Here is a 54428-nt window from a genome sequence, read left to right on the forward strand (position 1 = left end):
GATTATTCGAACGGCAATTACACCAATGCGCTCAACGAGCAGATGGCAACGCTTTGCAACAACGCAAAGGCTGCCAACATCCTGGTGATGACGGTGGCACTCGACCTGTCGACAACCAAGGCCAGCGACAAGCTGGCGATCGATGCGTTGAAATCCTGCTCGTCGGACTCGCGCTTCCGCAAGGATCCGACGGATCCGAGCAAGCCGGCGAAGCTGTTCTGGAATGCGACCGGCGCCAGCCTGTCGAACGATTTCAAGGAAATCGGCAACGAACTGTCGAACCTGCGGGTGGTCGGCTAAAGCGCGTCGCATCGAAACGGATTCATGCGACGCGCTTTAGGTCCTTGTTTCTATGCATGTCGTTCTCCCAAAACCGAGGTCACTTTTGGGCGACATGCATGAACCGCTCCTCTGGCGCAACGCCTGGCGCCGCCAAGCCCTTGCGGGCGCCTGCCGTGACAGGCACATATTGGTCGCTCGCGAGATCGCGCATCCATCGCGGCACGCTTGGGGACGAACAATGCCCGATATCGCCAACCATCTCGCCTTCGCGCTGGTCTGCCTCGGCATGGTGCTGACGCCAGGGCCGAACATGATCTACCTGATCTCGCGCTCGCTGTCGCAAGGGCCGAAGGCTGGACTGATCTCGCTTGGCGGGGTCGCGGTCGGCTTCCTGTTCTATGTGGTGTCGGCGGCGTTCGGCATCACCGCACTGCTGCTTGCCGTGCCCTTCGCCTATGATGCGCTGCGCTTTGCCGGCGTGCTCTATCTCTTGTGGTTGGCCTGGCAGGCCGTGAAGCCTGGCGGGCGTTCGCCGTTCCAGGTGCGTGACCTGCCGAAAGACAGGCCGCGCAAGCTGTTCGCCATGGGGCTGATGACCAATCTGCTCAATCCGAAGGTGGCGGTGCTCTATCTGTCGCTGCTGCCGCAATTCATCAGCATCGGCAAAGGCCATGTCCTGTCGCAGCTGCTGGTTCTGGGCGCGACGCAGATCACGATCAGCCTGACCGTCAATGCCATCATCGCGGTTACGGCCGGGTCGATCGCCACCTTCCTTGCCGGACGGCCATTGTGGCTGGTCATCCAGCGCTGGATGATGGGAGGCGTGCTGACGGCGCTGGCGCTGAAGATGGCGACCGACGCGCAGCGCTGAGCCCCTCCGGCAGAGCATGATCCCAAAACCGGTTCCCACTTTTGGGGATTGATGCTCTGGTCTACATCGGCCGGCGGATCGGCCGGATCTGCGCCGGCTCGATCACCTTGCGGTAGAGATGCCAGGTGGCATGGCCCAGGATCGGCATGACCACCGCCAGCCCGGCAAACAGCGGGATGGAGCCGATCACCAGAAGCACGGCGACCAGCAGCCCCCACAGCGCCATCTGCAGCGGGTTTGCCATCACCGCGCGGGCCGAGGTCTCGATTGCCGAGACGGCACCGACATCACGGTCGAGCATCAGCGGAAAGGCGATCACCGTTGTGGCCAGCACCACCACGGCAAAGACGAAACCGGCCGCATTGCCAAGCAGAATCAAGGTCCAGCCCTTGCCGGTCGTCAGCACGTCGCGGACAAAGGCGCCGATCGAGGCCGGCGGCTGCTCGCCGAACAGGCTGGTGTAGATCGATTGCGCGGTGAACAGCCACAACAGGAACAGCACAAACAGCATGATGCCGATGACCGCGATCGACGGCAGCGCCGGGGAACGGCGCACATCCAGTGCATGGCGCCAATCTGTGTTTATGCCGAGCTCGCGCCGGCGGCTGATTTCGTAAAGCCCGATCGCGGCAAAAGGCCCGACCAGGGCAAAGCCCGACATCAAGGGATAGACAAGCTGGATGGCATTGGAGCCCGACGTCCACTGCGTCAGGATCAGGCCGACGATCGGATAGATCAAACACAGAAACACATAGTGGGACGGTTTTGCCCAGAAATCCTCGGCGCCGAGCCTGAGCGCGTCCCAGAGATCCGTCGTGGTGATGCGGCGCACCGTGGGCTGCACATGCATCCCATACGCGTCCGCCATGACATGAAAGCCGGCCATAACCATCCTCCCGTGTGTCGGGGGCGGTCACCGCCGTGAGGCCGCCCGTAGCTGCCACTTCAAGAACGATGGCATGATAGCCCATTTGCCGGCGATTGTCTTAACGTTCGTCCGCTACCTCATCCGTCCCTATCGGCGCACCGATTGTGATAGCTGCGGCGCAGCAGCCTGATGCCGGCACGATCCAGGCGGGACGAAATCCACAGAGCACACCGCAGGCCTCTTCGGCCGACCATGCCGCGCCAATAGCTTCTGGCCGCAGTGCGCAGGAGACTGTGGCTAACCATAAGAAGGGCTCGCGAAAGCCGCAGGCAGAGCCGCTCGTATAGCGCGGAATTCACAGCGGAAAGACCAATCATTGTTGCCCCCCGCTCCAAAGAATCGCGCCGACCTGTACTGAAGTTAGAGCAGCGTTCCACGCAGGAAGATCAGCGCCACGGTGAAATAGATCACTAGGCCGGTCACGTCGACGAGGGTGGCGACGAATGGCGCCGAGGCGCTGGCCGGGTCGAAGCCGAGTCGCTTGAGGATGAAGGGCAGCATTGATCCCGACAGCGAGCCGAAAGTGACGATGCCGACCAGGGCAGCGCCGATGGTCAGCGCCAACAACAGCCAGTGCTCGCCATAGTCGTAGATCCCGAACTTCTGCCATACCGTGATGCGGATGACGGCAATGACGCCCAGAATGGCGCCGAGCGCCATGCCTGTCGGCAGTTCGCGCAAGGCAATTCGCCACCAGTCGCGCAAGCGTATTTCACCAAGCGCGAGCGCCCGGATGATGAGCGAGGTGGCCTGAGAACCGGAATTGCCGCCCGAACTCATGATCAAGGGGATGAAAAGCGTTAGCACGATCGCCTTCTCCAGTTCCCCTTCAAAATATTGCATGGCATTGGCGGTCAGCATTTCGCCAAGAAACAGCACTGCCAGCCAGCCGCCGCGTTTTCTCAACATCTCGAAGATGCCGATCTCCATGTATGGCTGGTCGAGCGCTTCCATGCCGCCGAATTTCTGAGCATCTTCGGTGCCTTCCTGAACGATCGCGTCGATGATGTCGTCGACGGTGACGATGCCGAGAACATGATGTTTGGCGTCGACGACCGGAAGCGCCAGCAGGTCGTATTTGGAGATCAGACGCGCCACTTCCTCGCGATCCATCAGCGGCGTGACGTAGAGCGGTTTGCGCGGCGGCGTGATCGAGACAATCGAGGCGGACGGTTCTCCGGTGATCAACTTCCGCAATGGCACGGCCTTCAGAAGCGTCTTGGATTTGGGATCGAGGACGTAGATGGAATAGACCGTCTCCCGAGTGCGCTCAACGAGGCGGATATGCTCCAAAGTCTGGGCCACCGTCCAAGTCGCGGGCACGCTCACAAATTCCGTCGTCATGAGACTACCGGCCGAATGCTTGGGATAGGCCAGGAGTTGGCTGATCGAGGTGCGCGTGTCGGCCTTCAGCGCTGACAGCAGGTCGTCACACTCGGAGGAGTCGAGACGCCGGAAGATGTCGGCCCTTTGATCGGCCGACATGCCTTCGAGGATCGCGGTGGCCAGCGGCCTCGGCATCATGTGGATCAGCTCGGCGGGCTCATCGAGGCCCGGCTGGTCGAAGATGTCTATCGCGCGATCGAGCGGCAGCAAGGCCAACACCTCGACCGCCTCTTCGGGCGAACATTGATTGAGGATTTCGACGCTGTCGGCGACATATTCGTTGGGGAGACGCGCGGCGAGGGCTGCGGCGTCGAAGGGCTCGGTCAGTTCGAGGTTCGTGTCCATTAGTCACCCAAAAATCGGCCACTGCCGGCAGAACATGATGTAGAACCTCAGCCACCAATCGACCACTGTCGTTTGGTGCTGGAGCCGGAATTCCTTTGCGTAGCAGTCATTCGATGAGCGTTTTGGCGTTGCCGGTCAATCCAATCATGGTGAAAAATGGTGGCCACGTTCAAATATTCCTGAGTATGTTGCGCTGGGGATTTTCGTAGTGACGGCCCATCCGAGAACGCGCTGGCCTTGTCGGATCGCGATGCAAAACCTGTTTGGCTACCAGAGACGCCGCTCCTTCATCTTCCGGGCGGCTCAAGACCTGCTTTCCCACGCCATGAGTTGGTCAGCACGCACTGTTCCAAACGCTTCGCGGTCGCGAAGAAACGCCCGGTCATATGGTGAGTGATCAGCGTTCGGCGATAAAGCCACCGCATGACACCGAGCGTGGCAACCGCGAGAAGTTAAAGGCAGCGCGCAACATAGGAGATCAAACCGAGCCTTACGAGATGTAGGTATCGATCGAACCTTCATCCTTCCTAGCTGAAAATGAACATAGCGACTGTTGCGCCAGCCATGATCGCGGTGACCGCCCATCCGAGAACGCGCTGGCCAGGCGTCGCCACGAATTGGCCCATCTCATGGCGGCGAGAAGCTACCACCATCATCGCAGTCATGATGGGCACCGATATTACCCCATTGATTACTGCAGTCCAGAACAGCGCCTTGATTGGATCGATCGGTGAATAGTCGACAGCGATGCCGAGCAACGTTGCCAGGCCGATCACAGTGTAAAAACCCACTGCCTGCCACGGCTTGTTTTCGAGACCAGTCTTCCAGCGCCGAGACTCGCCGATCGCGTAAGCGGCCGAGCCCGCCAAAACCGGGATTGCGAGAAGACCTGTGCCAACGATGCCAAGACTGAAGAGCAGAAAGGCGAAGTCGCCGGCTACGGGCCGCAGCGCGTTGGCAGCGTCAGCGGCGGTCTGGATGTCCGTCTTGCCACTGGTGTACAGCGTAACGGCCGTCGTGAGGATGATGAAGAAGGCGATCAGGTTGGAGAAACCCATGCCGAGATAGGTGTCCCACTGGATTCGGCCCAACTCGCGTGGTGCTTGGGAAGGTTTTTCTAGCAGGGACTTGCTCGCGGCGTCAGCCTCCTCGTCCTCCACCTCTTCCGATGCCTGCCAGAAGAAGAGATAGGGGCTGATGGTGGTTCCGAGGATCGCCACCACCATCGTGATCATGTCGCCGGTGAAACTGAGCCGGGGCGCAACAGTCCGCAGGGCAACGTCGCCCCAATCGATATGGACGGTGAAAACAACCCCGACATAGGCGAACAACACCAACGTCAGCCATTTCAGATAGCGAACATAGAGGTGATAGGGGATGAACAATTGCAGGACGAGCGAGACGACGGCAAATCCAAGGGTAAATGAGTGCTGGCCCCAACCAAGCACGAGCTTTGCTGCCGCACCCATCGCCGCCAGATCGGCGCCGATGTTGATCGTGTTGGCGATGAACAGCAGCGCCACCAGGATCATGACGACCCAAGCCGGAAATACGCGGCCCATATTGGCAGCAAGCCCATGTCCTGTAACGCGGCCGATCCGTGCGCTAATCATCTGTATCGCGCACATGAGCGGATAGGTGAAGACCATGCTCCAAAGCATGTTGAGGCCGAACTGGGCGCCGGCCTGCGAATAGGTCGCGATGCCGCTGGGGTCGTCGTCGGCCGCCCCTGTGATGAGCCCTGGTCCTAGCCGCTCTATCAGGGCTGCTCGGCGTAGCCGATGCACAACGGGTCGGCGCAATTTGGGGCTGGAGGACCGCTTCGCTTCAATTGTCACAGCCCCAATCCCTCTACCCCAATCAGAAAAGCGAAGTCGACGGGAATTCTTTCGTGATCATGCCAGCTTCCATAAGACGAGAAGAGACAGGAAAAGAGTGGCGATCGCTTCATCCAATAGGTGACTGTCGGCGCGTGAAATGGCGTCTGCCGAGCTATAGCAATACCAACGTCCAACAAAGCGGCGAGAACCAGCAAGTTGGCCAGCGTCCGGCCAAATCCCCATCGCCACAGCGCCGACGCGAGACATACAAAAAAGGCGAGCTTAAGCAGGAAGCGTGTCAAGACATACCGACTTGCGGGATCCAGTAAAGTTCGCATCTCTTCCAACAGAGGGTTGCCGAAAATTTCGCTGGTGCAAGGCAAATAACCTTCCAACCAACGCAACGGTTCCGATCGCTGTGCAATTTGCGATTTTCACCGCGCCCTGCCCGGCAAAAGCCATGATCGCGACTATTCAGGCAGGCATGAGCGTTGCAGAAACCGAGAATCAACAAGCAAATTTGAACAGACGCATGCTGCTGAGGGGTGCCGGCCTTGCAGCGCTTGGCGGCATCGCCGCCTGCAGCACAGTCTCCCTGCCTACCGGCGAAGGCGCCGGGGTCTCTTCCTCCGCCACCAGCACGCTGGCGAGTATCCGCGCCACCGCAGGGTTGGGGCCGCTCGTTCCCGATGCGCAACTGGAGCAAGCAGCACTGCAGCAGGCCGGCTACATGGCATCGCGAGAGCGCATGAGCCACACGACAGGCTGGGGCAAGGATTTCGCCTCGCGCATGAAGGACAATGGCGTGCGGGGAGCCGCGGCCGAGAACATCGCCGAAGGCCGCTTCGACCAGCAGAAACTGTTCGACATCTGGATGCATTCGCAGGGCCACCGGCGCAACATACTCGATCCGGATTTCAGCCGCTTCGGGCTCGCCTATGTCCGCGACGGACGTGACCCCAACCTGCGTTATTGGTCGCTGGTTCTCGGCAAATAGAGCTTTCCGGCCCGCCTGCTCGTCGCCTTGATTCTCCGTCTTGCCACGGAGACTCAAGCGACAGCGCCTCCTTAGTCCATATGCGCTGCAGGTGCGGCGCCGCCGGCCGGCGCAGCCTTCGGCTTGCGCAGGAGGAAGACGAACGGGATGGCGAGCAGCGTCATCACCATCAGGATTTTGAAGTCATTGACATAGGAGATCATCATCGCCTGGAGATTGACCATGCGATCGACCTCCGACAGCGCCATCGGATCACCGCTCGCGGCCGCTGGCGAGACCGCCCAGAGGTTTGGATTGAACGGGTTGATGAAGGCTGAAAGCTCGGCATGGTTAATCTGCGTGTTGCGCACCAAGAGCACCGTCACGACCGAGACGCCGATCGATGAGCCAAGGTTGCGCACCAGGCTGAACAATGCGGTTGCATCGGTGCGGTAGCGTGCGTCGAGCGTGGCGAAGGCAACCGTCGACAGCGGCACGAACACCATTCCCATGCCCAGGCCCTGGATGACACCGGAGCTGATGATCAGCCAATTGTCCATCTGCGGGGTGAAGCTCGCCATTGTGTAGAGCGACTGCGCGGTCAGGAGAAAGCCGATGACGACGAGAATTCTGGCGTCGATCTTTCCCATGATGCGCCCAACGACGAGCATCGAGATCATCGTGCCAAGACCGCGCGGACCTATGACGATACCGATGGTGATGGTCGGATAGCCGAAGATGGTCGACAGCATTGGCGGCAGCAGCGACATGGAGGCCAGGATCAGCACGCCCATGACGAAGATGAACGCCAGGCCGGTCACGAAATTTTGGTCGAGGAAAATCTTCGGATCGATGAAGGGATGTTCAGATGTCACTGTGTGAATGATGAACACCCAGAAGCCAGTGATGGCCAGGCCGAGTTCGATCCATATCTCGACCGAGGAAAACCAGTCGACCTCGCCGCCGCGATCCAGCATCAGCTGCAGCGCGCCGACGCCGAGTGATATCATGGCAAAGCCGAAGAAATCGAAGCTGCGCACCCGCCGGGCAACGGCCGGCAGATAGGCCGCCATGCCAAGGAAGGCGACGATGCCGACCGGCAGGTTGATGAAGAACACCCAGCGCCAGTTGAAATTCTCGGTCAGCCAGCCACCCAGCGTCGGGCCCAGGATCGGTCCCAGCATGATGCCGGCGCCCCAGATAGCCATGGCCTGGCCATGACGCTCCTTGGGGTTGATGTCGAGCAGGAATGTCTGCGACAGCGGCACGATGGCGGCGCCGAACACGCCTTGCATCAGCCGGAACAGCACGATGGTTTCGAGGCTCCATGCCAGGCCGCACAGCATGGAGAAGATGGTGAAGCCGACAACGGCCGTCAGGAACAATTCCTTGCGGCCGAAGCGGTCGGCGAGCCAGCCGGTGACGGGCGTCATGATGGCGGCGGCGACGATGTAGGAGGTCAGCACCCAGTTGATGTTGTCCGGAGAGGCGCCGAGATCGCCGGTCATGGTCGGCAGCGCGACGTTGGCGATCGTGGTGTCGAGCGCCTGCATGATCGTCGCCAGCATCAGCGCAACCGTGATCAGGCCGCGATGCGGCACTTCTCGAAATGGTTCTGGCGTGCTCATGATGCGGAACTTCCAGCAGGTAACAAAAACGTGTACACAGGGTTTCCGGGCGGCAAAGCCTTCCGTTGAGAGACCCTCATCGCGGTGGGACGCGATTATCGATGTGGGGGTTACATCGACCGAAAGTCTCTGATGAGCGGATGCCTGCCGCCCGGAAACATGAGGACCGACGGGTCCGTGTCGAAGATTTCAGCTTTCGCCAGGCCGCGACGCGGCTCGAACCAAGCGCTGATCCTTCCCACTCCTACCATCAGACCAATCCTGCTATCCGCTTCCACCCGCTGGTCTGCGCGGGCTTCCACCGACTTTACTGCGCGGCCTCGCCGGCCGTGGCGTGGCCGAATATGGCGGGAAAGCCACGGGCAACGCCGGTATCGACGGTGACAGAGGCGCTCATGCCGGTCCGCAGCGCCATCTTGGCGTCGGGATCGGTCAGTTCCAGGCGCACCGGGATGCGCTGCGTGACCTTGACCCAGTTGCCGGTGGCGTTCTGGGCGGGCAGCAGCGAAAACTCCGCGCCCGTTCCCGCACCGATCGCCTTGACCGTCGCCTCGAAAGTCTTGCCCGGATAGGTATCGACGACGATCTCGGCTTTTTGGCCCGGCTTCATGTTGGTGAGCTGGGTTTCCTTGAAATTGGCATCGATCCAGGTGTCGTCGGTCTCGACCAGCGAAAACAGCGGCGTGCCGGAGCCGACGAACTGACCGACCTTGAAGGAGGAGGCCTGGGAGATGACGCCGTCAGCGGGCGCCTTCACCGTGGTCTGCGCCAGGTTGTAGGCAGCCTTGTCGCGCGCGGCGAGTGCGGCCATCACGGTCGGATGCTTGTCGGTTTCGATGTCAGGGTTGCCGCCGAGCGCGGCCTTGGCACTGATGATGCCCTGCTGGGCAACGGCGACCTGCTGCTTTGCCTTGTCGAGCTCGTTGCGGGCCTCATCCAGCGACGATTTGGCGTTGATGCCTTTCTGGGCGAGATCGGCGGCGCGATCGTATTGCGACTGGGCGTAGTCGACCTCGCTGCTGGCGGACTTTTCCTGCGCCGTCGACTGGCTGTAGGCAGCGCGCAGCTGCTCGACATTGAGGCGCGCGCCGGCAACCGCGGCGTCGGCCTGGGCAAGCGCGATCCGGTAAGGCTCGGGGTCGATGGTGAACAGAAGGTCGCCCTGCTTGACCATCTGATGGTCCGATATGGCAACCTGGACGATGCGGCCGGCCGTATCCGAGGCGATCGACACCTTGGCCTGCTGCAGATTGGCGTTCTCTGTCTCCTGATAGCGACCACCGGTCACCCAGACATAGCCGCCACCGATGATCAGCACTGCCGGCAAGGCAAACATCAAAAAGAAGCGGCCTATGCGGCGCTTCTTCTTCGGCGCCAGGACCGGCTCTATGGGAGGAGCGACCGCAACAGGAACAGCAACCGGCTGGGCCGGCGCTTCCATCTCCACCTTGGCGGCGTTTTCGTCGACTTTGGCTACCGCGTTCATGCTGCTGCGCCTTTCGTAGGCTCGACTTTTTCCGCGCTATCGCCGTCGGCGAGATTCTGTGCCATCGCATCGAGCGCCCTAATCAGAACGCGACGGTCCTCCGGCGAAACGCCGATAAGCGATTCCTCATAAACTTCGCCGGCGAGGCTCTTGACCTCGGCATAGGCCGCGCTCGCCTTGGCGGTCGGGAAAATCATGCGCACGCGGCGGTCGGCGGCGTCGGCGCGGCGCTCGATCCAGCCGCCCTCCTCCATCCGGTCGACAAGGCGCGAGACGCTGATCGGCTCGATTTCGAGCAGTTCAGCGAGCCGGGCCTGGGTAACGCCCTCCTCTTTGGCGACACGCACCATAAGGCGCCATTGCGCGGACGACAGGCCAAGCCCGCTGGCGCGCGTCTCGAAACGCTTGCGCAGCAGACGCTGCACGTCGTGGATCAAAAATCCCAGTCTATCTATGCCATCTGAAACCATGAGCGGTATATATAATAAGCGTGCTTACTATTCAAGTCGCCGCGTTGTTCGAGAGTCGGCAAATGTGCATGACAGCCGCGCAGCGCGATCGTGATTGGCGATCGGCGCGCGCCATGAACCCTTGGAAAGCCGACGGACCGGCAGAACCAGCCGTTTTCACAGGCGGTTTCGCACGACCAGCGTGACCACGAAGAATGCACCGAGCGAGCTGGTGATGATGCCGATCGGCAGTTCCTGCGGCGGCAGCAAGGTCCGCGCCAAGAGATCGCTTGCCAGCAAGAGCACCGCTCCGAACAGCGCACAGCTTGCGATCAGGCGCAGATGCAAGGGACCCGCCAGCGGCCGCGACAAATGCGGGATCATCAACCCGACAAAGCCGATGACGCCGGCGACCGAGACGAGAATTGCCGTCGAGAAGGCGGCGACGAGAAACGTCGTCCTGCGCATCCGCGCCACCGGCACACCAAGGCTTTCGGCAGCACTTTCGCCGGCCAGGAAGGCGTCCAGCCTGCGATGGTTCCACAGCCCGTAGGCCGCAATCGTGCCGGCGCCCAGTGCGCCCAGCCAGACATTGTCCCAACGCGCCAGCCCCAGCCCGCCCATCGTCCAGAACAGCACGGAGTGGGCGGCGCGCTGATCGCCGGCAAACACCAGATAGTTGGTCAAGGCCGTGAACAGGAAGGAAACGGCAAGGCCAGCGAGGATCAGCCGTTCCGGGCCTTGCCCCCTCACCCGCGCGACCAGCAGCAGGACGATGCAGGCGGCCAGTATGCCGCCGGTGAAGGCCGCGATCGGCAAGGTCCAGATGCCAAAACTGTCACCAAAGACGGTGATGACGGAAACCGCACCTGCGGCAGCCCCCGACGACAGGCCGAACAGGAAGGGATCGGCGAGATCGTTGCGGGTCACCGTCTGCAGCAAGGCGCCTGTTATGCCGAGGCCGCCACCGACCCAGATCGCCAGGATCGTGCGCGGCAGCCTGAGATCGACGACGATCTTGCCGACCGGGCCCGACACCTGGTGCTCATTCAACCCGACGGCATGGCCGAGTGCGGCAATGACGTCGGTCAGAGGTATCAGCGTCGAACCATAGGCGATCGACAGCAGCACGAGGGCGACGACCGCCACCGTGCCCGCTGCCATCGCCAGCGCGAATGCCTTGTGCCCTGAAAGCGCGCCGGATTCATGCCCAGGGGCAAATAGCATCAGAACGCTTCCGGATGCATCGCCTTGGCGATCTTGGCGATCGCCTCGATGTTGGCCGGCCCGGGCGTCAGTTCGGCATAGCGAAGGGCAACGAAGCGCTCATTTTTGACCGCGTCGGTCTCCTTCATGGCCGGATGCGCTTTCAAAAAATCGAGCAATTTCTTGTAGCCGCCGCCGTCCTGGTAATCGAGCAGGATGAGGAACTGCGGATTGCGCGACGCCACCGTTTCCCAGTCGGTGTTGCCCCAGCTGGTGTCCATGTCGGCCATGATGTTGTCACCGCCGGCCGCCGTGATCATGGCGCTCGGGATGGCGAATTTTCCGGCGGTGAACGGCTTGTCCTCGCCTGAGTCATAGAGGAACACGCGCGTTCCCTTGCGATCGCCGACCTTGGCGGTGATATCCGCGAGTTGCGCCTTCCAGCCGGCAACAAGCTTCTCGGCTTCGGCGTCCTTGCCAAAGATCTTGCCCAGCTTTTCGACGTCGCCATACAGCAGGTCCATCGAGGCGGCGGGCCGGCCCTTGTCGAGATGGACGCAGCTTTCGGTCAGCACCAGCGTCTTGATGCCGTGCGGGGCGAGCGTGTCAGGCGTCACGTCACCGCCCGGCTTCATGCCATAGTACCAGCCGGCGAAGAAGAAATCGGGCTCGACCGCGACGAGGTTTTCGAGCGTCGGGTATTTTGGCGCCAGTTCCGGAATGGACCCCTGCTCGGCCTTGAATTCGGGGCCGACCTTGTACCATCCGGTGATGCCGGTCAGGCCGACGATCGACGGCTGCAGCTTCAGCGCGAAGGCCATCTCAGCCATGTTGAGATCGTGGATGACGGCGCGCTTGGGCGGTGCATCGAAGGTCAGCGGTTTGCCGCAGCTATCGACCGTGACCGGGAAGGCGAAGGCCGTCGAGGCCAGCAGCGAGAAGACGAGCGACAGTGCGAGACGTTTCACGGATTTTGCTCCTTGGTTGAACAGTGTCGGATGAAGGCAGGTTTCGATCAGGATGGCGGCGCGGCGCGGTTCGGAACATCGAACACCGTCAGTTCGCGGTCCTCGGTGGGGTGGCGCAGGCGAAACACGTCGACGCCGAAAATCTCGCGGATCAGTTTTTGCGTCAGCGCCTCACGGGGCGCCGCCAGCGCATGCAGCCGCGCTTCGTGCATCACCGCGACTCTGGTGGCGAAGGGCGCCACCAGAGCCAGATCGTGCAGCACCGCGATCACCGTCATGCCGAAGCCGGCCACGAGTTCGAGCAGTTCCGCACGGGCGCGCGGGTCGAGATGGTTGGTCGGCTCGTCGAGGAACAGCACTTTCGGTTGCTGTGCGATGGCGCGCGCAAGCTGGGCGCGTTGACGTTCCCCGCCCGACAGCGAGCCGATGCTGCGGCCAAGCAGCGGCAACAGCCCGGTCCGGCGCAGCGCGTCGACGACAATGTCGCGTTCCTCGCTCCTGCGCCTCAGGCCGGCATGCGGGACGCGGCCAAGCTCGACATAGTCGATCACCGCCAGCCGCGGATCCGGCTGGTCGGTCTGGCCGACAACGGCGATGTGCAATGCCCGTTCGGCGGCAGAAATCCTGTCCAGGCGGCGCCCGCCAAGCTTCACCTCGCCCGAACTTGGCCTGAGCATGCCAGACAGCATGCGCAGCAGCGTCGTCTTGCCGGCGCCGTTGGGGCCGATAATGGCGAGGCGATCACCAGCGGCAACCGACAGGCTGACCGCATGGACCAAGTCCCGGCCATTCGCCATGGCGCCCAGATCGCTGGCCTCAAGAAGCGGCATTGTCATCGACTATCACCCGCAAGCTTGGCAGGTGCCGGGATGCGGGCCAGCGTCTTGCCGGCCAGTCGCGGCGGACGTTGTCCGGAATTGCACCAGCCGTCTGCCAGCGACGCATAGAGCCTGGCAAATCGCACGAGATCGCCGGCGTCGGCCTCGGCGTCGATGGAGCCGAAGAGGTAGGAAGCCTTGCCCGGCGCCTGGAAGGCCACCGTCAGCGGCCGCGCGCAGCCCGCCATGCATTCAACGCCTTCGATCGTGAAGCCATGCGCCACGGCGGGTTCATGGTGGGCCGAGAGCCGGGAACGCAAATCGCTGCACAAGGCTTCGCCCGACCTGGTCCCTGTCGGAACGTCACGGCAAAGCGTGCACACGATGATGCGATGATCGATGGAGCCGTCCAACTTTCCGTCACTTTCCAAAACTGGCGACGGAAGGATGTTGGCGAGCCGGCCGACAAGACCGACGTCCACGTTTCCTCCCGGCACACCCCGTCCGGTCAACTCAGTGATGGCAGGTCTCCTGGCTCGCGGGTCTTTGCGCAATCCGGCCTTCCCAGCCTTGCCGGCCAGTGGCATGTCGGATCTTGCTCACCGCTTACAGTTGCGGGGGCAGCCACGGCCTCGACCCTTTGAGGGCTTCACCGTGTTCCCTTTTCACCCCTTGCCTTTCGACGCGGGGACCATCACCGGGCCATCGTAGTTTTCCGCCGATCGCGCCGCAACGGTTTTTTGGTCCGAGCTCGAACGCATCCACAAAATCAATTTGTTATAACATTACATATCTCACCAGGCGACGCTGTCAATCCCGGATCGGTAACGGTCATCGAAACATCGGAAAATTTTCAGAAGCCGATCGGGATTTCAGGGCCCGAAACGCCGATTGAGAACGTGCTGGTGAACGACGATCTCGCGCTCGATCGCGAACAGGCCCGAACCCTGCGACTGGTAGCGGTCGCCCCAGAGTTGGCCGGCGGTGGCGATGTCGATAAGGCTGATGGCCATGACGACAAGCTCGCCCTGACGGCGCAGCGACCCTTCCACCAGATAGTCGGCGCCGATACGGGCACGGACCTGCGGCCACTCGGCGCGGCCGAACGACGTGAAGGAAAAGCTGGAGTTCCGCGCAAGCACCGTGATGGTGCCGAAGCGCGCGACACCGTTGATCAGATCCTCGGCGAAACCGTCGACCATGGCCTCGTCGGCCGGATCGCCGCTCTCGTTGCGGAAGCGCACCACCGCCACGATCGGTTGCGAGCCGATCTCGGGCGCTGCCTCGGCCCCGGCGGCGAGCATGTAGCCCCGCTTTGGGACGGTGCGCACCATGTCCTCGCCGATCGCCTTGCGGATCTCGCGGATCGATTGCGTGAGCGAATCCTCAGTGACGTAGACACCGGGCCAGACGGCATCCATCAGCTCCGATTTCGGCACGACGCGGCCCATGTTGTGGGCAAGGTGTGAAAGCAGCGCGTAGGCCTTGGGGCGCAGGAACAGCGGCTCGTTGACGCCGCGCAGCGTTCCCATCGACAGGTCCAGCGTGAACCCGCCGAAACGGAAAATCTGGTCGGCAACCGCCGTCCTCATCGGGACACCCCTCCCCGGACATTGGGTCGTGCAGCATCGATTCCCACATCGGACGCGGCACGGACACATGCATTATTGCCCAATGCGCAATTTCGATCAAACTGGCCGTCGACACGGTCAGTAATGTCAGCGCGCCAAATGCGAGGAGCCATGAACCCGATCGAGAAAGCGCTGTGGTTTGTCGAGAGCCATCTGCCTGAGGCAATCTCGCTCGACGACGTCGCCCAAAGCAGCGGTGTGTCGCGCTTCCACGTGACGCGCGCCTTCGGTGCCGCCACCGGCCGCTCCGTCATGGGCTATATGCGGGCGCGGCGCTTGAGCGAAGCGGCGCGCAGGCTGGCCGGCGGGGCACCCGACATCCTCTTGGTGGCGCTCGACGCCGGCTACAACTCGCATGAGGCTTTCACCCGTGCCTTCCGCGACCAGTTCGGCACCACGCCGGAGCTGGTGCGCGCGCAAGGCTCGACCAAGACCCTCGACCTCGTGGAGCCGATCCTGATGGACCAATCCCTTCTCGCCAACCTCGAACCACCGCGCTTCGAGACCAGCCGGCCGTTCCTGATCGCCGGGCTCGGCGAACGCTACAGCTGCGAAACCAGCGCCGCGATTCCGATGCAGTGGCAACGCTTCGGCCCTTACATCGGCAACATCCCGGGCGAGACCGGCGACGTTGCCTATGGCGTCTGCGTCAACGGCGACGATGCCGGCAATTTCGACTACATCGCCGGTGTCGAAGTGTCAGACTTTTCCGACCTCCCCAAGGAATTCAGCCGCGTGCGCATACCGGCGCAGAAATATGCGGTGTTTTCGCATCGCGAGCACATCTCGACCATCCGCCGCACCGTCAACACGATCTGGAACAAATGGCTGCCGGCCTCCGGGCACGAGATATCGGACGCGCCCGAATTCGAACGCTATGGCCCGGAGTTCGATCCGCGCAGCGGCAATGGCGGGCTGGAGATCTGGATACCGGTGAAATCTTAGGTATCGCGCGACCGTACCTTGGTGTGTGGCCAAGGTACGGTCCGCCGCTCCGCCTACTCCACGGTGAGAGCGACCTCGTAGAGGCCGGGATGGGCCTGACCCAAGGCCTGGTTGCGATCGAGAAAGCCGCTGCTGCGCAGATGCTCGAAGACCCGCCGCATGGCCGCTTGGTCGTGCGCCTGGGCGTAGTTGACGACACGTGTGCCGTCGAGACTTCGGTGCAGGCTGGCGGACATCCAGCCGGGAACGCCACGGCAACTCGTTGCCGCCTCCCGCAGCAGATCGATCAGTGCCTGCTGTCCGCCTTCGGGCACGGTGAAGACATTGATCTGGGTGATGATGCCGGTGTCGGCGCGAATGATGGGCATTTTGCTTCTCCTTCGTTGGCGGCTGGCAAACGAAGGAACGCCGATCAGCGAAAACCCCGAACGCCAAGCCAGGCGTAAAACCACGCCGTGGGCTTGCCGTGGGTTCCCATATGGGATGGGAACGGAGCTTCCAGTTGGTGGAAGGGAGCGGGTTTACCGTTTGCCGCTCCAGGGTCCTTTTCGACCCGTGTTCCATAGCATCGGCGCAAGCCGCCAACAACCGCGCATCATGGCAACGGATGCCGAAGCGAGTTCGCTATAGGTCGAGATCCCAATTCTGGCCAACCAGATCCTTGCCGAAGGAATGGTGGGGCTCTTCCTCGATCAATTTCAAGCCGGCCGCCTGGTAGATGTGCCGGGCGGCGGTCAGGATGTCGTTGGTCCACAAGGTCAGCGTCTTGTAGCCCTTGGCGCGGGCAAAGCCGATGCACTCCTCGACCAGCCGCTTGCCGATACCGAGGCCGCGCGCCGAAGGTTCGACATAGAGCAGGCGCAGCTTCGCCACCTGATCCGACTTGCGCACGACGAAGACCGAGCCGACGATCTCGCCATCGCGCTCGGCGATCCAGCTGCGCTCCCATTTCGGGTCGAAGGATTTGACGAACGCTGCGAGGATTTCGGCGACCAGCGCCTCATAGGTTTCGTCCCAGCCATAGTCCTGCGCGTAGAGCATTCCTTGCCGGCGCGTGACCCAGCCGATGTCGCCGACCTGCAGCGGCCGCAACAGATAGGGGATTTTCGGCTCGGCGCTTTCGCCCAGCAGCGCCTGAACCGTGCGCATGGATTTCACCAGCCGGTCCTGCTCCGACGCCGGCAGCCGGTCGAGCAAGGCCGCGACCTGGTCGTGCGAATCCTTGTTCAGCGGTGCGAAAGCATTCCTGCCCGTCGGGGTCAGTACAATCGACGATTGCCTGGCGTCCGATACCAGCGTCGACCGGGAGATGAGGTGAAGGGCCTCGAACTTCTTCAACAGACGGCTGACATAGCCGGCATCGAGACCGAGGTCGCGCCCGAGGTCGGTCGCGGTCAGGCCGTCGCGGTGCGCCAGCTCGTAGAGCACGCGCGCCTCGGTCAGCGAGAAGGCGCTTTTCAGCAGCCCTTCGTCGAGCAGCCCGATCTGGCGGGTGTAGAAGCGGTTGAAGGCCCGCACCGCATCGATCAGCTCTTTGTTGGACGCATCGTTGTCGGCCTGATGATGAATCGTCATGGGTATCTCCTGTATTCACAGGATCAACCATTTACTTGACTGGGTCAATTATCCGAGTTGATCACATCATCGGCAACACTGGCCAGCGATCGACGATCTTGCCCTGGGAAAGCACCGCGATCGGCCCGAATTGCTGCAGCACGGCCTCGCTCTGCGTCGGTCGCAGGAAGGCGTAATCGCCCGGCCTGGTGATGGCATTGGCGGGCAGGCCCATGAATTGCTGATTGGACGAGAGGCCGAGCAGGCCGTTCGTCTTCATGCCTTCGGGAAAGATCGGTTCGGCCATCCATTTGCCGCCATAGAGATAGCAACCCTTGCGGGGAAATCGGCCAAGCGCCTGCAGCAGGCGCGAAACGGCCGGCGGACCCGGCAGCATCGGCTCGACCACTTTCAGGATCGGCGTCGCGATGAAGGCCGCCGGCAAGAAACCGTCGAGGCCAGGCGTGTCGAAATCGCTGGGCAGCACGAAGGCCGAACCCATCGACACTTCATTGGCAATGCCGCCATGATGAAGCAGCGCGGTCTTGCTGCCGCCTATGTTGAGGATGCGGCGCTGGTCCATGCCGAGGCGCGCCACGAAAGCGGCGGCCCGCTCCGAGGCCTGCGCCAATGCTTTCGCCGGGCCGCCGAACAGGCCGGGAATGTGCGGTGCGTGCGCCTCATAGGCCATGACGCCTTGGCAATGCAGCCGTTTGTGGGCCGGCAGCGCGCTTAACGCTTTCGACAAAGTCTCCGGGCTGGCGAAGCCGCCACGATGCAGCCCGACATCGATCTCGAAGGCGACGCGCAGTTCGATATCGAGTTCAATCGAGAGAGCGCCATATTCCGCCAGCCTCTCCTGGGTATCGATCAGCCAGCGAACCCGCGACCAGGCCACATCGCCTCTGGAAAGCACCGCCCTTGCCGCCCCGACCGGCATCGGCTTGCCGTACAGCAGATCCGCATCTGGAAACGCCTTCAGCACTGCCTCGCTGATCGGCGGATGGAAGGTCATCAAGCGATCGGTTCCAAGCGTCTTGCCGATATGCGAAAGCAGCGGCAGGCAAGCGAGCGACTTGTCGACCAGCCGCACGGCAAGGCCGGGATCAAGCCTCGCTTTGACCAGCGCAATGTTGCTGTCCAGCCGATCGCGGTCGAGCAGCAGGCAGGGTTGGAAGATGTCGGCTTGCTTCAGCGCTTGCGAAAGCGTGGCAAAATAGGCGCTCATCGTTCGATGCCAAAAGGACTGGGCTCGATGCCGAACAGGCCGGCCATATAGGGCGAGACGAAGCGGTTTTGCGGATCGATGTCGCGGCGCACCGCCATGGCATCATCCCAGCGCGGGTATAGCTTCTTGAGGTCTGCCGCTTTCAGGCTGTGCATCTTGCCCCAATGCGGCCTGCCGCCATATCTGCGGAAGATCGGCTCGGCCGCGCGCATGAACGGCAACGGATCGCTCGCCGCATCATGGTGGATGGCGATCGAACAGGTCGGCCTGTTGTAGAAGGGCGAGAGCCAGAACTGATCGGCCGCGACGCTGCGCACCTCCATCGGGAAATAGACTTCGGGAAAGCGCTTTTCGGTCAGCTCGATGATTTCGGCCAGCGCCTTTGGTCCTTCCTCGAACGGAAGGTGATATTCCATCTCGTTGAATTTGGTCTGCCGGTCGCTGGCATAGACGTTGAGCCAGTCCTGCACATAGTCCTCAGCCGGCACTTTCGCGACCGCGCCGAGGATCAGCCGCCGACGCAGCGACGGCAGCCAGGCAAGCCCGGTGCGCAACCGGCGCAGTATGCGCAAAGAGCCCTCATCATCTTCGGTCGGGCGCGCGGTCGTCGCCTCGGTGCTGAAGTCGCTGGCGATGAACTGCGCATAGCCTGAGAACGGAATGTAGTAGAATTCGGCCGAGCGGTGCGCGGTCATCATTTTCTCGAAGTCGCGCAGCATGTCGGCGATCGGCAGCACCCATTTGCGGCGGCGCAGCCGGTAGGTCGCAATGTTATTCAGCGTCACTTCGCTCAAGATACCGAAGGCACCGAGCGCAACGCCGACGGCGTGGATCGTGTCCTGATCCCCTGCCCGCTTGAAGTCGCGGACCTTGCCAAGACCATCGACGATCTGCACCGTCTCCAATTGCGTGTGATAGGCGCCGAGCGTTGGTCCCGAGCCATGGGTGGCGGTTCCCAGCGCGCCGCCAATCGCCTGGCGGTCGATGTCGCCCATATTGGGCAGGCCCTGGCCGATGCCTTGCAGGATATGCATCAGCGAACCGAGCCGCGTCCCGGCCCGCACGCGCGCCTGATGCCTTTCAGCGTCATGCGAGACCAGCCCTTCCAGTCTCTCCAGAGACAGGATCGTGCCTTGCGACTTCACCAGCGGCGTGAAGGAATGACCGGCACCGACGACGCGGATTGGGCCTGGTGCCGTTCGCACGAGATCGCCGAGCTCGCCGGCATCGGCGGGGCTGGCGATCAGCCGAGGTTCAGCTGTTACAAAGCCCGACCAGTTGCTCCAGATGTTCGACATGGCGCTCACGCAACAACCCGGCGACGCCGCGCCACGAAGACAAACAGGCCGAGGAGTGCGACGCTGGCCAGGGCACTGCCGGCGGCGAATTCCGGCACCGGGCGAAAATCCTTGCCGTCGATGAGCAGGGACGCGGCAACCGGCCCGATCGCCAGGCCAAAGAGCTGCGCGGCCGGCACCAGCAGCACGGCTGTGCGCGTTTCATCGGCGGTGATCGCCAACCGGATCTGGTAGGGCACGATGAACAGGAGAATAAAACCCATGACCAGGGCAGCGACCCAGAATGTCGTAAGGCCAGGTCCGCTGGCGAGAACCAGCGAACACAAAAGCGCCACCACACCGATCACCATAATGGCAAGGCGATAATCGATGCGCGCCTCGAACACCGTCGCCGTCATCGCGCCCAGGACCTGCACCGCGAGGCTGGCCGAGACGATCAACCCGACGGTGCGGCCATCGATGCCAAACTGGGCGCCGAGCGGCTCCAGAAAGGCCCAGACCGAGCCGAAGAACATGAAGTAGCAGAAGACGCACAACAGTGCGGCGATCGAAGGAATCGTCAGCACATTGGCCAGGTTCTCGTCCTTCGGCAGATTGGCGTAATCAGCGGGGACAATGAAGGCGACCACGAGCGACAGGACGCAGACGACCGCGAGAATGAGGAAGCCGCCAGCCGATCCGGCGGCAGGGATGACATAGAGCGCCAGCAGCAGCGCCAGAGCACATTGCGCCAGCGTCTGCATGGTGACGAAATAGCCGCCGATGCGTTCGGCCCGCCGCGAACGGGCAATCAATTCGGTGGCGACCGCGACAAGGCCGCCTTCGGCAAGACCAGCCAGGGCGCGTGCCGCCATCAACGTGTTGGCGCCGGCGGCATAGGCCGTCCAGACGTTCGCCAGCGCCAGCAGGAGCAGGAGGACCGCACTTTTCCAGCGCATGTTATGGGCGGAGAGCAGCATCGCAACGATCGCCGAGCCGATCGCGATGGCGATCATCTCAGCGGTGGCGACGAGCGCCAGCTCATCGCCGCTGACATGACCTTCGGTGTAGAGGGCGCCGAGCAAGACGGGCTGCAGGCCGAGAATGAGCAGGCCGACCGAGCCGATCCACAGGGCGGAAGCAAGCTGCCCGCCGGTCGGATTGCCGACCAGCCAGTCGCCTCCTGCGATATGCGCGTCACCAGATGCCAAAGCCGCCTCCCAACGTCCCTTGCCGGATCGCAAAAAAGCTGACAATCTGTCAGCATTTCAGAAACTGATACTTGATCATATTTTTTGTCAACCAGAATTTGCCAATGCGTGCGAAAGACCGGTGCATGATGGAAGCAACGCGAACAGCGACCGAACCGAGGCGCAAACCCAAGCAGGAGCGCAGCCGCGAGCGCATCGACGCCATCCTGTCGACGACCATGCGGCTGATCGGCGAGAAGGGCATCGATGCCGTCACCATGAAGGAGGTCGGCATGCTGGCCGGCGGACCGATCGCCACCGTCTATCACTACTTCCCCAACAAGTCGGCGATCCTGGCGATGCTCTATGAGCGGTTCTCGGAGGTCAGCCGCGCGCGACTGACAGCGATCATCGCCGATGTCCGCGAAGCCAAGGACGTCATCGCCGCTGCCGACCGGTTGCTTGACGACTATCACAGCCGCGTCGCCGGCGATCCGGCCATCCAGGATCTGCAGAACGCCATCCAGGCCGACAAGGCGCTGAAGAATCTCGACATCGCCGAAACCCGATATCAGGCCAAGATGTTCTGCGACCATGTCATCGCCTTGCTCGAGCCGCAGAAGCACGAGCAGTTTGAACGCATGGTTCTGCTGATCTTCCAGCTCGCCGGTGGTGTGGTGCGGCTGGCGCTTGCTGAGGGCGAAGCGGAAAGCCGCCGGACCATCGAGGATTACCGATCGATCATCCACACCCAGTTGCGGCTGTTTCTTTAGAGCGGCGATGACGAACACAGCCAGTCCGTCGTGGCCTATCTCGCCTGGCGGATGAGGCCTTCGAAGCCATCGGCCAGCTCGGCAGCGCCAGCCGCGAACATTTTCACGAGGTTCTGGGGACGGCCGGGAGTCTTGTTGGCATCGAGCAGGATGGCCCTGCCCTCATGCATGACGAAATCGAATTTCCCGTAGTCAAAGCCGAGTTCACGCCGCCGCTCGCGCATTTCGTCGGGAACCGGGACGAGCTCACGCCGGATCGTTTCCGATGCCTTGACCAGTCTGTTTGGCGAGACGTAGCGGGTGCAGCGCTCGCGCTCTCCGCAAAACACCCAGAAACGCGCTGCAAAACCGTCGGGTTCTCGTTCCGGAATGAACTTTTCGACGACAAGATCATCGCGTTCCAAGATGCCGCCCGGAACCTCGCCGAGAGATCCATAGACCTCATAGGGCTGCAGGGTCGGCAGATGTGGAAAAGGCGGTGGTTTGCCCGCGCGCTTCGATCGCCGGTTGAGGAGTGTCTCCGGAATGCCCTGATTGTTGAGATTGCTCTTGACGATGACCGGACCTTGCCAGGCCTCGCCTTCTGATATCAGAGCCCCGCTGATCCGCCGCTTGGATATATCGGACGCCCCGACATTGAGGCAGAACGGAAACCGCATGGCATAATCGACATGGTCCGCCGGCGTTATTGTCGCATCGACGTGCAGGACCGCGATATCGGCATCGCATGTCTTTGACGGACCTTGCTGGATCCGGACCGAATGGCCACGCCTTTTCAGCTCCTCCAGCACATCGAAAAGCAGATAGGGGCTGCCCCTGCGCAACATGAGGTTGCGCTTGCCAAGGAACCGGTCATGCTCATGCGTTATGATGACGACGCGCGACACGGCTTTCCCCTTGGCTTCAATGCCCGCTTCTATTAAGCGGCTCTAATCAATGGATGCCAGGCCTTATTGGGCTCCAACAGGTTTGAATGACAAATCATTGGGATAATTATCACCGGCACTGGAAGCTCCTCGACGCCCCGCTGCGGCCAACCGCGGAGACAGTTGGTATTGTCGAGCGTGAGCTCGATCTGGACGAGGCCGATGTCCTCCTGCTGGGTGTTACTCCCGAACTGGCCGGCCTCGGCCGGACGATGCTGGCGGTCGATGGATCCGCCGCGATGGTTTCCGGCGTATGGCCGGGCGACAGCGCCTGTCGCAGGGCGATGACCGGAAATTGGCTGGACCTTCCGATTGGCAGCCTCAGCGTCGACGCTGTCATCGGTGACGGTTGCCTGACGGTCGTCGATTCCGCAGACGCCCGCCATGCCGTGCTGGGCGAGGCCGCCAGAGTGCTGAAGCCTGGGGGACGGGCGGCAATCCGTGTTTTCGCCGGTCCCGAGACGTTCGAGGATTTGCGGGCCATCAAGGGCGAGGCCTTCGCCGGCGAGATCGGGAATTTCCACGCACTCAAATGGCGCATAGCAATGGCGTGCACGACAAGCGACCGCGACCGCGCTATAAAAGTGCAGGCAATCCGCGACGCGTTCGACAGAAACTTTCCGGACCGCGCCGCCCTTGCCGCGAAGACGGGATGGAGCATGGCCTCCATCAACACCATCGACATCTATGTGGGTTCCGAAACAGCTTATTGCTTCGCGAGCCTTGCCATGCTGGTCGATGAAGCAAGCTCCTGGTTCGGCCAGGTACGCGTCGTGCCGAGCGGCTCTTACCCGCTGGCGGAACGATGCCCCCTACTGGTGCTTGGATCACCGCGACACCGGTAAGATTTTTGAGACTGCTGTTGTCGGATGATAATCGATGGGTAAATGCCTGGCACATCGAAGTCTCGTGCTGCGTGCATATCCAGCCCTGTTTCCCCGCGATCAGCCCGGTTGACCAGGATTAACGACTTTACTTTGGCAAGCCGGAAACTAGACTTTCTTCCGGCAGTTCAGCCCTGCAGGGGGATACTTTGGGGATTCTCTTTCGATGCTTTGCACGCCTGATGGCAATTGCCTCGGCGCTTGGGGCCACATTGGCACCAGCCCAATCCGGAGACGAACGCTCTTCGACCGTACCCCTGATCAAATTGGAGTACCCGGGAAGGCCGAAGAATATTCGCATGCTTTACGTGCAGGTCCTTTCACTTGGCAATCACACGGTGAACCAGCCGATCCTGTTTGATACCGGATCGAGCGGAATGACGATCGAGTGCCAATCGGTGCTCCCAGCCGAGATTTGTTCGGACACGGGAATCAAGATCACGCACGATCTGGAGATAGACGGGATAAGGGTCAGCACCCAACAGGCTGTTATGAACTACGGAACCTACGATGAGTATGGCAACATCGCCTACGCTCGCGTGACTTTCGGCTCGCCGAAATCCCCAGTCTCCACCGACACCACAATCCCATTCCTCATCCGCTACAAACAAGTCAGGCGCAGTACCGGAGAAATCGTTGGTGGCCCGCTTTGGCCCAAGGGCATTTTCGGCATCTCGCCAGTTGGCGGAGGCGGGCCAGACCGGATGATCAAATCGCCGCTCGCACTTGTAAGCGTCGGCCCGGGCCTGGACAGGGGGTATTACCTCTCGCCGATCGGAGCCAAGTGGAAAGTCTGCACGAATGAGGCCGGCAATTGTCCGCAAGTGGAGGCGCTCCACATCGGCGTGCCGCAAGACGTGAAAAAAGACTTCAGGGTGCAAAGGTGGAAAGAGGCCAGCTCGCGATACAATTTTCCCACTATCGATGCCTGTATCTCGTGGGGATTTGAACCGACATGTCGGCCAACGCTTTATGACACGGGCAACTCAACGATTATGGTCCCTACCGACGCCTCGGCGCCGTACTCGTCGCTGAGCCCCGGCACAAAGGTCCTGGTAAAAGCCGACGGCCAGGAGGATTGGAATTTCAAGACAACGTACAATCCCGAAGTGGAGGTCATTCCCGGGCTGGAGCACAACATCGTCGGCATCCGATATTTCGAGAAGAACAGCCTGCTACTCGACTTTGAAACCCGGGAGATCGGCCTGCGTTTCGGACACTGACTGCCGATTGACAGGACAGCATTCGAGCGACGTTCGGGCGGCAAGCCTTATTTTGCGCAATCGCGCGGCAGAAAAATTTCCCACCATTGCCCCTTCCGGCGCGCCTTGACTCTCTGAGGTCGGCGGCCTATTTCAGCGCCACGTTAGCACTCGCCCTTGGTGAGTGCTAACCACATGTCCGGCTTCGCCGGATGGAGGAACTGTTTCTCACCGTTCTCATCGAGGAAGAAAAAATGGCAAAGTCGAAGTTCCGCCCGCTTCATGACCGCGTGGTCGTTCGCCGGGTCGAATCCGAATCCAAGACCGCCGGCGGGATCATCATCCCGGATACGGCAAAGGAAAAGCCGCAGGAAGGCGAGATCATCGCTGTCGGCTCCGGCGCTCGTGACGAAGCTGGCAAGCTGGTCCCGCTGGACGTCAAGGCTGGAGACCGCATCCTGTTCGGCAAGTGGTCGGGCACCGAAGTCAAGCTCAATGGCGAAGACCTTCTGATCATGAAGGAATCCGACATCATGGGCATCATCGGCTGATTATCGGCCTCACCGTCAACTGAATTCGGGCTTACCCCAAGCCCCTGCCAGGAGCTAAAAAATGGCTGCTAAAGACGTAAAATTCTCCCGTGATGCCCGCGAGCGCATGCTGCGCGGCGTCAACATCCTCGCCGACGCGGTGAAGGTCACGCTCGGCCCCAAGGGCCGCAACGTCGTCATCGACAAGTCGTTCGGCGCCCCGCGCATCACCAAGGACGGCGTCACCGTCGCCAAGGAAATCGAGCTTGAGGACAAGTTCGAGAACATGGGCGCGCAGATGGTCCGCGAAGTTGCTTCGAAGACCAACGACATCGCCGGCGACGGCACCACGACCGCGACCGTTCTGGCGCAGTCGATCGTCCAGGAAGGCCACAAGGCGGTTGCCGCCGGCATGAACCCGATGGACCTGAAGCGCGGTATCGATCTGGCCGTCACCGAAGTCGTCGCGGCTCTCGGCAAGGCTGCCAAGAAGATCAAGACCTCCGAGGAAGTTGCCCAGGTCGGCACCATCTCGGCCAATGGCGACGAGTCGGTCGGCAAGATGATCGCGGAAGCGATGCAAAAGGTCGGCAACGAAGGCGTCATCACGGTTGAGGAAGCCAAGACCGCCGAGACCGAACTCGAAGTCGTCGAAGGCATGCAGTTCGACCGCGGCTACCTCTCGCCCTACTTCGTCACCAACGCCGACAAGATGGTTGCCGAGCTCGAGGACGTCTACATCCTGCTCCACGAGAAGAAGCTATCCAACCTCCAGGCCATGCTGCCGGTTCTCGAAGCCGTCGTGCAGACCTCCAAGCCGCTGCTCATCATCTCGGAAGACGTCGAAGGCGAGGCTCTGGCCACGCTGGTCGTCAACAAGCTGCGCGGTGGCCTGAAGATCGCCGCCGTCAAGGCTCCGGGCTTCGGTGACCGCCGCAAGGCCATGCTGGAAGACATCGCCATCCTGACCGGTGGCCAGGTCATCTCGGAAGACCTCGGCATCAAGCTCGAGAACGTCGGCCTCAACATGCTCGGCCGCGCCAAGAAGGTGTCGATCTCCAAGGAGAACACCACCATCGTCGACGGCGCCGGCAAGAAGGCCGAGATCCAGGGCCGCGTTGCCCAGATCAAGCAGCAGATCGAAGAGACCACCTCGGACTACGACAAGGAGAAGCTGCAGGAACGTCTCGCCAAGCTGGCGGGCGGCGTTGCGGTGATCCGCGTCGGCGGTGCGACGGAAGTCGAAGTCAAGGAAAAGAAGGACCGCGTCGATGACGCCCTCAACGCGACCCGCGCGGCCGTGGAAGAAGGCATCGTTGCAGGCGGTGGCGTCGCTCTCCTGCGCGCTTCGGCCAACATCAAGGCCGCCGGCGCCAATGCCGACCAGGCTGCTGGCATCAACATCGTTCGTCGCGCACTGCAGGCTCCGGCCCGCCAGATCGCCTCGAACGCCGGTGCGGAAGCATCGATCGTTGCCGGCAAGATCCTAGAGAACAAGGGCGCGACCTTCGGCTACAACGCCCAGACCGGCGAATATGGCGACATGATCGCCATGGGCATCGTCGATCCGGTCAAGGTTGTCCGTACGGCTCTCCAGGACGCGGCTTCGGTCGCCGGCCTGCTCGTCACCACCGAAGCCATGATCGCGGAGGCTCCGAAGAAGGAGTCGGCTGGCGGCGGCATGCCTGGCGGCATGGGCGGCGGCGGCATGGGCGGCATGGGTGGTATGGACTTCTAATCCAGCCCCTATCAGCTTTCAGATACGGAAGGGCGGCAGCGATGCCGCCCTTTTTCATTGCTTCCTGCAACAATAGCGACCATCGGCAGCTGCACCAATAGACCGTGCGGCAATGGCGGCAGCATTCAGGTCGTCATCAACAACGGCAACATCACCATCCAGGCGGTGGTGAAACCGCAATGAGCGGTCGCCGATCCTTCCTGCGTGACAGATCCGGCGCCCAAGCCGTCGAGTTCGCGCCGCTGTCGGTGCCGCTGCTCATGGTGCTGATGGGCACGTTCGAGTTCGGCCGCATGTACTGAGCCCAGCATGTGCTCAATGAAATCGCCGCGGCCGGGGCGCGTTGCGTCGGCGTGCTGCAGAGCGGATGCACCCAGAACGGCGTCTACGATGCAGCCAGCGCGATCAGCTATATCAGCAGCAGGGCGGCAACCGACGGCATCGTGCTCAGCAACGCCAACATCACCATCAGCAACAACACCACCTGCTCGGGCCTGTCCGGCTATTCGAGCGTCCAGGTTTCTACACGTTCGCAACCGTGCTGCCGGCCTTCCTCACGTCGCTGGCGAATGGCCCGAACCTCAGCGCCAGGGCGTGCTTCCCGAACCAGGGCGCCTAGCGCAGATCACCGATCGGCGAGTGCGAGCTTGGCGCCGAGCATGACGAAGGCGCCGGCAAAAGTCCGGCGCATCCAGGTCAGCACCATTGGCCGTGAGGCGACGTGGCTGCGGATTGAAGCGGCGAAGATGCCGTAGCCAACAAAAACCACGAAGGTCAAAAGCATGAAGACGGAGCTGAGTTCCAGCATCTTCGACAGCGCATTGGGTTCGGTGGTGCTGACGAATTGCGGCAGGAAGGCGAAGAAGAAGATCGACAGTTTCGGATTGAGCACATTGACGAGGATGCCGGTGGCAATCACCTTGCCGGCCGAGCGCGGTGCGACGTTGTCCTCGACGCTGAGGCCGCCCTTCTCCTTCAGCGTGTTCCAGGCCATGTAGAGCAGATAGGCGACGCCGAGATATTTCAACGTCTCGAAGGCGACCGCACTGGTGTGCAGAAGCGCCGCAAGGCCAGTGATGGCGGCGGCCATGTGCGGGATGATGCCGAGCGTGCAACCAAAGGCGGCAATGATCGAGGCCCGCGCACCGCGCGAAAGTCCGGCGCTCAGCGTGTAGAGAACGCCGGTGCCCGGCGAAGCCACGACAATCAGCGACGTCAACAGAAATTCGATGCTCACGATGGTTCCTCCACGGCCCTGCCCGGCCGGAAAGGTATCGGGCTGTGGGCCGACGCACAAGCGGAGGCGATTGGCGTAATCTCGCCCCTGTGGGGAGATTGGCAGTTACACCGGCAATCCGACCGTCCGGCGCGCCATCAGGCACTCCTCGTCGCCAGGCATGCAGGCGTGACAGACATCCGGTCGCAATTCGTAGATGCCGCATGCGGTCGACTTGCCGACTTCGCCCGACAGGGCCGAACAGCGCGCGCCGTCACAGCGCATGCCGGACAGGTCGGCCGCCACATATTTTTCTGGGATCCGCTCCAATTGCGCTTCATCCTCGGTGGAGAAGCGTGGCCATTCGGCCGAATAGGAACAGCAGGCGCCGCAGCTTTGGCAGTCGAAGAGTGGGACGGAGCTGCGTTGCGACGACGAAAGATTTGCGGCAGCGACCAGGGCGAGCAGCCCCAGCGCGGCCGGATTGCGATCGGCGTCCTGCGGCAAGGCGCTATTTCTTCTTGCCTGTCTTGCCCTTCGGTGCGTCCGCCGGCGACTTGAACAGATCGGTCGCGGCTTCGACGGGTTCGCTGGCCTTCGCGGCAACCGGCTTGGCTGGCTTTGCAGCGGGGGCCGGCGCTGCCGGCTGATCCTTGGCGGAGAATTTTATGGCCATGTCAGTCCTCGTCGACGAAACGCGATGATGGTGCGCGCGGATTGCGCAAGCGGCCGATCAGCGCCGAAACCGCCGTGATGTTCATTTCCTCGGGCGACCAGTTCTTTACCGCCTCAATGTGATGCGGCGCCAATTCACGATGCGTGCTGCCGCTATAGGCGGCATCCTGATAGGTCACCCGCTCATGCGTCTTGGCGTCTTCGCGGACATATTCGATCAGATAGTTCGGGCACTCGGCACGGCCGCGCACGCCGACGCGCACCTGGGCATCGCCATGGGCGCGCTTGCAGCGCTCGAGTTTTTCCAGCACACGCCGGACGTACTCGACCGGCTTGTCGAGACCTTCAACCATGTCGGCAATCGTCGCATCGGCGGCGATCGGCGTTGGCGGTACGCGCTTGGTGGCCATCAGCGTTTTCCGGCTCGTTTCGGCAGAGCCGCGAGTGCTGCGGCCGCGGCCATCTCGTCAGCTTCCTTTTCCAGGCGCAGTTCGCGCAAGCGTGCGGTCTTGGCTTCCCGCGCTTCGCTGACGGCATCGCGCTCTGACATTATGCGGCCGAGCGACATCGACTGGGTTTGCGTCTTGCTGAACAGCGACACCGCCGGATCGGCGGCGGTCTTCGAATGGGCGGTCAAAATCTTTCTCCTGTCAGGAGCCTGGTGCCGATAGGGCGAGACCGGCTCTTCGGTCAGGACCACGCACAAAGCAAACGGCAACGGGGCAATACGGCAGCGGATTCAAATTGCTAAGGCGTTCCTTAGCACGTTCAGCCCGACGCGCAGCGCATTTTCGGCGGCAACAAGCGTAAAATGAAAAAGGCCAGGCACCGCCTGACCTTCCATAGGAGCACCGCGCATCCAATTGGATGCACAAGGCAAACTCCTCGTGCGCGTCATGGGCCGTGGAAACTCACGTCTCCGCGACCATGCGCTCGAATTCGCCATTCACCAGTGCCAGTACATCCGTGGTCACCGGGACGGCTGAATTCTTTCTTCAGGCCGCCTTCAACTGGTCGGCGGACATCTTGCCCGACTTGTTGTCGCGGACCATCTCGTAGCCGAGCTTCTGGCCCTCGACGATGTCGCGCATGCCGGCGCGCTCTACGGCCGAGATGTGAACGAAAACGTCGGCCGAGCCGTCGTCAGGCTGAATAAAACCAAAACCTTTGGTGGCGTTGAACCATTTAACTGTGCCGGTGCTCATAAACGAACCCTTTCCATGGCAAATATTCGTTAATCGCGGTGCGAACGCACAACGATTTTTGTCTCGATTTTTGATGGGGAAGTTCGTCAAAGGCACGCTTGCGTGCGCGGATAACAAAAGTCGGTCAAACAAATATCGACATGTTTCTTTTAGACTGCTTTTGGCGCCGAGTCAATTTCTGGTTTTCCAGCGAACAGAATTCAATTCTGGGTTGCTCGACGTGGGGGCCTCAACTGACCAACCGGCTGAAAGACCGTGCTTCAAAAAAGCACCACGCCAGCGCATTTGTGCCGGATGCCAGGAGGCCGTGGCCGGAGCCGGCCGCGAGCCCATGCCGGCGGCCTACATGATCGTACTGATCATCGGCAGGATCTCATAGCGAAAGCCACGACCTGACTTTGCCACTGGATCGCCTTCGGTCACCGCCTTTGCCTCGGCCTCGCTGCCGGCACGCAGGATCAGCAGGCCCCAAGGGCCTGCCGGATCGGCGACCGGGCCGGCTATGATCATCACGCCCTCGCGCAGCTTGCCGCGCAGGTAGTCGGCATGCCGGCCCATCAGTTCCCTCTCCTCCTCCGTCATGGTGAAGGCGAAGTCCGGCCGCGGCGGGATCAGCCGGCAATGGAAGATTTTTGCCGTTGCGGCTTCACGCGGTGCTTCGTTGCTGGCCATCCGTCCTCCTCCAGGAGCGAAATCTTATTGCCGCCCGTCGTCGGCTTATTCGTCGGGGCCGGGTTCGGGCCATGTTTCCCCGGCCGCTTCCGCGTACCAGTGCCGCATCGCCGGCATTGCCAGCACTGCGTCGACATAGGCCCTGGTGTCGGGCGCGAGTTCGCCGCCATAGGTGTCGAAGCGGGTGACGACCGGCGCGTACATGGCATCGGCCGCGGTGAAATGGCCAAACAGGAACGGGCCGCCCTTGCCGTATTGTTCGCGGCATTCCCGCCACAGCGCCTCGATGCGCGCCCGCTGTGCCTCGCCCTCGGCGTCGAGCGGCTTGTGCCCCTTCGGCCGGCGCAAATTCATTGGCCAGCCGTAGCGAACCTCGCGGAAACCGGAATGCATCTCGGTCGCCGCCGCACGTGCCAGCGCGCGGGCGTCGATATCATCGGGCCAGAGTTTTTTCTCGGGAAACAGGTCCGCAAGATACTCAAGGATGGCAAGGGTTTCCCAAATAATCCTTCCATTGTGATTCAGGACCGGCACCTGGCCGGTCGGCGACACTTTCGCCAAGTTGGCAAACGTCTCGGGCGTGCGCAGCCGCACGAAGCCTTCCTCGAACCGAATCTCCAGATGCCTCATCGCCACCCATGGCCGCAGCGACCATGAGGAGAAGCACTTGTTGCCGATGTAGAGCTTGAATTCCGCCATTTTTCTCCCCGTGCGCACGGTTGGTCGGCGCGTATCTACAGCCTAGCCTGCCTGCTTAGCCGCCGGAAGCGGCCACGCGCGTTTCGTCTGCGTCCGGCGGGATGCCTGGAACCTAAACGATGCCAGTCCGTTTATTCGCGCGGATGAATTCCCAGGAATTCAAAGACTCCCAGGAGATGCGAAAGTGGTGAACAGGGATCAGGCTGCTGGCATGGCCAAGCAGATCAAAGGCTCGGTAAAACAGGCTGCCGGCAAGGCGACCGGCAACAGGCGAACCCAGGTTGAAGGCATGGCCGACAAGGTCGCCGGCAAGGTGCAGAAAGCCTATGGCGATGTGAAGGACAAGGTCAGGAAAGCATTCTGATATCTGTTTTTTAAGGAAAAGGCGGCCGCCAGTGCCGCCTTTTTCATGTGCTCCAGCCTTTGCTGAAAGCGTTGATGAAGGTGACCCCGCCGTGATCATCGGTCGCCTCACCAAGTACCACGTCCATGCCATCGCTGGTCACCCTGGCCACAGCGAAGCCTCCCATATAGGCAGCCTTTGGCTTGAACAGGTCGAGCCCGTCACGACGATAGATCAGCGAGGCGTCATGCTGATGGCCATGGAAGATGCCGACGACATTGTAGCCCTTCAGCGCTGCCAGAAGCGCCTGCCTGTCGGCCTCGCCCCACCAGTGCGGCGGGCCGGCGCCGTCATCGTCGTAGGTGCGCCTGGCAGGATCCCACCGCTCGGTCGAAAACGTGTCCCAGCCATAGTGCTGGAACAGGATGACCGGGCGGCCATCCGCCGCGTAGGTCGCCAGATCCTGCTTCAGCCATGGCAGGCTGCTTTCGGCGCCGTGGCCGGTGTCGCCGGCGAAACGATGCGTCTGGACGAGATGCAGGCCGCCCCAGTCCCATGAATAACAGTCGGTGTCGACATCGTAGTCGGTGGCCGGCACGGGTGGCTTGAAGAACACGCCGGCGCGGTGGTTGACCTCGACATAATCGCGCAGTTCGCGCCGATACCAGTCGACATGGTGAGGCGGGCCGTTCTGGTCGAGATCGTGGTTGCCGAGCCCGACATAGACCGGCATGTGGACGCGATCCGGGCCAACGCCTTGGCTGTAGCGCTGGCTGAATTGCAGCAGTTGCGTGCCCTCGCTCGGCTGGGTGATCTGGCCGCCGCCATCGTCGGTGATGTCGCCGCCGACGACAAGGCCGAGCGGTGTGCCGATCCGGCTGCCTGCCGAACGCAAGCCGGTGGCGATGCCGTTGATCTCGGCCGGCCAGTCCTTGTCGCCGATGGCGTTCAGTGCCGCGACATTGCGCAGCAGCGCGGCGTCGGTCTTGCCCTCCTGCTGGCAGTTGGGGCTCAGGCCGCTCGCCATGCGGCAGGCATGGACATCGGCGATGAACAGAAAGGTGGCGTCGATGGGCTGGATGCGCTGACCGGTCTGGCTGAACGCCGGGCGTGAAAGCGCACCGGCCGCGGCAAAACCGGCGGCCTGCATCAGAAAGCTGCGTCGTGAAAGCAATTTCGGCCACCGGTGATTCATCATCGGCGGAATTTCAGCACAAGCGACGTCTGTCCGTCCAGTTTCGGCAATATCGCGACTGCCTTGACCATCGACATCGCAATGAACGTCTGCCACTTCTACCTGCACTTGCATTCTATTTGAAAGATACGGGGGAGTGTTATGAACAGCGCGTCTATCGGCATGGCATTGGCGGTTTTGCTGCCGGCAAGTGTCGCGCTTGCCGGTCCGTGCGTCGATGCGAAGTCGGCGAAAAATGGGTTCATTCTGGCGAGGCCCGGCATCCAAAGCGAGTTTCGGCCCGTGGCGGGCGGAATGATTTCCGTCGCCAACACTTACGAATCGCAATCGCCGCAGAAGCAGTTCCTGTTTGCCGGCCTGATCGAGGTTTTTCGCGACAGCGACACCGGCCGGCTGGCAATGATCCCGCTTTCCGATCTGCGAAAACTGTTTCCGCTGAAGACGGGCGCCAAGAGTACGATCGAGTTCGTCGAGCTGTCGCCGGACAAGCAGCCCAAGGCCACCAAGACGCTCACACTGGTCGTCAAGGGCAAGGAGACCTTCAGCCTGGGCGACTGCAAATACAATGTGCTCGCCGTCAAGGAGACCTTCAAGAACGGGAGCGGCGAGACGCTCGATGCATTCACCGCGCTCTATGCGCCCGATCTGCAAGCCGCCCTCGCCCGGCGCTACGATGAAGGCACCAGCGCGGAATCGGTCAACGGCTACGAGACGATCAAGCCGCTGGCCGAATAGGGATTCTATCTGCTTGTTTGAGCCTGATCTTCTCCGAAAGCCGTAGCACTCCAGTGGTGCGCGGCAAGCCTTTAGACTGCTCTCATCAAAAGCGGCTTGGACGGAAGTTCGCAAGCAGCGGATGTTCATTGCCGCTGGCGATCTCGCCGGCAAGCAGTTCGCCCGCAATCAGGCCAAGCGTTGCGCCGCTGTGGCTGAAGGCGACGTAGTATCCCTCGATGTCCTTCAGCTGGCCGAAGACAGGCTCGCCGTCTCCGGGGATCGGCTTGGGGCCGACACCGTAGCTCTCGAATTCCAGCTTTGGATGACCCTCGAGAACATTCGAGGCTTCGCTGAGAAGCCCTTGAACAGTCGAATCTCTCACGCCATAAGTGCCGTCCGAATTGACGATCACCTCTTCTTCCGACCAGGCGGAATCGAGCGCGAGGGCTCCATTCGGCGTCGGCCGGATGGCGACGCGCGGTGTGTTGAGCACGGCCCGAAGCGACAAGTCGACTGGCTTGGTTCTGACCAGCAAAGCGATCGGCGTCCCATCGGCGATATACTGGCCGCAGTCCGCAACCATTCGCGGCACATCACCGCCGGTCGCCAACAGCACCGCGTCGGCAACAAAACTGGTGCCGCTTGTCGTGATCACGCCAGTGGCGCGACCGTCGACGACCGTGACCGCGGCGCTTCCGGCATCGGTGACCAGTTGCCCGCCACGCTCCACAAATTCCGCAATCAATATCTCGATCAGCGACGGCAGGTCGACCCAGCCCTCGCCCGGGTTGAAGATCGCGCCTTGAGGCGTGACAGCGCTTGCGGCGACACCTGGCGTGACTGACGCTATGGCGTCCGCGGACAGATGTTGCGCATCATAGCCCAGGCCTTTTTCATGAGCGAAGACATCCGCGATCTCGTTCGAGGCGTCGTCCGCATCCCATGTCAGGCCACCGTCGAAACGCAGCCAGGCGGCATCCGGATATCTCGCCGACAGCGTCCGGTAGCGGTCGATGCCGATCATGCGCAGGCGATGATATTCAGCCGATCGCTTGCGCGCGGAATTGATCCAGGCGAGCGAGCGGCCGGAAGCTCCCTTGGCGAGCGGTCCATCATTCACCAGAACGGTTTCGATGCCGAGCCTTGCAAGATGAACGGCCGAGGAGACACCGAAAATGCCGCCCCCGACGACAACGACCTTTGAGACCTGATGTAACGTAGCCATGGGATATTCTTTCACTGGTGGAGGTTGGATTGGGCGGCCGTCTCAGGGCTCATGCTCGATCAAAGCACTTCGGCAAGGAAGTGCTTCAGACGCGTGCTTTTCGGAGTGTCGAAGATCGCAGCAGGCGTGCCGACCTCGATGACGCGGCCTTCATCCATGAAGACGACCTGGTCGGCGACCTTGCGGGCAAAGCCCATCTCATGAGTCACCACGACCATTGTCATGCCGCGGCGGCCGAGGTCCGCCATGAGGTTGAGCACGCCCTTCACCAGTTCGGGATCGAGTGCGCTCGTCACTTCGTCGAACAGGATGACCTCCGGGTCCATTGCCAGTGCACGGGCGATCGCCACACGCTGCTGCTGGCCACCGGACAGGCTTCCGGGACGATGGTGTTTGCGGGCGGCAAGCCCGACATCGGCAAGGCGTGCCTCGGCGATGCGCTCAGCTTCCTGTATCGTGAGGCCTTTTACCTTGGTCAGCGACAGCATGACGTTTTCGAGGGCCGTGTGGTCGGGAAACAGGTTGAACTGCTGGAAAACCATGCCGACACGCCGGCGCAGTTTTTCAGGCTTCATCGCCAGGATGCTCGCGCCATCGAGCAAGACGTCACCGCCCTTGGGCTCGACCAGGCGGTTGAGGCAGCGCAGCAAGGTCGACTTGCCCGAACCTGATGGACCAATGACGCATGTGACCGTGCCTGGTTTGACCGCCAGGCTGACGCCTTTGAGAACATCGAGATCGCCATAGGCCATGTCGAGATCGGTGATGGCGAGACTGCCGCCCTTGAAGCGGGGCAGCGCCGAGCTGCCTTCAGGGCTGGCCTCAGCGGGTGGGCTGCTGATGGCGCTCTCCAGTTCGCTCACTTCGGCAAGGCCGCTGGTGACGAGGCCTGCCTTTTGCTTTCCGACCCGCAGCGAGTTGTCGATGTAGTTGACCACATGGGTCAACGGCACGGTGATGACGAGATAGAACACGCCGGCCAGAAGCAATGGAGAAAGGTTTCCGGTGACCACCGCCTGGTCCTGGCCGACACGGAAAATCTCGCGCTCCGACGCGAGCAGACCGAGGAAGTAGACAAGGCTCGAATCCTTGACGTTGCCGATGAACTGGTTGACCAGGGCCGGCAAGACGCGGCGGATGCCTTGCGGTATCACGATCAGGCGCATACCTTGGCCGTAGCTCATGCTGAGCGCCCTGCAGGCCTCCATCTGCCCGCGCTCGACGCTCTGGATGCCCGAGCGGAAGATTTCGCCGACGTAGGCGCCGGCGATCAGGCTGAGGGCGAGAATGCCGAGCGGATAGGGCGAAGGCCCAAAGATTTCACGGCCGATGCGGGCAAAGCCCTGGCCAATCAGCAGAATCGTGACGATCGCCGGAAGGCCACGGAAAATATCCGTGTAGACCCGGGCGGGAATGCGCAGCCAGCGCGATTGCGAGATGCCCATGACTGCCAGGATCATGCCGAGAATGACACCCAGTACCGTGGACGCGGCTGCGAGGATCAAGGTGTTCTTCAATCCGATGGTGATCATGCTCGGCAGCACGTCCGCCATGGCCTGCCAGTCGAGGAAACTGCGCCGCAGGTTTTCAAGCCAGTTCATTCGGTCCCCTTTTCCACTGCGCCATTCGTGCCATCAGGAAATCAGGCGCAACGGCGTGTCGTCCAGCCGCCGGCCGTCAAGGCCGGTGGCTGGAGGCGCGGTTACTTCTTGGGGAGATACTGGTCGGGCATCGGCGAACCGGGGAACCACTTCTCGTACAGCGTCTTCCAGGTGCCGTCCTGCATGGCCGCATGAAGGGCAGTGTTCAATGCCTCGCGAAACTTGTCGTTGCCCTTGCGCACCACGAAGCCAGCCGGCGCGTCAAAGGAAGGAATATTGACCGCGATCTTCAGGTTCGGATAGCGAACGCCATAGTCCTTGGCGGCCTCGTAATCGAGGAAATGCGCGTCGACGGTTCCGTTGTTGAGTGCTGAGACGGCGGAGTTGTTGTCGGGGAATTTGACGAGATCAGTTCCGACAAAGTTCTTCGCCGCGTAGATTTCCTGGAGCGTCCCCTGCACGACGCCGAGGCGCTTGCCTTTGAGCCCGTCCGCCGACGTGATCGCCTTGTCGGCGGTAAGCACAGAGAGATAGCCTGCAAGATACCCGTCGGAAAAGTCGACGGTCTTCTTGCGCGCTTCCGTCGTGCCGATTGCCGCGACCGCGACATCGAAGCGTTCGTTCGCAACCGAAGGCATCAGCGCCGAGAATTCCTGGCCGGTGAAGATCACCTGGTCCGGCTTGAATCCAAGGCGGCTCGCGACGTTGCGGAACAATTCGATGTCGAAGCCGGTGAACGTGCCGTCCGCTTGGGTGAAAGCGTAGGGTTTGGCATCGCCCATGGTACCAACGCTGATGACTTTCGCATCGATAAGACCATAGGGATTGTCGTCCGCGGCGGCTGCTCCCGAAACCAACCCGGCGCCGATGCACGCGGCCATAAGAGCCATCGCGCCGATCCGGACCGGTGACATCAACGACTTGAGAATTCCTATCCTGCTCATGTCTTCTCTCCACTCTGAAGGTCTGTTCTTCTTGGTATTTACGTCGAGCCGCCATCTCGCGCTTGACATCGCCCGCCGCCGCGACCGCGACATATGCAGTGACGTTCGTTACGCCTCCTGGCTCGCAATTTTCTAAAAGAGACCGGTCTCTTATTGCTTGAGACCGGTCTCTTTGATAATCGTTATCGCCAGATTGACCTTCCGTCAACAACTCTTGTAGTCGTTCAACCGATGAAAAGAACCGCGCCCAAGACCCAGTCGATAACGGTCAGCGATGTCGCCCGCGCGGCAAACGTATCGAAAGCGACGGCCGCGCGCGTGCTCGGCGGATACGGCGTCGTCAGCGACATGATCCGCGCGGATGTCATGGCCGCGGCCAAGGCACTGGACTACCGTCCAAACGAGCTGGCTCGCAGCATGACGACCGGCCGTTCCGGCATCATCGGGGTGGTTGTCGGCGACATCGAGAACCCGTTCTTCAGCCTCGCGGTGCGCGGCATCAGCGACGCGGCAAGAGCAGCCGGGTTCAACGTCATTCTGGCCAACTCCGGCGAGAGGATCGAGGTTGAAAAGGCAGCCGTGCGGCTGTTGATCGGCAAGCGCGTCGACGGGCTGATCGTCACGCCATCGGAATCGCGTGACATCTCACACCTGCGCGACATCCATCGTTCAGGCCGGCCGCTTGCCCTGCTTGACAGGGCGCTGCCCGATCTGGATGTCGATACAGTCACGGTCGACGATCGCGGCATAGCCATGCGGGCGACCCGCATTCTTGTGGATGCCGGACACCGCAACATCGCCTATGTGACCGCGGTCGACGCCGAAGGGCATGAGTACCGCGATCTCGGGCAAATCTACACCTCGTCGGTTCGCGAGCGCATCGACGGTTTCCTCATCGTGTGCCGAGATGCTGGAATTGATCGGCCAGAACGCTATGTTCGCCTTGGTGCGACAAGCCCCGCCGAAACGCGAAGGGTTGCCGACGAGATGCTGTCCGGGCCGGATCGGCCGACGGCGATCTTTGCCTCCGACAGCGTCATAGCACTGGAGATATTCAGGGTGATCCGCGAGCGCGGCTTGCGGGTTCCCGAGGACATTTCGCTGATCACCTTCCATGATGCGGACTGGACGAGCGTGACAACCCCACCCATTACCGTCATCGACCAGCCTGTCTACGCGCTTGGCAAGAGTGTCGCGGAATTGCTCATCCGGCGATTGAAGGGAGATCCGCGCCCGGCGGAAAGGCTCATTCTGCCAACATCGATCTTTGAGCGCGGGTCCGTTGGCCCGCCCCCAAACGCCATCGTCAAGCGCGCGTAGCGCGGCTGCGGCTCAGGCTTCGCCGAGAGCCGCCAGACAGTCCCGCAACACGGTCGCGTCCTGTGCTGTCTTGGCCATCGACATGGCGCCGGAATAGGTGGCGACGGCAAGTGCCGCGAAACGCTCGGGATCGGTGCCTTGCTCCCTGCCCTCCTGCTGGTCGGCCCTGACCTTGTCGGCGATCGCCTGGCGCCAGGCTGAAAAGATGCCGGCAAGGGCGGTGCGCAGATCGGGATCGGCGAGCGACAGTTCATGCGCCAGATTGTTGAGTGGACAGCCGCGCACGAAGCCCTGATGTTCCAGTTCCGCCGCCACGGCCTCGAATACGGCCCGAACCCCCTCGCGCGCCGAAGCCGCTGTCTTTACCGGCGCGATCCACGTTTCCTCGACCGCCGCCGCCACGCGCTCTTCGATCACCGCCAGGACCAGTGCCTTCTTGGTCGGGAAATGATGATGCAGCGCGCCGCCGCTGACGTCAGCCGCCGCCATCAGATCACCCAGGCTGGAAGCGTGATAGCCGCGTGCCTGGAACGCAATCTCGGCGACATCGAGCACTTTCCGGCGCATGCCTTCGGGGTCATTGACGCGTTTTCTTGGCCGTGGGCCTGACCGAAGGATCATCTCTGCTGACATTGCTCGACAATAGCATGTTGACAAAACAGGACAACCGGTCTGTTTATGAACAGGATGATCACCCTGTTTCTGGAGACCCGCTGATGAACCTCCCCCTGAACGTTGCGCCGGAAGCTGCCGCGCTCGCCTCGCCTGTCGTCGAATTGCGGCAATACACGCTGAAGCCTGGGCAGCGTGAAACGCTGATTGCCCTCTTCGACCGGGAATTCATCGAGAGCCAGGAAGAGGCCGGAATGACCATCATCGGCCAGTTCCGCGATCTCGACCGTCCGGACATGTTCGTCTGGCTGCGCGGCTTCGACAGTATGGATGCACGAAAGGACGCCCTGACCGCCTTCTATGACGGCCCGATCTGGGCGGCGCACCGCGATGCGGCCAATGCGACAATGATCGATTCCGACGATGTGTTGCTGCTGAAGCCGGCTTGGCCGGGCGCCGGCTTTGATCTCTCGGGCGCGCAGCGCGCTGGCTTGACCACCGGCGAAAAGCCAATTCCAAACAAGCCGCTGGCTGGCATTGTTGTCATCCAGATTCATCATTTGCGGCCGGGAGCGGAGACCGAGTTCGCCAGTCGCTTCGAGGCCGAGGCGGCGCCAACGATGAAGGCGCCCGACACTCGCCTCCTCGCTGCCTTTATCACGGAGCATGCCGAAAACAGCTTTCCGCGCCTGCCGGTGCGGGTGAGCGAAAACGTCTTCCTTTCCGTCACCCGGTTCGACAGCACCGAGGCGCATGCCCGCCACGAAGCCGCCCTCGACGCTTCGCCGGCATGGCGCGCTTTTTGGCAGGCAGTTCAGCTTGACCTGACCAAACCAACGGAGACGTTGCGGCTGTCGCCCACCTCGCGATCGTTGGTCGGGCGTTAGGCTTCAAATGTCCCGATGATGGCCCGCGCGACAAAGGCCGGATCCTCCCAATGCGGGTTGTGGCCACACGCTTCGGCACGCATGAGGCTCGCCCCCGCCAGGCAACGCAACAGCGCCTGCTGATGCGCCTCGCCGAATAGCGGGTCACACGCGCCGGCGATGATCAGCGTTCGGATCCGCACCTTTTGTGCCGCACTGGTCAGGTCAGCGCGGCAAATCTCCTCCAGGATGGCGCGCCAGCGCGCCGCGGGCATCGCCGATGCGTCTTTCGCCAGGCCGGCGAGAAACGGCTGGGGCACACCGGGCCGGCAAGCATGCCACCAGCCATAGAACGGGTCGGCCGGCGATATCGGGTCGCGCAGGGCCTGCACGCCCGCGACGAGCGGATGCCATGCGAAATCGGGCTTCAACGTGCCGGCCATGACCACCAGCCCGCCGATAAGGTCGTTGTTCCGCGCAGCCAAAGCGATGGCCACCATGGCGCCCAGCGAATGGCCAATAACGACAGGTCGATCGAGCTGCAAATGCTGGATCAGCCCGGCAATGTCATCGGCGAAGTCGTCAATGCCGAAGCCCTTGCCCGCTGGCGACGCGCCGTGGCCGCGCAGGTCGGGCATGATCAGCCGGCGGCCGGCGAGATACGGCGCCAGGAGTGAAAAGCTGCGGCTGGTATCGGTGAAGCCATGCACCAAAACCAGCGCCGGTTCGGCGCCTGATATCTCGACATAGGCGATCTCAAGGCCGCCGGAATTGATGAATTGCTTGCGGCCGGCCCAGGCGTCCTGCTCCGCCCAGGCATCCGGAGCTGCTTCCAGCGCGACCGATGTCACAGGCCGAGCTTCTCCTTGACCGCGGCAAGGCCGGGCTTGCCGTCGAAGGTGGTGACGCCGGCGAGCCAGGCGTCGAGGCGGTTCTTGTTCGCGGTGATCGCCTTCAGCGCCCCGTCCTCCGGCTTCATGCCGTCATTGATCAGATAACCCATGCCGACATTCTCGAAATCGATGTCGAAGGCGAGGTTTTTGAGGAACTGCGCGACATTTGGGCATTGCTGCAGATAGCCCTTGCGCACCTGCGTCGTCACCGTCGCGGCGCCGAAATTCGGGCCAAAGAACTTGTCGCCGCCGGTCAGATATTTGAAATCGTACATGGTGTTCATCGGATGCGGGGCCCAGCCCTGGAAGACGATGAACTGCTTCTCCTTGATCTCATAGCCGACCTCGGAAAGCATGCCGGCCTCGCTCGACTCGACCACTTGCCAGCCGTCAAGACCGAGCGAGGGGTCGGCGATGGCGTCCATCATCAGCTGGTTCGAACCGGGCTCGATGCCATACATTTTCTTGCCGAACTTGTCGGCGAATTTGTGCAGGTCGGCAAAGTCCTTGACGCCGGCATCCCAGACATAGGTCGGCACGGCGAAGGTGTATTTGGCGCCTTCGAGATTGACGCGCACATTCTCGACCGAGCCATCCTTCTTGTAGGGCTCGTAATAGGTGACCATGGCCGGATCCCAATAGCCGAGGAACAGGTCCAGATCGTTGTTCTTCATGCCTTCGTAGATGACGTTGATGCCCAGCACCGAGCTTTGCGGCTGGTAGCCGAGCGCGCCGAGCAAGACATTGGCGACGCCGGTGGTGAAGGCAAGATCGTTCCAACCCGGTTCAGCCATGCGGACCGCCCTGCACTGCTCGGCCTCTGCCGCCTGAGCCGCATGAGCGGCCAGCATCAGGGCTGCAAGACAGACGCTATTTGCAAGCATGCGGGCCATTTCGGTTCTCCTCGTCACGGTCGCTAACATTGGATTGACCAATTGGTCTTTTTACTGTCCCATTGGTCAAGTGTTGATCTAGGCGGACGAAGATGTCAACGTGGATTCGCAATGCTTGGATCAAAGCCGTGAAACTCAAGCGTCTTAGTGACATACGCCGCAAGGAGTTGCGGCAGGCCGCCTTCGCGGTGCTGGAGCGCGAGGGCATTGCGGGTGCGACCCTGGAAAAGGTGGCCGCCCATGCCGGCGCCTCCAAGGGCATCGTGCTGCATTATTTCCGCAACAAGCAGGAATTGTTCGAGCATGCGATGCGCGAGGCCAACGCCGTGCTGCGCGACGCGGTGGTCGCCCGACTTCGCCAGGCACGCACGCCGATGGAGCGGCTCGATGCGGTGATCGATGGCAATTTCGAGGAGCATCTGTTCCTGCCACCTCTTTGCCATGCCTGGCTTTCCCTCTGTGCCGAGGTGCCGCGCGACGAGAAGCTGGCACGCATCCAGAAGGTGCTGCATGCGCGCATGCGCTCGAACCTGTTGTCCGGCCTGCACGGCCTTGCCTCACCCAGCGAGGCGGGCGACATCGCGCTTGGCGTCACCGCGCTGATCGACGGGCTTAGGCTGCGCCTCGGCCTGGAGCCGGGTAGTGTGTCGCGCGAACAGGCGATCCGCCAAGTCAAGGATTTTGTCGCTGCGCGCCTGGCCATGCACCAGCATCCGACTGCCGGCGCGTAAGCCAGCGCGAATTTCATACCGTGTGACAGGCGCGGTCTATCAGGGCGGCCAGCCGGTCGCACGCTTGCGCCCCTGCAGACCGGATTTGAGATTGCCACCGGCTGCCGCATGATCCTGCAGGAGCTTTGCCCATGCTGCCACGGCCGCCGCGCGAGTCAGGCGAACTTGCGCGAAATGCCGCGCCTCCGCGGCTATTTCGGCTTCCAGCTTCGGATTGGCGCGCAGCCACTCGATGCGTTCGGCCAGATCCGACATGTCGCGCGCCACCGGGACATAGTGGCGAAACGGTTCGATATCGTCGAAGAACCACTCGCGCCACGGGCGATCCTGCAGCAGCACGACGCGCTTGGTGTGAAGCAGCATCTTGAAGCGGCCGCTGTAACCCGCCCCTTCGACATCAATCATGTATCTGTAGGTGGCGACCTGGTCTTCCATCGTCCGGAACCTGGTGGAATACCGATTGGTGGCGACATCGTAATTCGCCTCGGTGTCATACGCCTCGATCAGGTCCGGGCGGGCCGACGCGATCTCGACGATCCTTTTGCGGGCAACGTTCATGCAGCGCCCCGCCCAGAACAACCTGTTGTCGCGCGGCGGCTGTTCCGATGCAGCCGCCATCGCCCGCGTCTTCTGGTCATAGTCGTCGAACTTAGCGTCCGGCCAACCATCGAAGACGAAATCGGGCGCGGCCACCTCGCCATAGCCGTCGGCTTGCGAGAAGGCGAAACGCGTGCGGAAATGGCGATGCCTTCGGCGCGACGGCGTATCGCCGAGAAGCATGTAGAAGGGCGGCAGGCTGCGGACGCCCAGGGATGCCAACGCCTCGGCTATCAAAGTCAGGACCTGCACATGCCTTTCAAGCCAGGCGGCACGGGAGCGCACCTTGAGCTTGCCGCCTTCGAAACGGCAGTGGATCTCGCCGCGATTGAGGCCGGGCAGAAAGCGCCTGCCGACCTCGACGACGTCGATAGCCATGGGAAGCGCCTTTAGGCTGGTCCTGAGTGGTGCCATTTTTAAGAGACGCTCGCCGCGACCTGTTTCGATCAACGCGGCTATCGCGTTGGCGCGGTGGATGCAAGGGCAGACGATCCGGCGTCGGCAACTGGCGAAGTTCATACCGTGGGATAGGCCAGCGGCTTGACCCGGGCCGCGACTATGCCGTGCTCTGGCATTGGCCAAGGCGACCTCGGAGTGCCCGATGAGACTGCAAGACAAGCGCACACTGGTGACCGGCGGCTCGGACGGCATCGGCCTGGCAATCGCGGAAGCGTTCCTGCGCAAGGGCGCAGATGTCCTGATCGTCGGCCGCGACGCCGGCAAGCTCGAAGCCGCGCGCCAGAAGCTGACGGCTCACGGTCGGGCCGGCGCGGTGGAGACAGTGTCGGCCGATCTTGCCACCAGCCCCGGCATCGCAACTGTTATCGAGCATGTGAAAGAGGCCGGCCGGCCGCTCGACGTTCTCGTCAACAATGCCGGTGTCGCCTACCTCGTGCCGTTCGAGACCGTCAGCGAGGCGCAGTTCCAGCACTCCTTCGCGCTCAATGTGACGGCGGCGTTCTTCCTCACCCAGGGGCTGCTGCCGCATTTCGGCGCCGGTGCATCCGTCATCAACATCTCCTCCTATTTTGCCAGCAAGATGATCCCGAAGCGGCCCTCCAGCCTCTACTCCCTGTCCAAAGGCGCGTTGAACTCGCTGACCAAATCGCTTGCCTTCGAGCTCGGTCCGCGCGGCATCCGCGTCAACGCCATCGCGCCCGGCACGGTCGACACCGCCATGCGACGCAAGACCGTCGACAATCTGCCAGCCGAGGCACAGGCGGAGTTGAAGGCCTATGTCGAACGCAGCTATCCGCTGGGGCGCATTGGCCGCCCGGACGACCTCGCCGGCATCGCGGTCTATCTGGCCTGCGATGAATCCGCCTGGACCAGCGGTGGTATCTTTGCCGTGGATGGTGGCTACACGGCCGGGTGAGAAGCGTGTGCGCCTCTTCGCTTCCCACCGATCGCTCGCTGTTCGATGGTATTTGCGCGGTATTTTTCATAGCAGTTAACCATCGAACCAAGTGACTCGCCTCACCTATGCCTTCAGCAAAGTATTTTTACTGACTTTTTACTTTACCGATGAAGGCTGCTCGGGTTGACAGCGGGGCATCAATGAATTTCTTGTTTGGATTTTCTGGACGCATCGGGCGAGCGCAATGGTGGCTGGCCTCGTTCGTGATCGTCTTGGTGTGGGTGTTGGTCGTGGTGGGGTTCGTAGCCATCATGGCGGTGGTTGACCCGTCCAGCGAGCACAAGCCTGGAGAGCTGTCCCACGGCGGCCTGAGCGTTGGCGTCGCATTATTCGCGGGCATCATACTTTCTTGCTGGATCAAGGTCGCAGCGATTATCAAGCGCTACCATGATCTGAATAAGCCGGGGGTCTGGCTCCTGTTGACCTTCATCCCCATTATCGGCCCGATCTGGGTGACCATCGAATGCGGGTTTTTCGCTGGTACATCTGGCGACAACGACTATGGCCCGCCACCCGGCACAAGTGATCGTGCAACTTTTATGAGTGACGTCGATGCTCATATTTCACGCATGAAGGCCGAGCGCTCGGTTCAGCAGCAACCGCCATCCGTCAGGGTGGATACAGCAGCCCCGGCGCAGCAAACGAGGCGCCCAACAAGCACAACCGGATTTGGCCGCCGCGGCCTCTGAGCCCGATAGAAGGGTCAGTGACCGCACCGAAGCAGGAAATCCACCGGCTGCATGCGACGCACATTCCTGAACAGCCTTGCTTCAACCGATTTGCATCTTCACCGCTCGCAATCTCCGCTTGATGCGTTTTGTGCAACGCGATACGCCGTTGCCCAAATCGACAGACCGGAGACTTGCCGTGAGCACGCCAAAGACCAGAACTGAAACCGATACGTTCGGCCCCATCGAGGTTGCCGCCGACCGCTATTGGGGTGCGCAGGCGCAGCGTTCCCTGGGCAATTTCAAGATCGGCTGGGAAAAGCAGCCGGTTTCGGTGGTGCGCGCGCTGGGCATCGTCAAGCGGGCTGCGGCGGAAGCCAATATGGAGCTGAAGCGGCTCGATCCTGCGATCGGCAAGGCGATCATCGCGGCCGCGCAGGAGGTCATCGACGGCAAGCTCAATGACCATTTCCCGCTGGTGGTCTGGCAAACGGGCTCTGGTACACAGTCCAACATGAACGCCAACGAGGTGATCTCCAACCGGGCGATCGAGATGCTGGGCGGCGTCATGGGCTCGAAGAAGCCGGTGCACCCCAACGACCACGTCAATATGAGCCAGTCGTCGAACGACACCTATCCGACGGCCATGCATATCGCCTGCGCCGAGCGCATCGTGCACGATCTGCTGCCGGCGCTGAAGCACCTGCACAAGGCGCTCGCCGCCAAGAGCAGGGAGTTCAACCACATCATCAAGATCGGCCGCACGCACACGCAGGATGCCACCCCTCTCACGCTGGGCCAGGAATTTTCCGGTTATGCGGCGCAGGTTGCCTCCTCGATCAAGCGCATCGAACTGACACTGCCCGGCCTGCAGGAACTGGCGCAGGGCGGCACCGCCGTCGGCACCGGCCTCAATGCGCCGGTCGGCTTCGCCGAGCGGGTGGCTGATCGCATCGCTGCCATCACCGGTATCGCCTTCGTCACCGCGCCGAACAAGTTCGAGGCGCTCGCGGCACACGATTCCATGGTGTTCTCGCACGGCGCCATCAATGCGGCGGCCGCCGCGCTCTTCAAGGTCGCCAACGACATCCGCTTCCTCGGTTCCGGCCCGCGATCGGGCCTCGGCGAGTTGTCGCTGCCGGAAAACGAACCCGGTTCGTCGATCATGCCGGGCAAGGTCAATCCAACGCAGTGCGAAGCGATGACACAGGTCTGCGTGCAGGTGTTCGGCAACAACGCAGCAGTGACCTTCGCCGGCAGCCAGGGGCATTTCGAGCTCAATGTCTACAATCCGCTGATGGCCTACAATTTCCTGCAGTCGGTGCAGCTGCTCGCAGACGCGTCGGTCTCGTTCACCGACAATTGCGTCGTCGGCATCGAGGCGCGTGAAGACAACATCAAGGCGGCGCTCGACCGCTCGCTGATGCTGGTGACGGCGCTCGCCCCAACCATCGGCTACGACAACGCCGCCAAGATCGCCAAGACGGCGCACAAGAACGGCACGACGCTGCGCGAGGAAGCGCTGGCCACCGGACTGGTCAGCGAGGCCGACTATGACCGGCTTGTGCGGCCGGAGGACATGACGCATCCGGGCTAAGTGTTTTGCGGCGGGAGAATTTACTCCCGTCACCGCATCGCCCGACAAGAATTTCGCGCTTCCTGGCCGATCACGGAAATGTACAGCCTGTGAACGATGTGTCGCCGGATAGGCGGCTTTGGTGAACAGTCGGCATCGTCTATCTCTGGGTCATTCAACCCATTCGGAGAGCCACCATGTCCATCAACACTTCCGCCGCCGGCGCCGGCACCGCGTCCAACAGCTCTGTAACCATCCTGCTCGGCCGCATCCTGCTCGCGGTCATTTTCCTGCTTTCCGGTTTCGGCAAGCTCACCGCCATTTCCGGTACCGCTGCCTATTTCGGCGGCCTCGGCCTGCCCCTTCCGACCGTAACCGCGGTTGTCGTCGGCCTGATCGAACTGCTCGGCGGCCTTGCCGTCCTCGTCGGTTTCCAGACCAGGGTCGCCGCCGTGGTGCTCGCGGTCTTCACCGTCGCCACCGGACTTGTCGCACACACCGGCTGGGCCGACCAGATGCAGATGATCCAGTTTCTCAAGAACCTCGCCATCACCGGCGGCTTCCTGCTGCTGGCTTCATCGGGCGCCGGCGCCTACTCGATCGACGCCAAGCGCGGCTGAACCCTCCCTCCCAAGCTCCCCCTCCCAGGCCCCCCCTCCCAGGCCTTGACAGACGCGGCGCGGAATTTTCCGCGCCGCTTTTTCGTTGTCTGGAATAGCCGGTTCGGTATCGGCCGAAGCCGCGCAGGGGTAAACTGCGCGGTAGCCGGCTCGAGCCCAATCGGGCGCAGGCAAGGGAGGTGGCCATGGCCCGCAACGCATTGCTTCTGGTTTCGCGACTGCTGTTTGCCGTGCTGTTCGTACCGTCCGGCTTCCAGGCACTTGCCAACATCGCTGGCACAACCAGTTACTTCGCCGGCCTCGGTCTGCCGCTGCCGACGCTCGCTGCCTGGGGCACGGGCCTGTTCGAGCTGATCGCCGGATTGCTGATCCTCATCGGTTTCCAGACCCGGATCGTGGCACCGCTCTTGGCGGCCTTCTGCGTCGTTGCCGGTTTCATCGGCCATTACGGCCAGGGCGCCGATGATGCGACGCTCGCCTTCCTGCACCAGCAAATGCTGATGAAGGACATTGCGATATCAGGCGGCTTCCTGGCGCTGGCCATGGCTGGTGCGGGTGCCTGGTCGGCCGACGGACGCGGCGCGGTTTGATATCTTTGCTTAAGCGCGCCCGAGCTGGTCGACCCCCACTCCGTCTCGGCTTCGCCGAGCCACCTCTCCCCCGATCGACGGGGTAGAGGAAGGGCGCGAGCCTATTGCCGCCAACGCTTTTCCAACGAGACTCCCTTCCTTTCCCTCCGGAGGGGGAAAGGTGGCGCTGCTTCGCAGCGACGGATTGGGGGAAGCCGGTCCTCAAACGCGAAGCCGACGACGACTGATCACGACCGGGCAGGTCAAATACCCGCTTGAGTCAGATAGGACACGGTCTGCTATCAGGCCGCGCCTACTTCACCGAAACGCTCGGCCCACCCTCGACCGCCAGCACCAGCCTGCGGTTGGTGATCCGCGCCAGCTGCGCCAGGCGGCCGGCCGGCCGCTCGCCGTAGAGGTCGGAGAGCGACGCCGGCAACACCAGCGCCAGCACGCCATTGGCGCGCTGCTCCCATTTCAGTCTGGGCATGATGCCGGGCATCGAGGCCGTCAGCAGATAGACGACGCGCATCATCGCCGCCAGCACGCGAGCCCGCTCGAGGTAGCGCGGTGTTGCCAGTGCCTTGATTTCCGGTGCGATGGATTCGTTGAAGATGCCGTCGTGCCGATAGGCGTTGGCCAAAGCCAGGAAGGCACGGCCGGGATGGTCGACGCCGTAGAAAGAGGCATGGGCAATGATGTTGAGCGACTGCCTGCCGCGGTATTCCGGGTGCGCGCGCCAGCCGATGTCGGCCAGCAATGCGGCGGCGTGGCGGTAGCGCGCCTCGTCCTCGGTCTCGTCGATGCCGAAGGCGGCAAAGGATTTGGCCGTCCAGTCGACCAGCTCATGCGCATGGGTGACCGAGCGCGAGCGCAACCGGGCGAGTTCCTCGGATGCCGAAATCAACGGATCGGCCTTCTGCTCGGCCTCGTCGAGCAGCGAATAGAGGAAGCCTTCGCGCACACCGAGCGCCGAGACGATGATCTTCGACGGCTGCATCGCCACCATGATCTCCTGCAGCACGATGGCGCCATAGGGCAGCAGCGAGCGGCGGTTCTTCGAGACGCCTTCGATCCCCTTGACCTTCTCGATCTCGGCCTTGGCCACCTGCTTGAGAAAGGTCGTCGCACTGTCGGCTGACATCTCGTAATGGTGCATGACGCCCAGCGGGTAGTTGGTCATCTCCATGTGCAGCCGGGCGAGGTTTCGCCAGGTGCCGCCGACGGCGTAGAAGGGCCGGCCCTGCCCGCCCTTCAACAGCTTGGCCCGCGCCAGCTCGTCACGCGCGATCTTCTGCGCCTGGGTGAGCGAATTCTTCGCCATGTCCTGCAGGCGCAGGCCACCGAGCGGCAGCGTTATGCCGTCACCGATCGCCTCGCCATTGACGTCGACCAGTTCGAGGCTGCCGCCACCCAGATCGCCGGCGATGCCATTGGCCGGGTGGAAGCCGGAAATGACGCCGAGCGCCGAATAGTAAGCTTCCTGGCGCCCGCTGATCACGCGGATCTCGGTTTTCAGCACGTCTTCGGCGCGGTGGATGAAATCGGGACCGTTGATTGCCTCACGCGCCGCGGCGGTGGCCAGAACATACATATGCTCGGAGCCGGCCTGATCGGACAGCGCACGAAAGCGGCGGAACTCTTCCATCGAGCGCGTCACCGCCTCGGGGTCGAGTTTGCCGGTCGAAACGATGCCGCGGCCAAGACCAGCCAGCATCTTTTCGTTGAACAGCATGGTCGGCGAGCGCGCCAGCCCTTCATAGACAACGAGGCGGATCGAATTCGACCCGATGTCGATGATGGACAGCGGTCGGCGGTCCTGCAGCCGGCCCTGGGAATCAGACAGCATCAGGTGGACGCTGCGGCGTTCTTCTTGCGGCGCTTGAACTGCGCAATGCGCTTGGGCGCATGCGACTTCAGCGCGTCACCCCGTCCCGACAGGCTCGGATTGGTCATGAAATATTCCTGCGCGTTGAACGGTTCCTCGCCCTCCTCCAGCACCACGCGCCGGGAGGTTCCATCAGCCAATACGTCGAAACTTTGCTGATTGTCCATGATGTTGCCCAGCATGATCTGGCCCAGGATCTGTTCATGCACAGTTGGATTGGTGATCGGCACCATGGTTTCGACGCGGCGGTCAAGATTGCGCGGCATCAGGTCGGCCGAGGAGATGTAGACGATCGCTTCATCCGAGGGCAGACCATGGCCGTTGCCGAAGCAATAGATGCGGCTGTGTTCGAGGAACCGGCCGACGATCGACTTGACCCTGATGTTTTCCGACAGGCCCGGCACCTGCGGCCGCAGGCAGCAGATACCGCGCACAACAAGGTCGATTTCTACCCCCGCGCGGCTGGCATCGTAAAGCGCGTCGATGACGATCGGGTCGACGAGCGCGTTCATCTTCATCCAGATGCGCGCCGGCTTTCCTTCCAGCGCATGGGCGACTTCGTCGGAAATGTGCTTCAAGATGCGGCTTCTCAGCGTGAACGGCGAGATCGCGATCCGCATTTCATCGGTCGGCTCGGCATAGCCGGTGATGAAGTTGAACAGCTGGGCGACATCGCGGGCGATCGTCGGATCGGTGGTGAAAAAGGACAGGTCGGTGTAGATGCGCGCGGTGACGGGGTGGTAGTTGCCAGTGCCGAGATGCACATAGTTGCGCAGCTTGCCGTCCTCGCGCCGCACCACCAGCGACATTTTCGCGTGGGTCTTCAACTCGAGGAAGCCGAACACGACCTGCACGCCGGCGCGCTCGAGATCGCGCGCCCAGCGGATATTGGCTTCCTCGTCGAAGCGGGCCTTGAGCTCGACCAATGCGGTCACCGACTTGCCGGCCTCGGCCGCGTCGACCAGCGCGCGCACGATCGGGCTGTCGTTGGAGGTGCGGTAGAGCGTCTGCTTGATCGCCACCACTTCGGGATCGGCCATGGCCTGGCGCAGGAACTGCACGACGACGTCGAAGGATTCATAGGGGTGATGGACGACAATGTCCTTCTCGCGGATGGCGGCAAAGCAGTCGCCGCCATGCTCGCGGATGCGCTCGGGAAAGCGCGGATTGTAGGGGGTGAACTTCAGGTCATCGCGGGGGATGGAGACAATCTCGGAGATCTGGCTGAGCGCCAGCGGACCGGTGAGCACGCTGATGCGGCTCGACGACACGCCAAGCTCGCCGGCGACGAAATCGCGCAATTCGCTCGGCATCAGCTTGTCGAATTCGATGCGGATCACCGAACCGCGGCGGCGGCGCTTCAGCGCCGTCTCGAACAGGCGCACGAGATCTTCCGATTCTTCCTCGACCTCGATATCGCTGTCTCGAATGATGCGGAACGTGCCGGAACCCTTGACCTCGTAGCCCGGAAACAGCTTGCCGATATAGAGGCCGACCGCCTCTTCCAACGGGATAAAGCGGACATGGTGCTTGCGATCGGGCAAACGGATGAAGCGCTTCAGCGCCACCGGCAGACGCAAGAGCGCACTCATCTCCTCGCCATTCTTGCGGTGGCGCAGCTGCAGCGCCATCGAGAAGCCGAGATTGGGAATGAACGGGAACGGATGCGCCGGGTCGATCGACAGCGGGGTGAGCACCGGAAACACCTGGTCCTGGAAATGCTCTTCCAGCCAGACTTTTTCGTCCTTGGTCAGCGCATCTCGCGTAATGCTCTCGATGCCTTCCTTGTTGAGCAGAACGGTCAGCGCCGAAAGGCTTTTCTGCTGGTCTTCCTGCAGCCGCTCGACCTCGCGCAACAGTTGCTCGAGCTGCTGTTCGGGGGTGCGGCCATCAGGGCTCTTCAGCACAATGCCCTCGCGGACCTGGCCGGCGAGGCCGGCGACACGCACCATGAAGAACTCGTCGAGGTTGGCGGCCGAGATCGACAGGAAGCGGACACGCTCCAGCAACGGATGATGGGTGTTCAGCGATTCTTCGAGCACGCGGCGATTGAATTGCAGCCAGGAAAACTCGCGATTGACGAAACGGTCCGGGTTACCGCTTTCCGGGCTCGCCGCCTCGACATTGATGAATTCGCTCTGCACCGGCTTCAGTTCGTTCATGGTTCCTGCTCTTCCCACCAGCTCAGCCGGTTAACCGGCTTAACTTATCCTCTGACAGGCTTTTGCGACAGTTTCATTTCATCGATCTTGCAAAGAGACCTGTTATGATCCAGATGCATGCGAGACTGCGTTAAGGAGACGACGATGGCAGGCGGTTCCATTCCCCATTTCCAGAACGATGCGGGCCATCCGGCGATCGACATCGGGGTCAAGGAATTCATGTGCACGGGCGCCAACCCGCCTTTCGACCACCCGCATGTGTTTCTCGACATGGGCGACGACAATGAGAAAGTCTGCCCCTATTGCTCCACGCTCTACCGCTATTCGCCAAAGCTGAAGGCGACGGAAACGCTGCCGGCCGGCTGCCTCTACATCGACCAGGCCGCCTAGGCCTCCAGCGGCTGAGCCCATGCACGACGCACAGTTCCGGCAAGTCATCGTCGCCGGGGCCGGCGTTGCCGGGCTGACAGCCGCCCTCGCCTTCGCCGCACGCGGCTACCCCGTGCGGGTGTTCGAACAGGTGCCGCGCCTGGAAGCGGTTGGCGCCGGCATCCAGCTTTCTCCCAACGCGACACGCATCCTGCGAGACCTCGGCGTGCTGGACCGGCTGTTGCGGACAGCGGTTATGCCGGAAGCGGTGGTGCTGAAAGACGCCGCGACGTTGCGCGAACTGGCCCACGTGCCGCTGGGGCAAGCCGGCGAAAGGCGTTGGGGGGCGCCTTATCTCGTCGCCCACAGGGCCGACCTGCAGAGCGCACTGACGGCGCGTGTTGCCGATATGCCGGGTATTCATCTCACCACCGGTACGCGCGTCGCCAGCATTGCCACCGGCAGCCATGGTGTTACGGCGAGTGTCGAGGTCAACGGCAAGACGGCCGAGGCACAAGGCTCCTTGCTGGTCGGCGCCGATGGCGTCTGGTCCTCGGTGCGCGCGCTTGTCGATTCGACCAAGAGGGTGGCATCGCCAAGAAGCCGTTTTTCGGGCGAACTGGCCTGGCGCGCCACCATCGCGGGCGACAGCCCCGCCGGGCACGCCTTTGCCGCGATCGGCGCGGCCGACTGCGTCACGACCTTTCTGCATCCGGGCTTCCACATGGTCGCCTATCCCGTCAGCAAGGGTGATGCCTTCAACCTCGTCGCCTTCACCAAAGGCGAGCGCATTGCCGAGGGCTGGTCCGGCCATGCCGATCCCGGCATCCTGGCCGCCGCTATGCGCGGCACCGCGCCAGGTCTCGCAAAGCTGATGGAACTGGCCGGCCCGTGGCTGACGTGGCCGCTCCATACCGTCGAACAGAAGCCGCCCTGGACAACGCCGGATGGCATCGCACTGATCGGCGACGCCGCACATGCGATGACGCCGTTCGCCGCACAAGGTGCGGCGATGGCGATCGAGGATGCGGCTACGCTTGCGAGTGTCATCGCAGACTTCCCTGCCCATCTCCTGGGCGCGCTTACCGTCTGGGAGCAGTCTCGGCGGCCGCGTGTCGCACAGGTCGCCCGACGCGGTGCTGTCAACCGCCTCGCTTGGCATGCGTCAGGTCCTGTGGCGATTGCCCGCAACCTGTTCCTGAAGGCGCGTCCGCCGGAGAAGCTCGCGGCGGATTTGGATTGGCTCTATGGCTGGCGGGATGAGCAGACTGAATCTGCCAGCCCTTGAAGTAGTGGCAATTTGTAGTTACATTTTCGTAGTTATATGTGAGGCATAGATTGCGATTTGAGTGGGATGCTGAAAAAGCGATGTCCAACTTGCGCAAACATGGCGTGAGTTTTGAGGTCGCCGCTCGTGCTTTCCTCGACCCCTTTGCACTGACAGTTCAAGACCGGGTGGAGGAAGGTGAATACCGCTGGCAGACGATTGGCGCCGTCGATGGAACATTGGTGCTGTTGATAGCGCATGCCGACCGAGAGGAAGACGGGATCGAGGTGATCCGCATCATTTCAGCACGGCTCGCTACGCCTAAGGAGAGAAGAAGCTATGGGCAAAATCGTCCGACATGAAATCGACCCCGTGAATCCGTCTCTTTTGACAGAGGCTCAGAAGGCCGAGATCGCTGCTCTTAAGGCGCGATCGGAGAGCGATGTC

At 62.1% G+C, this 54428-nt stretch carries 59 protein-coding genes and 1 riboswitch (2 of these 60 only partly in view); of the genes, 24 read left to right on the forward strand and 35 right to left on the reverse strand.

All coding sequences use genetic code 11. The annotated features are described in order from the left end of the window. Positions 1–300: the end of a TadE/TadG family type IV pilus assembly protein gene (locus tag DBIPINDM_RS39865; RefSeq protein WP_258584498.1), read on the forward strand. The gene continues 1686 nt to the left of window position 1, outside the view; only the last 300 of its 1986 coding nucleotides appear in the window; its start codon lies beyond the left edge, outside the window; it ends in the stop codon at positions 298–300. A 220-nt stretch (positions 301–520) separates the two neighbouring features. After that, positions 521–1153 carry a LysE family translocator gene (locus tag DBIPINDM_RS39870; protein ID WP_258584499.1) on the forward strand — a complete coding sequence of 211 codons (633 nt, stop codon included), beginning with the start codon at positions 521–523 and terminating at the stop codon, positions 1151–1153. A 61-nt stretch (positions 1154–1214) separates the two neighbouring features. Here the strand turns inward: DBIPINDM_RS39870 and DBIPINDM_RS39875 are convergent, their stop codons facing one another. The 3 genes from DBIPINDM_RS39875 to DBIPINDM_RS39885 form a co-directional block, all read right to left on the reverse strand. Beyond that, positions 1215–2039: a DUF2189 domain-containing protein gene (locus tag DBIPINDM_RS39875; RefSeq protein ID WP_258584500.1), complete on the reverse strand. Its 825-nt coding sequence runs from the start codon at positions 2037–2039 to the stop codon at positions 1215–1217. A gap of 402 nt (positions 2040–2441) precedes the next feature. Further along, a complete protein-coding gene (gene mgtE, locus DBIPINDM_RS39880; RefSeq protein ID WP_258584501.1) occupies positions 2442–3812 on the reverse strand; it encodes a magnesium transporter in 1371 nt (456 codons plus the stop codon). Between the two features lie 527 nt (positions 3813–4339). Next, positions 4340–5644 (reverse strand): NRAMP family divalent metal transporter, encoded by a 1305-nt coding sequence (locus DBIPINDM_RS39885; RefSeq protein WP_416361804.1) that lies wholly within the window; start codon positions 5642–5644, stop codon positions 4340–4342. Between the two features lie 472 nt (positions 5645–6116). Here DBIPINDM_RS39885 and DBIPINDM_RS39890 point away from each other — a divergent pair, with 472 nt between their 5' ends. Continuing rightward, positions 6117–6629: a CAP domain-containing protein gene (locus DBIPINDM_RS39890; protein WP_258584503.1), complete on the forward strand. Its 513-nt coding sequence runs from the start codon at positions 6117–6119 to the stop codon at positions 6627–6629. Positions 6630–6700: 71 nt separating this feature from the next. Here the strand turns inward: DBIPINDM_RS39890 and DBIPINDM_RS39895 are convergent, their stop codons facing one another. From DBIPINDM_RS39895 to DBIPINDM_RS39930, 8 genes are all read right to left on the reverse strand, one after another. Continuing rightward, positions 6701–8236, reverse strand: a complete 1536-nt coding sequence (locus DBIPINDM_RS39895; RefSeq protein ID WP_258584504.1) for a DHA2 family efflux MFS transporter permease subunit — start codon at positions 8234–8236, stop codon at positions 6701–6703. Between the two features lie 307 nt (positions 8237–8543). Further along, positions 8544–9722 (reverse strand): HlyD family secretion protein, encoded by a 1179-nt coding sequence (locus DBIPINDM_RS39900; protein WP_258584505.1) that lies wholly within the window; start codon positions 9720–9722, stop codon positions 8544–8546. Further along, on the reverse strand, positions 9719–10192 hold the full coding sequence (locus tag DBIPINDM_RS39905) for a MarR family winged helix-turn-helix transcriptional regulator (RefSeq protein ID WP_258584506.1): 474 nt from the start codon (positions 10190–10192) through the stop codon (positions 9719–9721). The genes DBIPINDM_RS39900 and DBIPINDM_RS39905 overlap by 4 nt, the downstream gene beginning before the upstream one ends. Before the next feature lie 156 nt (positions 10193–10348). Further along, the gene (locus DBIPINDM_RS39910) at positions 10349–11398 is read right to left on the reverse strand and encodes a FecCD family ABC transporter permease (RefSeq protein WP_258584507.1); all 1050 of its coding nucleotides are present in this window, start codon (positions 11396–11398) and stop codon (positions 10349–10351) included. After that, the gene (locus DBIPINDM_RS39915) at positions 11398–12345 is read right to left on the reverse strand and encodes an ABC transporter substrate-binding protein (protein ID WP_258584508.1); all 948 of its coding nucleotides are present in this window, start codon (positions 12343–12345) and stop codon (positions 11398–11400) included. The genes DBIPINDM_RS39910 and DBIPINDM_RS39915 overlap by 1 nt, the downstream gene beginning before the upstream one ends. Positions 12346–12392: 47 nt before the next feature. After that, on the reverse strand, positions 12393–13181 hold the full coding sequence (locus DBIPINDM_RS39920) for an ABC transporter ATP-binding protein (RefSeq protein WP_258584509.1): 789 nt from the start codon (positions 13179–13181) through the stop codon (positions 12393–12395). Next, a complete protein-coding gene (locus DBIPINDM_RS39925) occupies positions 13178–13645 on the reverse strand; it encodes a DUF1636 family protein (protein ID WP_258584510.1) in 468 nt (155 codons plus the stop codon). The genes DBIPINDM_RS39920 and DBIPINDM_RS39925 overlap by 4 nt, the downstream gene beginning before the upstream one ends. A 21-nt stretch (positions 13646–13666) precedes the next feature. Further along, positions 13667–13874: riboswitch (cobalamin riboswitch) on the reverse strand. Between the two features lie 161 nt (positions 13875–14035). Next, positions 14036–14755 (reverse strand): winged helix-turn-helix domain-containing protein, encoded by a 720-nt coding sequence (locus DBIPINDM_RS39930; RefSeq protein WP_258584511.1) that lies wholly within the window; start codon positions 14753–14755, stop codon positions 14036–14038. Positions 14756–14905: 150 nt separating this feature from the next. Between DBIPINDM_RS39930 and DBIPINDM_RS39935 the strand changes: the two genes are divergently transcribed. Further along, the gene (locus DBIPINDM_RS39935; RefSeq protein ID WP_258584512.1) at positions 14906–15739 is read left to right on the forward strand and encodes an AraC family transcriptional regulator; all 834 of its coding nucleotides are present in this window, start codon (positions 14906–14908) and stop codon (positions 15737–15739) included. A gap of 53 nt (positions 15740–15792) precedes the next feature. Here DBIPINDM_RS39935 and DBIPINDM_RS39940 read toward each other — a convergent pair whose 3' ends face one another. The 5 genes from DBIPINDM_RS39940 to DBIPINDM_RS39960 all read right to left on the reverse strand — a co-directional run bounded on the left by DBIPINDM_RS39940 (position 15793) and on the right by DBIPINDM_RS39960 (position 21009). Beyond that, positions 15793–16107, reverse strand: coding sequence for an antibiotic biosynthesis monooxygenase family protein (locus DBIPINDM_RS39940; RefSeq protein ID WP_258584513.1), 315 nt, complete (start codon positions 16105–16107; stop codon positions 15793–15795). 256 nt (positions 16108–16363) lie between these two features. Beyond that, positions 16364–17314, reverse strand: a complete 951-nt coding sequence (locus DBIPINDM_RS39945) for a bifunctional helix-turn-helix transcriptional regulator/GNAT family N-acetyltransferase (protein WP_258584514.1) — start codon at positions 17312–17314, stop codon at positions 16364–16366. 61 nt (positions 17315–17375) lie between these two features. Beyond that, entirely contained in the window at positions 17376–18521 is a 1146-nt protein-coding gene (locus tag DBIPINDM_RS39950; RefSeq protein ID WP_258584515.1) for a DSD1 family PLP-dependent enzyme, read from the reverse strand. After that, positions 18518–19819, reverse strand: a complete 1302-nt coding sequence (locus DBIPINDM_RS39955) for a D-arabinono-1,4-lactone oxidase (RefSeq protein ID WP_258589455.1) — start codon at positions 19817–19819, stop codon at positions 18518–18520. Before DBIPINDM_RS39955 ends, DBIPINDM_RS39950 begins: the two co-directional genes overlap by 4 nt. 5 nt (positions 19820–19824) lie before the next feature. Next, complete coding sequence (locus DBIPINDM_RS39960; RefSeq protein WP_258584516.1) at positions 19825–21009, reverse strand: MFS transporter; 1185 nt, start codon at positions 21007–21009, stop codon at positions 19825–19827. A gap of 125 nt (positions 21010–21134) precedes the next feature. On the opposite strand from DBIPINDM_RS39960, the gene DBIPINDM_RS39965 reads away from it, so the two are divergent. Continuing rightward, the gene (locus DBIPINDM_RS39965; RefSeq protein WP_258584517.1) at positions 21135–21761 is read left to right on the forward strand and encodes a TetR family transcriptional regulator; all 627 of its coding nucleotides are present in this window, start codon (positions 21135–21137) and stop codon (positions 21759–21761) included. Between the two features lie 35 nt (positions 21762–21796). On the opposite strand, the gene DBIPINDM_RS39970 is transcribed toward DBIPINDM_RS39965, so the two are convergent. Then, positions 21797–22648, reverse strand: coding sequence for a hypothetical protein (locus tag DBIPINDM_RS39970; protein WP_258584518.1), 852 nt, complete (start codon positions 22646–22648; stop codon positions 21797–21799). A gap of 86 nt (positions 22649–22734) precedes the next feature. On the opposite strand from DBIPINDM_RS39970, the gene DBIPINDM_RS39975 reads away from it, so the two are divergent. From DBIPINDM_RS39975 to DBIPINDM_RS39995, 5 genes are all read left to right on the forward strand, one after another. Further along, positions 22735–23532, forward strand: a complete 798-nt coding sequence (locus DBIPINDM_RS39975) for a class I SAM-dependent methyltransferase (RefSeq protein WP_258584519.1) — start codon at positions 22735–22737, stop codon at positions 23530–23532. Between the two features lie 338 nt (positions 23533–23870). Beyond that, positions 23871–24794 (forward strand): hypothetical protein, encoded by a 924-nt coding sequence (locus DBIPINDM_RS39980; protein ID WP_258584520.1) that lies wholly within the window; start codon positions 23871–23873, stop codon positions 24792–24794. Between the two features lie 233 nt (positions 24795–25027). Beyond that, positions 25028–25324: a co-chaperone GroES gene (gene groES / locus DBIPINDM_RS39985; protein WP_006203049.1), complete on the forward strand. Its 297-nt coding sequence runs from the start codon at positions 25028–25030 to the stop codon at positions 25322–25324. Positions 25325–25385: 61 nt separating this feature from the next. Continuing rightward, on the forward strand, positions 25386–27041 hold the full coding sequence (gene groL / locus DBIPINDM_RS39990; protein WP_258584521.1) for a chaperonin GroEL: 1656 nt from the start codon (positions 25386–25388) through the stop codon (positions 27039–27041). A 179-nt stretch (positions 27042–27220) separates the two neighbouring features. Next, a complete protein-coding gene (locus DBIPINDM_RS39995; protein WP_258584522.1) occupies positions 27221–27343 on the forward strand; it encodes a TadE/TadG family type IV pilus assembly protein in 123 nt (40 codons plus the stop codon). 323 nt (positions 27344–27666) lie between these two features. Here DBIPINDM_RS39995 and DBIPINDM_RS40000 read toward each other — a convergent pair whose 3' ends face one another. The 8 genes from DBIPINDM_RS40000 to DBIPINDM_RS40035 all read right to left on the reverse strand — a co-directional run bounded on the left by DBIPINDM_RS40000 (position 27667) and on the right by DBIPINDM_RS40035 (position 31508). Then, a complete protein-coding gene (locus DBIPINDM_RS40000) occupies positions 27667–28278 on the reverse strand; it encodes a LysE family translocator (protein WP_019857424.1) in 612 nt (203 codons plus the stop codon). A 105-nt stretch (positions 28279–28383) separates the two neighbouring features. Further along, positions 28384–28716 carry a YkgJ family cysteine cluster protein gene (locus tag DBIPINDM_RS40005; RefSeq protein ID WP_258589456.1) on the reverse strand — a complete coding sequence of 111 codons (333 nt, stop codon included), beginning with the start codon at positions 28714–28716 and terminating at the stop codon, positions 28384–28386. Positions 28717–28768: 52 nt separating this feature from the next. Further along, complete coding sequence (locus DBIPINDM_RS40010; RefSeq protein WP_258584523.1) at positions 28769–28933, reverse strand: hypothetical protein; 165 nt, start codon at positions 28931–28933, stop codon at positions 28769–28771. Position 28934: 1 nt separating this feature from the next. Then, positions 28935–29342 (reverse strand): hypothetical protein, encoded by a 408-nt coding sequence (locus DBIPINDM_RS40015; protein ID WP_172230151.1) that lies wholly within the window; start codon positions 29340–29342, stop codon positions 28935–28937. Then, positions 29342–29569 carry a hypothetical protein gene (locus tag DBIPINDM_RS40020; protein WP_172230154.1) on the reverse strand — a complete coding sequence of 76 codons (228 nt, stop codon included), beginning with the start codon at positions 29567–29569 and terminating at the stop codon, positions 29342–29344. Before DBIPINDM_RS40020 ends, DBIPINDM_RS40015 begins: the two co-directional genes overlap by 1 nt. 358 nt (positions 29570–29927) lie before the next feature. Next, positions 29928–30137 carry a cold-shock protein gene (locus DBIPINDM_RS40025; RefSeq protein ID WP_010915421.1) on the reverse strand — a complete coding sequence of 70 codons (210 nt, stop codon included), beginning with the start codon at positions 30135–30137 and terminating at the stop codon, positions 29928–29930. Between the two features lie 342 nt (positions 30138–30479). Beyond that, positions 30480–30809: a YciI family protein gene (locus tag DBIPINDM_RS40030; protein ID WP_258584524.1), complete on the reverse strand. Its 330-nt coding sequence runs from the start codon at positions 30807–30809 to the stop codon at positions 30480–30482. Between the two features lie 45 nt (positions 30810–30854). Further along, on the reverse strand, positions 30855–31508 hold the full coding sequence (locus DBIPINDM_RS40035) for a glutathione S-transferase family protein (protein WP_258584525.1): 654 nt from the start codon (positions 31506–31508) through the stop codon (positions 30855–30857). Positions 31509–31719: 211 nt separating this feature from the next. On the opposite strand from DBIPINDM_RS40035, the gene DBIPINDM_RS40040 reads away from it, so the two are divergent. Then, a complete protein-coding gene (locus DBIPINDM_RS40040; RefSeq protein WP_258589457.1) occupies positions 31720–31872 on the forward strand; it encodes a CsbD family protein in 153 nt (50 codons plus the stop codon). A 43-nt stretch (positions 31873–31915) separates the two neighbouring features. Here the strand turns inward: DBIPINDM_RS40040 and DBIPINDM_RS40045 are convergent, their stop codons facing one another. Then, the gene (locus DBIPINDM_RS40045; protein ID WP_258584526.1) at positions 31916–33049 is read right to left on the reverse strand and encodes a metallophosphoesterase; all 1134 of its coding nucleotides are present in this window, start codon (positions 33047–33049) and stop codon (positions 31916–31918) included. 138 nt (positions 33050–33187) lie between these two features. Here DBIPINDM_RS40045 and DBIPINDM_RS40050 point away from each other — a divergent pair, with 138 nt between their 5' ends. Beyond that, positions 33188–33781 carry a hypothetical protein gene (locus DBIPINDM_RS40050; RefSeq protein WP_258584527.1) on the forward strand — a complete coding sequence of 198 codons (594 nt, stop codon included), beginning with the start codon at positions 33188–33190 and terminating at the stop codon, positions 33779–33781. A gap of 85 nt (positions 33782–33866) precedes the next feature. On the opposite strand, the gene DBIPINDM_RS40055 is transcribed toward DBIPINDM_RS40050, so the two are convergent. From DBIPINDM_RS40055 to DBIPINDM_RS40070, 3 genes are all read right to left on the reverse strand, one after another. Next, the gene (locus DBIPINDM_RS40055; protein WP_258584528.1) at positions 33867–34988 is read right to left on the reverse strand and encodes an NAD(P)/FAD-dependent oxidoreductase; all 1122 of its coding nucleotides are present in this window, start codon (positions 34986–34988) and stop codon (positions 33867–33869) included. A 59-nt stretch (positions 34989–35047) separates the two neighbouring features. Beyond that, complete coding sequence (locus DBIPINDM_RS43390) at positions 35048–36589, reverse strand: amino acid ABC transporter permease/ATP-binding protein (protein WP_318036924.1); 1542 nt, start codon at positions 36587–36589, stop codon at positions 35048–35050. A gap of 101 nt (positions 36590–36690) precedes the next feature. After that, the gene (locus tag DBIPINDM_RS40070; RefSeq protein ID WP_258584529.1) at positions 36691–37533 is read right to left on the reverse strand and encodes an ABC transporter substrate-binding protein; all 843 of its coding nucleotides are present in this window, start codon (positions 37531–37533) and stop codon (positions 36691–36693) included. A 231-nt stretch (positions 37534–37764) separates the two neighbouring features. Here DBIPINDM_RS40070 and DBIPINDM_RS40075 point away from each other — a divergent pair, with 231 nt between their 5' ends. Further along, positions 37765–38853, forward strand: coding sequence for a LacI family DNA-binding transcriptional regulator (locus DBIPINDM_RS40075; protein WP_258584530.1), 1089 nt, complete (start codon positions 37765–37767; stop codon positions 38851–38853). Positions 38854–38865: 12 nt separating this feature from the next. Here the strand turns inward: DBIPINDM_RS40075 and DBIPINDM_RS40080 are convergent, their stop codons facing one another. Beyond that, positions 38866–39420 (reverse strand): TetR/AcrR family transcriptional regulator, encoded by a 555-nt coding sequence (locus DBIPINDM_RS40080; protein WP_258584531.1) that lies wholly within the window; start codon positions 39418–39420, stop codon positions 38866–38868. 149 nt (positions 39421–39569) lie between these two features. On the opposite strand from DBIPINDM_RS40080, the gene DBIPINDM_RS40085 reads away from it, so the two are divergent. Then, positions 39570–40352 (forward strand): NIPSNAP family protein, encoded by a 783-nt coding sequence (locus DBIPINDM_RS40085; protein ID WP_258589459.1) that lies wholly within the window; start codon positions 39570–39572, stop codon positions 40350–40352. On the opposite strand, the gene DBIPINDM_RS40090 is transcribed toward DBIPINDM_RS40085, so the two are convergent. After that, the gene (locus DBIPINDM_RS40090) at positions 40349–41182 is read right to left on the reverse strand and encodes an alpha/beta fold hydrolase (protein WP_258584532.1); all 834 of its coding nucleotides are present in this window, start codon (positions 41180–41182) and stop codon (positions 40349–40351) included. The genes DBIPINDM_RS40085 and DBIPINDM_RS40090 overlap by 4 nt on opposite strands. Next, positions 41179–42117 (reverse strand): choline ABC transporter substrate-binding protein, encoded by a 939-nt coding sequence (gene choX, locus DBIPINDM_RS40095; protein ID WP_258584533.1) that lies wholly within the window; start codon positions 42115–42117, stop codon positions 41179–41181. Before choX ends, DBIPINDM_RS40090 begins: the two co-directional genes overlap by 4 nt. Positions 42118–42209: 92 nt before the next feature. Between choX and betI the strand changes: the two genes are divergently transcribed. Further along, entirely contained in the window at positions 42210–42848 is a 639-nt protein-coding gene (gene betI, locus DBIPINDM_RS40100; RefSeq protein ID WP_258584534.1) for a choline-responsive transcriptional repressor BetI, read from the forward strand. 39 nt (positions 42849–42887) lie between these two features. Here betI and DBIPINDM_RS40105 read toward each other — a convergent pair whose 3' ends face one another. Continuing rightward, positions 42888–43823, reverse strand: coding sequence for a glycosyl transferase family 90 (locus DBIPINDM_RS40105; protein ID WP_258584535.1), 936 nt, complete (start codon positions 43821–43823; stop codon positions 42888–42890). A 223-nt stretch (positions 43824–44046) separates the two neighbouring features. On the opposite strand from DBIPINDM_RS40105, the gene DBIPINDM_RS40110 reads away from it, so the two are divergent. The 5 genes from DBIPINDM_RS40110 to DBIPINDM_RS40130 all read left to right on the forward strand — a co-directional run bounded on the left by DBIPINDM_RS40110 (position 44047) and on the right by DBIPINDM_RS40130 (position 48316). Beyond that, positions 44047–44820: an SDR family NAD(P)-dependent oxidoreductase gene (locus DBIPINDM_RS40110; RefSeq protein ID WP_258584536.1), complete on the forward strand. Its 774-nt coding sequence runs from the start codon at positions 44047–44049 to the stop codon at positions 44818–44820. A gap of 182 nt (positions 44821–45002) precedes the next feature. After that, a complete protein-coding gene (locus DBIPINDM_RS40115) occupies positions 45003–45551 on the forward strand; it encodes a DUF805 domain-containing protein (RefSeq protein ID WP_258584537.1) in 549 nt (182 codons plus the stop codon). Between the two features lie 178 nt (positions 45552–45729). Beyond that, positions 45730–47127 carry a class II fumarate hydratase gene (fumC, locus tag DBIPINDM_RS40120; protein ID WP_258584538.1) on the forward strand — a complete coding sequence of 466 codons (1398 nt, stop codon included), beginning with the start codon at positions 45730–45732 and terminating at the stop codon, positions 47125–47127. A gap of 176 nt (positions 47128–47303) precedes the next feature. After that, positions 47304–47726, forward strand: coding sequence for a DoxX family protein (locus tag DBIPINDM_RS40125; RefSeq protein ID WP_258584539.1), 423 nt, complete (start codon positions 47304–47306; stop codon positions 47724–47726). Between the two features lie 185 nt (positions 47727–47911). Beyond that, positions 47912–48316 carry a DoxX family protein gene (locus DBIPINDM_RS40130; protein ID WP_258584540.1) on the forward strand — a complete coding sequence of 135 codons (405 nt, stop codon included), beginning with the start codon at positions 47912–47914 and terminating at the stop codon, positions 48314–48316. A 292-nt stretch (positions 48317–48608) separates the two neighbouring features. Here DBIPINDM_RS40130 and ppx read toward each other — a convergent pair whose 3' ends face one another. Then, positions 48609–50144, reverse strand: a complete 1536-nt coding sequence (gene ppx, locus DBIPINDM_RS40135; RefSeq protein ID WP_258584541.1) for an exopolyphosphatase — start codon at positions 50142–50144, stop codon at positions 48609–48611. Then, positions 50144–52345 carry an RNA degradosome polyphosphate kinase gene (locus DBIPINDM_RS40140; RefSeq protein WP_258584542.1) on the reverse strand — a complete coding sequence of 734 codons (2202 nt, stop codon included), beginning with the start codon at positions 52343–52345 and terminating at the stop codon, positions 50144–50146. Before DBIPINDM_RS40140 ends, ppx begins: the two co-directional genes overlap by 1 nt. Before the next feature lie 144 nt (positions 52346–52489). Between DBIPINDM_RS40140 and DBIPINDM_RS40145 the strand changes: the two genes are divergently transcribed. The 4 genes from DBIPINDM_RS40145 to DBIPINDM_RS40160 form a co-directional block, all read left to right on the forward strand. Beyond that, positions 52490–52735, forward strand: coding sequence for a zinc-finger domain-containing protein (locus DBIPINDM_RS40145; RefSeq protein ID WP_015318409.1), 246 nt, complete (start codon positions 52490–52492; stop codon positions 52733–52735). Positions 52736–52754: 19 nt separating this feature from the next. Continuing rightward, entirely contained in the window at positions 52755–54002 is a 1248-nt protein-coding gene (locus DBIPINDM_RS40150) for an FAD-dependent monooxygenase (RefSeq protein ID WP_258584543.1), read from the forward strand. 80 nt (positions 54003–54082) lie between these two features. Then, entirely contained in the window at positions 54083–54343 is a 261-nt protein-coding gene (locus DBIPINDM_RS40155) for a BrnT family toxin (protein ID WP_258584544.1), read from the forward strand. Next, positions 54321–54428: the beginning of a BrnA antitoxin family protein gene (locus DBIPINDM_RS40160; RefSeq protein WP_258584545.1), read on the forward strand. It continues 216 nt past the right edge of the window; 108 of the gene's 324 nt are visible here — the first part of the coding sequence; it begins with the start codon at positions 54321–54323; its stop codon lies beyond the right edge, outside the window. The genes DBIPINDM_RS40155 and DBIPINDM_RS40160 overlap by 23 nt, the downstream gene beginning before the upstream one ends.

This window comes from Mesorhizobium sp. AR02 (assembly GCF_024746835.1).
Classification (GTDB): domain Bacteria; phylum Pseudomonadota; class Alphaproteobacteria; order Rhizobiales; family Rhizobiaceae; genus Mesorhizobium.

What these genes read in the sequence shown, in the direction of transcription:
- DBIPINDM_RS39870 (WP_258584499.1), top strand. Translation starts at nt 521, where the DNA reads ATGCCCGATATCGCCAACCATCTCGCCTTCGCGCTGGTCTGCCTCGGC.
- DBIPINDM_RS39875 (WP_258584500.1), bottom strand. Translation starts at nt 2,039, where the DNA reads ATGGCCGGCTTTCATGTCATGGCGGACGCGTATGGGATGCATGTGCAG.
- mgtE (WP_258584501.1), bottom strand. Translation starts at nt 3,812, where the DNA reads ATGGACACGAACCTCGAACTGACCGAGCCCTTCGACGCCGCAGCCCTC.
- DBIPINDM_RS39890 (WP_258584503.1), top strand. Translation starts at nt 6,117, where the DNA reads ATGAGCGTTGCAGAAACCGAGAATCAACAAGCAAATTTGAACAGACGC.
- DBIPINDM_RS39895 (WP_258584504.1), bottom strand. Translation starts at nt 8,236, where the DNA reads ATGAGCACGCCAGAACCATTTCGAGAAGTGCCGCATCGCGGCCTGATC.
- DBIPINDM_RS39900 (WP_258584505.1), bottom strand. Translation starts at nt 9,722, where the DNA reads ATGAACGCGGTAGCCAAAGTCGACGAAAACGCCGCCAAGGTGGAGATG.
- DBIPINDM_RS39905 (WP_258584506.1), bottom strand. Translation starts at nt 10,192, where the DNA reads ATGGTTTCAGATGGCATAGATAGACTGGGATTTTTGATCCACGACGTG.
- DBIPINDM_RS39910 (WP_258584507.1), bottom strand. Translation starts at nt 11,398, where the DNA reads ATGCTATTTGCCCCTGGGCATGAATCCGGCGCGCTTTCAGGGCACAAG.
- DBIPINDM_RS39920 (WP_258584509.1), bottom strand. Translation starts at nt 13,181, where the DNA reads ATGACAATGCCGCTTCTTGAGGCCAGCGATCTGGGCGCCATGGCGAAT.
- DBIPINDM_RS39930 (WP_258584511.1), bottom strand. Translation starts at nt 14,755, where the DNA reads ATGAGGACGGCGGTTGCCGACCAGATTTTCCGTTTCGGCGGGTTCACG.
- DBIPINDM_RS39935 (WP_258584512.1), top strand. Translation starts at nt 14,906, where the DNA reads ATGAACCCGATCGAGAAAGCGCTGTGGTTTGTCGAGAGCCATCTGCCT.
- DBIPINDM_RS39940 (WP_258584513.1), bottom strand. Translation starts at nt 16,107, where the DNA reads ATGCCCATCATTCGCGCCGACACCGGCATCATCACCCAGATCAATGTC.
- DBIPINDM_RS39945 (WP_258584514.1), bottom strand. Translation starts at nt 17,314, where the DNA reads ATGACGATTCATCATCAGGCCGACAACGATGCGTCCAACAAAGAGCTG.
- DBIPINDM_RS39950 (WP_258584515.1), bottom strand. Translation starts at nt 18,521, where the DNA reads ATGAGCGCCTATTTTGCCACGCTTTCGCAAGCGCTGAAGCAAGCCGAC.
- DBIPINDM_RS39955 (WP_258589455.1), bottom strand. Translation starts at nt 19,819, where the DNA reads ATGTCGAACATCTGGAGCAACTGGTCGGGCTTTGTAACAGCTGAACCT.
- DBIPINDM_RS39965 (WP_258584517.1), top strand. Translation starts at nt 21,135, where the DNA reads ATGATGGAAGCAACGCGAACAGCGACCGAACCGAGGCGCAAACCCAAG.
- DBIPINDM_RS39975 (WP_258584519.1), top strand. Translation starts at nt 22,735, where the DNA reads ATGACAAATCATTGGGATAATTATCACCGGCACTGGAAGCTCCTCGAC.
- DBIPINDM_RS39980 (WP_258584520.1), top strand. Translation starts at nt 23,871, where the DNA reads ATGCTTTACGTGCAGGTCCTTTCACTTGGCAATCACACGGTGAACCAG.
- groES (WP_006203049.1), top strand. Translation starts at nt 25,028, where the DNA reads ATGGCAAAGTCGAAGTTCCGCCCGCTTCATGACCGCGTGGTCGTTCGC.
- groL (WP_258584521.1), top strand. Translation starts at nt 25,386, where the DNA reads ATGGCTGCTAAAGACGTAAAATTCTCCCGTGATGCCCGCGAGCGCATG.
- DBIPINDM_RS39995 (WP_258584522.1), top strand. Translation starts at nt 27,221, where the DNA reads ATGAGCGGTCGCCGATCCTTCCTGCGTGACAGATCCGGCGCCCAAGCC.
- DBIPINDM_RS40010 (WP_258584523.1), bottom strand. Translation starts at nt 28,933, where the DNA reads ATGGCCATAAAATTCTCCGCCAAGGATCAGCCGGCAGCGCCGGCCCCC.
- DBIPINDM_RS40015 (WP_172230151.1), bottom strand. Translation starts at nt 29,342, where the DNA reads ATGGCCACCAAGCGCGTACCGCCAACGCCGATCGCCGCCGATGCGACG.
- DBIPINDM_RS40025 (WP_010915421.1), bottom strand. Translation starts at nt 30,137, where the DNA reads ATGAGCACCGGCACAGTTAAATGGTTCAACGCCACCAAAGGTTTTGGT.
- DBIPINDM_RS40030 (WP_258584524.1), bottom strand. Translation starts at nt 30,809, where the DNA reads ATGGCCAGCAACGAAGCACCGCGTGAAGCCGCAACGGCAAAAATCTTC.
- DBIPINDM_RS40035 (WP_258584525.1), bottom strand. Translation starts at nt 31,508, where the DNA reads ATGGCGGAATTCAAGCTCTACATCGGCAACAAGTGCTTCTCCTCATGG.
- DBIPINDM_RS40040 (WP_258589457.1), top strand. Translation starts at nt 31,720, where the DNA reads ATGGCCAAGCAGATCAAAGGCTCGGTAAAACAGGCTGCCGGCAAGGCG.
- DBIPINDM_RS40045 (WP_258584526.1), bottom strand. Translation starts at nt 33,049, where the DNA reads ATGATGAATCACCGGTGGCCGAAATTGCTTTCACGACGCAGCTTTCTG.
- DBIPINDM_RS40050 (WP_258584527.1), top strand. Translation starts at nt 33,188, where the DNA reads ATGAACAGCGCGTCTATCGGCATGGCATTGGCGGTTTTGCTGCCGGCA.
- DBIPINDM_RS40055 (WP_258584528.1), bottom strand. Translation starts at nt 34,988, where the DNA reads ATGGCTACGTTACATCAGGTCTCAAAGGTCGTTGTCGTCGGGGGCGGC.
- DBIPINDM_RS43390 (WP_318036924.1), bottom strand. Translation starts at nt 36,589, where the DNA reads ATGAACTGGCTTGAAAACCTGCGGCGCAGTTTCCTCGACTGGCAGGCC.
- DBIPINDM_RS40070 (WP_258584529.1), bottom strand. Translation starts at nt 37,533, where the DNA reads ATGAGCAGGATAGGAATTCTCAAGTCGTTGATGTCACCGGTCCGGATC.
- DBIPINDM_RS40075 (WP_258584530.1), top strand. Translation starts at nt 37,765, where the DNA reads ATGAAAAGAACCGCGCCCAAGACCCAGTCGATAACGGTCAGCGATGTC.
- DBIPINDM_RS40080 (WP_258584531.1), bottom strand. Translation starts at nt 39,420, where the DNA reads ATGCGCCGGAAAGTGCTCGATGTCGCCGAGATTGCGTTCCAGGCACGC.
- DBIPINDM_RS40085 (WP_258589459.1), top strand. Translation starts at nt 39,570, where the DNA reads ATGAACCTCCCCCTGAACGTTGCGCCGGAAGCTGCCGCGCTCGCCTCG.
- choX (WP_258584533.1), bottom strand. Translation starts at nt 42,117, where the DNA reads ATGGCCCGCATGCTTGCAAATAGCGTCTGTCTTGCAGCCCTGATGCTG.
- betI (WP_258584534.1), top strand. Translation starts at nt 42,210, where the DNA reads ATGTCAACGTGGATTCGCAATGCTTGGATCAAAGCCGTGAAACTCAAG.
- DBIPINDM_RS40105 (WP_258584535.1), bottom strand. Translation starts at nt 43,823, where the DNA reads ATGGCTATCGACGTCGTCGAGGTCGGCAGGCGCTTTCTGCCCGGCCTC.
- DBIPINDM_RS40110 (WP_258584536.1), top strand. Translation starts at nt 44,047, where the DNA reads ATGAGACTGCAAGACAAGCGCACACTGGTGACCGGCGGCTCGGACGGC.
- DBIPINDM_RS40115 (WP_258584537.1), top strand. Translation starts at nt 45,003, where the DNA reads ATGAATTTCTTGTTTGGATTTTCTGGACGCATCGGGCGAGCGCAATGG.
- DBIPINDM_RS40125 (WP_258584539.1), top strand. Translation starts at nt 47,304, where the DNA reads ATGTCCATCAACACTTCCGCCGCCGGCGCCGGCACCGCGTCCAACAGC.
- DBIPINDM_RS40130 (WP_258584540.1), top strand. Translation starts at nt 47,912, where the DNA reads ATGGCCCGCAACGCATTGCTTCTGGTTTCGCGACTGCTGTTTGCCGTG.
- ppx (WP_258584541.1), bottom strand. Translation starts at nt 50,144, where the DNA reads ATGCTGTCTGATTCCCAGGGCCGGCTGCAGGACCGCCGACCGCTGTCC.
- DBIPINDM_RS40140 (WP_258584542.1), bottom strand. Translation starts at nt 52,345, where the DNA reads ATGAACGAACTGAAGCCGGTGCAGAGCGAATTCATCAATGTCGAGGCG.
- DBIPINDM_RS40145 (WP_015318409.1), top strand. Translation starts at nt 52,490, where the DNA reads ATGGCAGGCGGTTCCATTCCCCATTTCCAGAACGATGCGGGCCATCCG.
- DBIPINDM_RS40150 (WP_258584543.1), top strand. Translation starts at nt 52,755, where the DNA reads ATGCACGACGCACAGTTCCGGCAAGTCATCGTCGCCGGGGCCGGCGTT.
- DBIPINDM_RS40155 (WP_258584544.1), top strand. Translation starts at nt 54,083, where the DNA reads ATGTCCAACTTGCGCAAACATGGCGTGAGTTTTGAGGTCGCCGCTCGT.